The organism is Haladaptatus sp. CMSO5 (assembly GCF_036689885.1).
Taxonomy (GTDB): Archaea; Halobacteriota; Halobacteria; order Halobacteriales; family Halococcaceae; genus QDMS2.
Window position 1 is genome coordinate 447,683 of record NZ_JBAHVW010000001.1, and the last position, 54,845, is coordinate 502,527.

Here is a 54,845-nt window from a genome sequence, read left to right on the forward strand (position 1 = left end):
CCGGCGACGACCAACCCCGCCACACCGAACCCGACGAGGAGGGCCGGCTCATGGCGCAGGGACTGCTCACCGCCACCTTGCCGACGAAACTCGGTAGCGACATCCACTTTTTCGCCCACACGATGACGTTTCGCTTCCGCAGACCGGTCTATACGGACGAGCGAATCACCTGTGAGATGACGCTCGATACGATAAACGAGGCCGACGACCGCTACAACATAGACGCCACCTTCGGCTGCACCAACGACGAGGACGTGACCGTCCTTTCGGGAGACGTTTCGGGGCTTATTTGGAAGGAGTAACCCCCTCGCCTGCGAGCAGTTCCCAGAAGGCGTCTTCGTCGAGAATCGGAACCTCGTTCGCCTCCGCATCGCTCGTCTTGCTCGCTCCCGGATTCTCCCCGGCCACGAGATAATCAGTGTTCCCCGAGACGCTCCCCGTCGCGTTCGCACCGTGTTGCTGGACGAGCCCTTGGGCCTCGCTGCGCGTCATCTCTGACAGGCTGCCGGTGAACACGAAGGTGAGGCCAGCGAGTTCGTCGCCACCCGCCCGTTCGACGGACTCGGGTTCGACGCCGCGCTCGCGTAGCTGGGCAATCACGCGCCGGTTTTCCTCGCTCGCAAAGAATGCGTGAATGTCCGCGGCGACGGTTTCGCCCACGTCATCTACTTCCTGTAATTCCTCTTCGCTCGCGTCAATAATCGCGTCGAGCGTGGCGAACTCGCGGGCGAGCGACCGCGCGGTGGTCGGCCCCACTGACGGAATCCCGAGGCCGACGAGGAAGGCTGAGAGCGAGGGGTGTTTCGCCGCGTCTAACTCAGAGAGCAGGTTGTCCGCGCTCTTTTCGCCCCACCCCTCAAGTTCTACGAGGTCGTCGCGCGAGAGCGTGTAGAGGTCGGCTATCGTCTCAATCAGCCCTTCTTCGATGAGTTGGACGACCTTCTCTTGGCCGAGGCCTTCGATGTCGAGCGCCCCACGGCTGGCGTAGTGGCCCACGGCGCGTTCGAGTTGGGCGCGACAGGCGAAGCCGCCGGTACAGAAGGCGAGCGGGCCGTCGCGTTCGACTGGACTGTCACAGACCGGGCAGGTGTCGGGGTACGCGAAGTGTCCCTCTGAGTGTTTCTCGACGACTTCTGCGACGTACGGAATCACGTCGCCCGCCCGCTCGATGCGGATTTCGTCGCCGATGTTCACGTTCATCGCCTCGATTTCGCCGGGGTTATGCAAGGTAGCTCTGGAGACGGTGACGCCCGACACGTCGACGGGGTCAAGCAGGGCAACCGGCGTCAGGCGGCCGGTGCGCCCGACCTGCACCACGATGTCCGCGATGCGCGTCTGCTCGGTGCGGGCGGGGAACTTGTAGGCGAACGCCCAGCGCGGGGCGCGAGCCGTCTCGCCCAACTCGTCACAAGCCGCCCGGTCGTTGACCTTGATGACCGTGCCGTCGATTTCGTAGTTCAACTCGTCGCGGGCGTCCTGTATCTCGTTTCGGTAGGCGATTGCGTCTTCAATACTAGGAACCAACCGCGAGCGAGCAGAGGCTTTGAGGCCCCACTCGGGGAGCCGGTCGTGTTGGGCGGCGTGCGTCTCGAATGTCCGGGTCGAATCGAGCACGTCGAAGAAAAAGCAGTCGAGCGGGCGCTGTGCGGTAATCTTCGGGTCGAGCTGTCGCAGCGTTCCCGCCGCCGCGTTTCGCGGGTTCGCAAACGGGTCGTCGCCCGCCTCGATGCGCTCGCGGTTGTGCGCCTGAAACGCGTCGCGCGGCATGTACACCTCGCCGCGCACGACGAGCCGGTCCGGAAAGTCGCCGTGCAGGCGCTGGGGGACAGAGCGAATCGTCCGGACGTTTGCGGTCACGTCCTCGCCGGTGATGCCATCGCCGCGGGTTGCGGCCCGTTCGTAGCGCCCGTCTTCGTAGACGACTTCGACGGAGAGGCCGTCGAATTTCGGTTCACAGAAATACTCGACTGCGCCCACCGCATCGCGGATGCGCTGGTCGAACGCGCGCACGTCGGCTTCTTCGCCCGAAGAGTCGATTGACTTCATCGCAGCGACGTGCTCGACGGTTTCGAGTTCGTCTAACGGTTCCTCACCGACTCGGCGTGTCGGACTGTCTTCCGCCCAGAGGTCGAAGGCATCTTCGACGTCTTGGAGGCGGCTGAACAGGGCGTCGTAGGTTCGGTCTGCGATGACTGGCTGGTTCTCGACGTAGTAGCGTCGGTCGTGATAGCGGATGGCTTCGCGGAGCAGTTCGACCTCTTCGCGGGCCTCGTCGTCGCTCAACTCTGCGAGCGGGCGAAACTCGGCTACGGGGTCTGAGAGATAGGGATTGTCGTCGCCGTCGGTCATTACTCCGTGATTGGTTGCCCGGTGTTAAAATCTCGGGGAGAGGGTCTCGATAGTTTCGAGTTCGGCGGCACACCGCTTTGCAACGGCGAGAAGGTAGAGGTCGGCGTCGGGGTCAACCGAGACGATGGCGCCCGTGCTCTCCTCGAAATAGAACCGTATGATGAGCGGGTTGCCGAAGCATGTGGGGGCTTTGTGTGTGAACATGGCCTGACACTGGCGACACTTGGTCAGACCCACAGGCGTTATCTGTTGGGCCTCAAAGTGAGAGGTATGTCGGAGGAGTTCCTCCTGTTGAACCCAGGACCAGTCCCGATCACCGATGCGGTACGCAGAGCCATGGACGGGTCGATGGTCTCTCACCGTTCGGCCGAATTCGAAGCCACCTACGCTCGCGCGCAGGACGGCCTTTCTTACATCTTCGAGTGTTCGACACTCGACGGGTCTTCTACGTCCGCAGGAGGAACCAGCCTCATCTTGAACGGCACGGCCACGATGGGCATGGAGGCCGCCGTGGCGAACCTCACGGACGACGACAGCGAGGTCGTCGCGCTCGTAAACGGGAAGTTCGGCCGCCGGTTCAAACGCATCGCAGACCGCCACGCACAGGTTTCGGCCGTCGAAATCGAGTGGGGTGAATCGTTCGACCTTGCCGAGGTTGCCGAGGCCATCACCGACGATACGGACGTGGTCACGATGGTGCACAACGAGACCTCGACGGGCGTGTTGAACCCGGTCGAACAGGTCGGCGAACTCGCCGCCGCCGCGGACGCCCGCTTCGTCGTAGACGGCGTCACCAGCATCGGCGGCGACGTGTTCAAAATCGACGACTGGAACGTCGATATCGCCATCACCGACTCCCAGAAGGCGCTCGCCGCGCCGCCGGGCGTGAGCGCGATGTACGTCGCAGACCGCGCCGTTGAGCACATCGACGGCGACGGCGCACCGTTCTACGAGGACTTAGACTGGCATCTTCGCAAAGCCGAGTCCCACCAGACGCCGTTTACGAGCGCCGTCCCGCTGTTTCGGTCGCTCGCAGTCGCCGTCGAGCAAATCGAAGACGAGACGATGCCGACGCGCATCGCCCGCCACCGCCGCCAGTCCGCGGCGTTCCGTGCTGGCTTCGAGGCGATGGGCCTCTCGCTTTTCGCCTCGCTCAACGAGGATTCGGCCTACTCGAACACGCTCACGTCGGTCGCGTTGCCCGAGTCGGTCAAAGAAGCACCGAGCGACTTTTTCGACGCGGTCAACGAGCGAAACGTCTCCATCAGCGGCGGACAGGCGCACCTCGGTGGGCACATCTTCCGCGTTTCGAACATGGGCAACCTCGATGACGACCAGATTCTGCGCGGGATTCGGACGATTGGCGAGGCCATGACCGACGTCGGCGTCGATGCGGACACCGAGGCCGCCCTTTCGGCCGCCCGCGCTGAACTGGACGACTAACTCAGCGTCCGGCTTCCGCGCCGAACAGCGACTGTTTTTCGAGTTTTAGGCGGACGAACACCGGAATCGTGAGCAGCGCGATGGCGATTTCCAGCCCGCCTGCGACGAGGAACGCGGCGAGGAAGCCGTAGGCATCGGCCACCGCGCCGCCGACGACGATGCCCGTGAGAAACCCAATCGAGCCGAAGATGTTGAACCCGCCCATGGCGACGCCGCGTTCGGTGTCCCGCGAGAGGTCGTTTACGAGCGCCATCGTCGCCGGGGCCATGAGCGCGCCAAGGACGCCGACGACGACCATGCCGACGCGGGCGGCGTTCAGGCTGGAGGCGAGGCCAACGGCGATGACGGCCACCCCATACAGGCCCGAACCAACGACGACCGGCCCGACTCTCCCGATTCGGTCTGAGAGTACGCCAAAGGGGTACTGAAGCAGGGCAAACGGGACGAAAAACAGCGCGAGCACGAGGCCCGTCTGGGCGGCGTCTAAGCCGAACGCGGTCCGGAAGTAGAACGTCCCGACGAGGGCGAAAAAGCCCGCCGTGAGGCGGTCGATGAAGCCAAAGGCGTAGGGCAGGAGGAGGACGGGCGTCTTCTTGAGGCCCGAAAGGGTGGCTGCGACGCCGTCGTGGTTCTTCGGGGCGCGGTCGGTGACGAATATTGTGAGCACGGCCACGAGGGCGAGCAGGCCGCTTGCGAGGTAGAGGGGTGCGAGTGGGTCTATTGTGGTGAGTCTGCCGCCGAGTGGTGCGCCGAGGGCAGTGCCAAGGCCGATGGCGATGCCCGCCGCGCCCATGTTCTTGCCATGGCCGCCGTCCAAATCCATCAGCATGGTCATGGCGAGCGAGAAGGCGGCGATGGTGACCGCGCCTTGGACGAATCGAAGGACGAGCACGGCTCCGAAGGCGGTGATGCCGACCACGGGGAGGACGGCGAGCATGGCGTAGCCAACTGCCCCACCGAGCGCGCCAAGGGCGATGTAGGGTGCTCGCCGTCCCGTCGAGTCGCTCAAACTCCCCCAGACGCCCGCAAAGAGGACGAAACCCAGAAATTCGGCCGTGAGAAACCACATTCCCGCGTCGAGGCTCGTGGTCGCGCCGAGGGCCGCGAGTAAGTCCGGGACGCCGGGGTAGAGCAGCACCTGCGCGAACAACACGACGAACACGACGAGTGCGAGGCGTATCCGGTCTGTCCCGACCATGTGGGTAGGAAGAACCTGAACGGGCTAAATCTCTGTGTTCGCAGTGGGACGACCGTTTCAGTGAGAAAACGCTCGACGTGAACGTTCTTCCTGACAGGTCTATCTCGTCAATTAGTACGTCTCTAATTATGGTATTTCCTGATTTACGATATGATTCTCACGCGAATGTGGGGACAGGGGACAGAGACATGCGATTTGATATTCGCAGGTCAGACCGGGGGATGTCGCCACTGGTGGGGGTGATTACGATGGTTGCGGTGACCATTCTCTCGGCTGCGCTTACGACGGGGATGATGTATGGAATGACCGACGCAGCGGGCGGTCCAGCACCAGTGATAATAATGACTGACGCGGCTCGTGCGTCACAGGTCGGCGACCAGACCTACGCCGACTTGCTGTTTTACCACGAGGGTGGCCAACAGGCGAACGTCGAGGACTTAGAGATTCTCGTGCGAGACGGCTCGCACACGACGCGCCACGCCATCCCGAAAACCGGTGACGTGGCAGACGGGTTCTGGACGGGCGGTGAAGTGTTGTCTGTCTCGCTCTCGGGCGAAGAAGTCTGTGCAAGCGGTGGTGAGTACCTCGACGTGTACGTGGTGCACAAACAAGACGAAAAGCGCTCGTCTATCATCGCAAAGCGGACGGTTCCGGTTGACCGCGAAGACCAAATCGTGCCCATCACGAAAGACGACTTCAACATCGTCGATGGTGCGGTCGTGCCCGGTGCTGACTACGATGCTGAGGTCACGCTGCTCGGAACGGCTCTGACGAAACACGACGGTTCTAACATCCCTGTGAATATCGAATTCACCGTCGGTGACGACGCCCTCGTTCCGTGGGCCGGCGACGTGAACGACGGCGAGAACCCACGAACCACGGAGTTCGTCGGGCGGAGCGCGGGTGAAGCAATCTCCGTCAAAGCAAGCGGGGTGCACACTGTCCGGTCTACCAAAGAGACCGAACGGGTGCTCGTGTTGCGCGACGGCGATGAAGTGCCAGACATCGAAGGGTTCAATGACCAGTCCAATGCAGAGGAATACGTCAAAAACTACATCGTTGACGGGAAGATAAGCCTCGAAGAGAACGAGGCGATTTTCCTCTTCGAACTCGGAACCAAAGACCTCGACAGCGAGTTGGCTGATTTCCAGGACGCGGTCGTGCTCGTGAGCATGTCGCGGCTCGAAGAGACCACCGAGACCGAGAACGTAGTCGAGAACTCCCAAATCAGTGACGTGCGCTCACACCGCACCATCATCTGTGCTGCGTAAGGCGATTTGCGCGACTTTTTAGCGGGCGAGTGCAGGTTTTGCCTATACTCACAGTTATAGAAAGCTCCGGGAATATGAGTCTCACACATGACTCACTCTGAGTGGCCGGGTTTCTCTACGCGCTGTCTCCACGCGGGACAGGAACCAGACCCCGCGACAGGGGCGCGCGCCCCACCTATCTACCAAACGACCTCGTACGTGTTCGAGGACGCCGCGACGGCTGCGTCCCGGTTTGCCCTCGAAGAAGAGGGGAACATCTACTCGCGCTTTTCAAACCCGACGACCGCCATGCTCGAAGCCAGGCTCACCGCGCTCGAAGGCGGGAGCGCGGCGCTCGCCACCTCCGCGGGCATGGCCGCCTTGGACGCCGCAACCACCACGCTCGCCCGCCCCGGCGACAACATCGTCTCTGCGGCCTCTATCTACGGCGGCACCCACTCGTACTTTTCCAATACCGCCGGAAACCGCGGGATTGAGCCACGCTTCGTCCCGACGCTCGACTACGACGCCTACGCCGAGGCCATCGATGAGGACACCGCCTACGTCCACGTCGAGAGCATCTCGAATCCGGCACTCGTGACGCCCGACCTCGAACGCATCGCGGAGATTGCCCACGCAAACGGCGCGCCGCTGTTCGTGGACAACACGTTCGCGACGCCGTATCTGTGCAATCCGTTCGAGCACGGCGCAGACCTCATCTGGCACTCGACCACCAAATGGCTCCACGGCTCTGGAACCACCGTCGGTGGCACGCTCATCGCAGGCGGCGATTTCGACTGGAGCGACTACCCCGAAGTCGGCCAACCGAACCCCGCCTTCCACGGGACGAACTTCACCGAACGGTTTGGCGACCGTGCGCTCGTCGAAGCCGCCCGCCACCGCGCCGTGCGGACAACCGGGAGCGGCCAGTCGCCGTTCAACGCGTGGCTTACCCTGCAAGGTATCGAGACGCTCCCGCTTCGGATGGAGCGCCACTGCGAGAACGCACAGGCAGTTGCCGAGTTCTTAGACGCCCATCCAGCCATCGACTGGGTCGCCTACCCCGGCCTCGACAGCCACGAAACGCACGACAACGCCTCCAAATACTTAGACGGCGGCTACGGTGGCATGATTGCGTTCGGGCCGAAGGGCGGCTACGACGCCGCAAAGCGGCTGTGTGAGGAGACGAAACTGGCGAGTTTCCTTGCGAATGTCGGTGACTCGAAGACGCTCATCATCCATCCGGCCTCGACGACCCACGCCCAACTCACCGAGCAAGAACAGCTCGAAAGCGGCGTCAGCCCCGACCTCGTGCGGTTTTCGGTGGGTATCGAGGATGTCGATGACATCATCACAGACCTCGCGGAGGCGCTGCCATGAGCGACGACGGCGTCGCGCAATTGGGGGAATTCGAGTTCGAGTGTGGCGAGTCCATCCCGAATCTGGAGATTGCCTACGAAACCTACGGCGACTTTACGGGTGACAACGCGGTGCTCGTCTGTCACGCGCTCACGGGCAGTGCGCACGTCTCCGGACTCAGGCGGGCCAGCCACGGCGGGCAGGCGACGGCGTGGTGGGACGACATCGTCGGGCCGGGCAAAGCCATCGACACGACCGAGTACTTCGTCGTCTGCGCGAACGTGCCGGGGTCGTGCTACGGGTCGAGCGGGCCGTCGAGCGAGAGGCCGGACGGTGAGCCGTGGGGAACCGACTTCCCGCCGGTGACCGTCGGTGACTGGACCCGCGCCCAGCGCGAACTGCTCGACCACCTCGGGGTGCCGAACCTCCACGCCGTCGTCGGCGGGAGCGTTGGCGGCATGAACGCCCTCGACTGGGCGAAACAGCACCCAGACCACGTAGACCGCATCGTCGCGGTAGCGACCGCCGCCCGCCTCGACCCGCAGTGTCTCGCGCTCGATGCGATTGCGCGCCGGGCAATCACCACCGACGCGAACTGGAACGGCGGTGAGTATTACGGGGGCGACCCGCCGAAGTACGGCCTCGCGCTCGCCCGCCAAATCGGGCACACGATGTATCTCTCGAAGGACTCGATGGACCGGAAGTTCGGCCGCCGGTCTGCGGGCAGAGACGCCGCCCGCGACGCCTTCCCGGTCGACCCGGCAGCCGGTTTCTTCCCGTATCGCGACGTGGAGTCCTACCTCGACTATCAGGCAGAAAAATTCGTCGAGCGCTTCGACGCCAACAGCTACCTCTACCTGACGCGGGCGATGGACAACTACGACCTGTCTGCGGGATTCGAGTCCGACGCCGACGCACTCGCGGCGTTCACCGGCGAGGCACTCGTCCTCTCGTTTACCGGCGATTGGCACTTCACGACCGAACAGGCAGAGACGCTCGCCGTTGCTTTCCGACAGGGAGAGACGCCGACGGCCCACCACAAGATCACCTCAGACCACGGCCACGACGCGTTCCTCGTGGAGCCAGAAAAAGTCGGCCCGCCGCTCGCAGATTTCCTCGAAGCTGGCGTCTCCGGCAAGGCCGTGACCGACACGATCTCAAGCAAATCAGACCGACAGTTTGCGCCCGTCCACACGAGCCTGTTCGGGAAGTGATTACTCGGCGCGGGCGATGAGCGCGAGGCCGACGACCACGGCAAGCGCGTAGGCCGGTTGTGCGCTTGCGAACTCGATGACGTGACTCGGCGTCAGCCCCATCGCGGCTGATTCTGTCTCCGCAACTGCCATAGAGAGCGACCGATAGGCGACGCGCCCGCCTGCGAGCACCGCGATGAGTCCCGCCGTTTTGAGTGGGTAGTCACTCACCACGCCCACAAGCCGCCGCGAAATCGCCCGAAGCATATCCATTCTCATTCGCCGGACGACTCCTAAACGTTCGCACTTCCGTCACGTGTCATAGTCTCGGGCAATTATTGCAAAGCATAGTGCGTACTTTTATATTACCTGTGGAAATAATACCGGCACGAACAATGTCAGACGAGCATACTCCACGTTTCGCCACCCGGAGCCTGCATGCAGGCCAGGAACCGGACCCGGCGACCGGCGCACGCGCACCACCGATTCACCAGACGACCTCATACGTGTTCGACGACGCAGACCACGCCGCCCGCCTCTTCGCCTTAGAAGAGGAGGGCAACATCTACTCGCGGCTGATGAACCCGACCGTTTCGATGCTCCAAGAGCGCCTCGCCTCGCTCGAAGGCGGCGTCGGCGCGCTCGCCACGTCCTCGGGGATGGCCGCGTTCGACCTCGCGAACTTCGTCCTCGCAGAACAGGGCAAAAACGTCGTCTCGTCGTCGGCCATCTACGGCGGCACGCACACGTATCTCAGCCACTCAGCACCGCGACGAGGCGTCAACACGACGTTCGTCGACCCGCTCGACTACGAGGGCTACGCAGAGGCCATCGACGAGGACACCGCCTACGTCCACGTCGAGACGATTGGCAATCCCGCGCTCGTGACGCCTGACTTCGAGCGGCTTGCCGATATCGCGCACGACAACGACGTACCCCTGCTCGTGGACAACACGTTTGCCACGCCGTATCTGTGCAACCCGTTCGAACACGGCGCAGACCTCATCTGGCACTCGACCACGAAGTGGATTACCGGCGCGGGCACGACGATTGGCGGCGCGCTCATCGACTCCGGAACCTTCCCGTGGGAAGACGGCGACTACCCCGAAATCACCGAGGACAACCCGGCGTATCACGGCGTGAACTTCCGCGAGCGATTCGGCGAGGCCGCGTTCACCGTCACCGCGCTCGCCCGCGGGCTTCGTGACCTCGGCAACCCACAGTCGCCGTTTGACGCGTGGAACGTCCTCCAGAAGCTGGAGACCTTACCGCTGCGCATGGAGCGCCACTGCGAGAACGCGCTCATCGTCGCCGAGTTCCTTGAGGACCACCCCGACGTGTCGTGGGTCACCTACCCCGGCTTAGAAAGCCACGAAACCCACGACAACGCCACGAAGTACCTGAACGGTGGCTACGGCGGCATGCTCACCTTCGGCATAGACGGTGGCTACGACACGGCCAAGAAGATGACCGAATCGACGCAACTCGCAAGCCTGCTCGCAAACGTGGGCGACGCGAAGACGCTCATCATCCACCCGGCGAGTACGACGCACCAACAGCTCACCGAAGAAGAGAAAGAATCGAGCGGCGTCCGCCCCGACCTCGTCCGCCTCTCGGTCGGGCTTGAAGACCCAGCCGACATTCTCGCGGACTTAGACCAGGCAATCGAAGCGGCCTCGAACTAGAGGACGCCGTCTTCTGCGAGCACTTTTTGCAGGCGGTCCATCCGCGCGACGACGATTTGACAGTGCGGACGAACGGCTGGTTTCGGCAGGTAGCCAATCGACAGCCCGGCGACTTTGAGCATCGGAAGGTCGTTCGCGCCGTCACCAACGGCCACCGTGTCCCGGAGGTCGATGCCGAGGTCTGAGGTTAGCGTTTCGAGCGCCGTGTCTTTCGTGCCCTCGATGAGCGGCCCCTCCACCTCGCCGGTGAGCACGCCGTCTGCGACGAGCAGCCGGTTTGCGATGATGGTATCGACCGAGACGCCTTCGCGGGCGAGTGCCGCTTCGACGCCGCGCTCGAAACCACCAGTCAAGATTGCGACGTGGACGCCCGCTTCGCGCAGGTCGCGGATGAGGTCTGCCGCACCGGGTCGCAGGCGCACCTTGTCGAACGCTTTCTGCGCTTCTTCGTCCGCGAGTCCGGAGAGCAGGTCTGCCCGCGAGCGCAGACTCTCTGCGTAGCTGAGTTCGTTGTTCATCGCCCGTTCGGTGATGTCCGCCATCTCCGCTGCGACGCCACAGCGCTCACCGAGCAGGACGGTCATCTCCGAATCCGAAAGCGTGCCGTCGAAGTCGAACGCGACAAGTTCCATACGAAATCGCCCGGGTGACGAGACTTGAGCATTGTGTCTTCGGCAGACATCGCCCATCGCCGAAGTCGTGTGCTACCGCGGCGAGAACGCGGCATTTTCCGCGAATGAAGAAAGCGTTAACCTTCGCGCCCTGTTCTCCCGACACATGAACGTACTCGTCACGGATCCTATCGCTGAGGCCGGGCTTCAGCAACTCCGTGAAGCGGGCCACGAAGTAGAGACGGCGTACGACGTCGAGGGCGATGCACTCCTCGATGCGGTCGCCGATATTCACGCGCTTATCGTCCGGTCTGGAACCGAGGTTTCCGCCGACGTGTTCGAAGCCGCAGACAACCTCATCATCGTTGGTCGCGCCGGGATTGGCGTCGACAACATCGACATCGACGCCGCCACCGACCACGGCGTCATCGTCGCAAACGCGCCGGAGGGCAACGTCCGCGCCGCCGCAGAGCACACCGTCGCCATGGCGTTCGCCGCCGCCCGCAACATCCCCCAAGCCCACATCCGTCTGAAGGCAGGCGAGTGGGCCAAAGGCGACTACCTCGGCACCGAAGTCAACGGCAAGACGCTCGGCATCCTCGGCCTCGGGCGCGTCGGCCAAGAGGTCGCAAAGCGTCTCGGCTCACTCGGCATGGACCTCGTCGCCTACGACCCGTACATCTCAGAAGAGCGCGCCGCCCAGATTGGCGCGGAGCTCGTGGAGTTAGACGACTGTCTCTCGCAGGCTGATTTCCTCACCATCCACACGCCGCTCACGCCCGAGACGGCGAACCTGATTGGCGAAGAAGAACTCGCCCAACTCGAAGGTGGCTACGTCGTCAACTGCGCCCGCGGGGGCATCGTGGACGAAGCCGCGCTTGCCGCCGCCTGCGAAGACGGCGTCCTCAAGGGCGCGGCCATCGACGTGTTCGCAGACGAGCCAATCTCGCCGGACAACCCGCTGCTCTCGGTCGATAGCGTCGTCGTCACGCCCCACCTCGGCGCGAGCACGGAAGCCGCCCAAGAGAGCGTCTCGACCAGCATCGCAGACCAGATTATCGCCGCCTTCGCAGAGGAGCCGGTCATGAACGCGCTCAACGCGCCGTCGATGGACGCGAGCGCCTTCCCACGGGTCAAGCCGTACATCGAACTCGCAGATACCGCGGGCAAGGTCGCCGCCCAACTCTACGGTGACCGCATCGGCAAGGTCGAAATCACCTACGCGGGCGACATCGCCGCAGAAGACATCGACCTCGTCACCGCGAGCGCCCTCAAGGGCGTGTTCGAGCCGCTCGAATGGCAGGTCAACGCCGTCAACGCCCCGCGCATCGCAGAGGAGCGCGGCATCGACGTGGTCGAATCGAAGTCCCACCAGTCAGAGGACTTCCAGAGTCTCATCACCGTCACCGTCGGGAACACGGAAGGCGACGAACTCAGCGTCTCCGGCACGCTGTTCGCGGGCAACGACCCGCGCATTGTCCGCATCGACGGCTACCGCGTGGACGCCATCCCACACGGCCAGATGCTCGTCGCGCGCAACTACGACGCACCCGGCGTTATCGGGTTTATCGGGACGGTGCTCGGCAACGCCGAAATCAACATCGCGGGGATGTTCAACGCCCGCGAAACTATCGGCGGGGAAGCACTCTCGGTGTACAATCTGGACGACGAACTCACGCCAGAGGACAAGGCAACCATCGAGAACGACGAGCGCATCATCGAGATTCGCACGATTACGCTCGACGACTAAGCAAAAGACGCAGACGCTGTTTTGTCCACCCCGCCGGGAGTCTGGGGCGGTGCGGTGTTATCGGGTCAGGAACGACTGAACGCGGTCTTTCGCGCTCTGGCCTGTTCGGTGGGAGTCCGAGTTCTTGTTTTCTGGGTGCCTCGTGCGTGTTTCGAGAATCTGTTCGTACTGGTCTACGATTGCCTCGGTGCGCTGTTCTGCGGCCTTGAGTTCTGCTTCGAGGCTTGCGATATGACCTTTGAGCGCCGCAATTCTCGTCTGATACAGTGCGCGTTGGTTGGAAGAGAGGTCGCCATCCACCCCACGCGGATTGTCGAGCCGACTTCGTTGGGACATGAGTCAGGGAATTTAGAGTATGACACACACCCACATGAATGTCAGTCAGACGAGTGTGAGACGAGAGGCACACGTCCGTCTCACATCGTCGCGCAGTCGCTCGGTTTAGCCCTGCAGGTGGTCGAGAACGCCTTCGGTCGTGCCGGGGACGGGTTCGGGGTCGCGGCCCGCCGCTGCGGCGGCATCGGGGTCTTTGAGTAGGTGACCCGTCGTGAGACAGACTACGCGCTCGTCTGCGGACACGACGCCCTGTGCGCGGAGTTTGCGCAGGCCCGCAACCGATGCCGCGCTCGCAGGTTCGACACCCACGCCTTCTTCGGCGAGCGACCGCTGGGCGTCGGTGATCTCCTCGTCGGAGACGGCGATGGCCGTCCCGCCCGTCGCGCGAATGCCCGGCAGGGCTTTCGGCGCGTTCACGGGGTTGCCGATGCGGATGGCCGTCGCCTTCGTCTCGACTTCATCCCAGCGCGTGACTTCGTCCGCGCCGTTCTCGATGGCTTCGACCATCGGTGCGGCGCCTTCTGCCTGCACACCAGTTAATTTCGGCACCTCGTCTTCGGCCAACTCGCCGGATGCGACGAGTTCGCGGAACGCCTTGTAGAGCGCTGCGGTGTTCCCGGCGTTGCCGACGGGGAGGACGATGCGGTCGGGGAACGCGCCGGTTTCGTCGCGCACCGATTCGAGGATTTCTAAGCCAATCGTCTTCTGGCCTTCGAGGCGGAACGGATTCAGCGAGTTGAGCAGGTACGCCTCCCCGCGGTCTGCGAGGTCGGAGACGATATCGAGGCAGGTGTCGAAATTCCCGTCGACTTCGAGGATGCGCGCACCGTGGAGGCTGGCTTGGGCGACCTTTCCGGCGGCGACTTTGCCTGCCGGAAGCAAGACGAGCGTTTCGAGGCCCGACCGGGTGCCGTAGGCGGCGAGTGCGGCGGAGGTGTTTCCGGTGCTCGCACACGCGAGGCGGTCTACGCCGAGGACGCGGGCGACCTGCACGCCAACGGTCATGCCGCGGTCTTTGAAACTCCCTGTTGGGTTCATACCTTCGTGTTTGACGCGGAGGTACTCGACGCCAACCTCGTCCTCGATTTCGGGGACCGGGTACAGTGGCGTGTTGCCCTCTTGCAGGGTGACGCCCATCTCGACGGGCATGGTCTCCCGGTAGCGCCAGACGCCGCTCCCCGAGAAGTCGTCGAAGGTGGGATAGGAGTCGTAGCGCGCTTCGAGCAGGCCGTCGCACTTGGGACAGGTGTAGAGGATGTCGTCGAACGGTGCGAGGGCTTCGCCACACTCGATACACGCGAGCCAAACGCCGTCGTCGGCTACATCGGGAACCTCGGAGTCCGGTTCCAACTGGAGATTCGTCATTGTCCGCGCCAAAGCGCTGGGCGTGCAAAAAGGAGGCGATTAGTGTAAGATTCGGGCAGTCGTTCTCGAATGAAAATTGTTAATTCACAGACACCATTTGGTTCTCATATGAGCTCTCCACTCGAAAATCCGGCTCTCCGGTACGGTATTGGTCTCAGCAGCGCGGTGGCAATCGCACTTGTCGCGTTCTTGTTTCTCCACGGAACGGTTCAGTTGGTCGCGTACGGAATGGCGGTTCTCGAAGCCGTCGCAGTCCCGCAGTTCCTGAAGCTGAGCGCAACCCAGTGACTGTTAGACGTGCCGTCTACGCCTGTGTTTCCTCACCGAACTCGTCAATACGGTTGTGGACGTAGGCGGCCCACTCATCGAGAGTCTTGTGCATGAGTTCGCGGGCTTCGGGCAGGTCGGTTGCGGTGTACTGATAGACGTGGCCGCCGCCATCGAGCAGGCGGCGTTCGCGCATTGCAAGGCCTTTGTCGAGCAGCGTGGCGAGCGAGCGGTTCACGTTGCTCCGGTCGCGCTCCATTTTGTCTGCGAGTTCGGCGACGGTGCTGCCGGGGTTTTCCAGCAATATGAGATATGTGCGACTCTCGTGGGTCTGGATGCCGAATACGCACGTCATCACGCCCTCGAAGCCCGGCTCACCGCCGACCATCAAATCACGAAACCGTTGGGGGTCTGGTTCGGCCGATACCATGGCTGGGATATGTCTGGGTCGTGAATAAATCCCGGCGTTACCGGCACCTCACTGCGATTCTGACGCGTCGCTGGTGTAGCCGTGTTTTAGAATGCAGGTTCGCATCTCGGCTTCGGTCGTGTGTTTGTGCAGGCGCGTCGGCGTGTCGCAGTAGAAGATGTTGCCGTCGTACCGGAGGGTGATTTGCTTCGGCGTGCCGAACAGCGAGGTTTTCACCACGACGCGCTGGCCGTCGCGGATTGCCGCGAGAATCTCGTCTGCGGTCAGTTCGCCTGCATCGACGACGAGGGGTGACGCCATTGGCAGAAAAGACGCGACCGGGTCATATCAGTCACTCGGCGTCCGCGAGGAACGTGAGCAGTGCCTTCTGGGCGTGCATCCGGTTTTCGGCCTGCTGCCAGACAATCGACCGGTCGGATTCGATTACCGCGTCGGTAATCTCCTCGCCCCGGTGGGCAGGGAGACAGTGCATGATGAGCGTGTCGTCGTCGAGGAACGTCTCGTTGAGCTGGAAGCCGTCGAACGCTTCGAGCTTCATCGCGCGCTGGTCCTCTTGGCCCATGCTCACCCAGACGTCGGTGTACACCACGTCCGCACCCGCGACGGCGTCGTCGGGGTCGTTTGTGGTTTCGGGGGCCTGTCCGAGGCCCGCTGCGGTGCCAATCACCGCTTCGGCTATCTCGTAGCCCTCGGGGGTGGCAACGGTCACGTCAAGGCCAACCATCGCCGCGCCCAAAACAAAGGACTGGGCGACGTTGTTGCCGTCACCGACCCACGCGACGGAGACATCTTCGAAGCCGTCGAAGCGCTCTTTGATGGTGAGCAAATCCGCGAGCGTCTGGCACGGGTGGGCGTCGTCGGTGAGACCGTTTACGACCGGCACGTCTGCGTACTCGGCCAGTTCCACGAGGTCTGCATGCTCGAATACACGCGCCATGAGGAAATCGACGTAGCGCGACACCGCCCGCGAGGTGTCTTTGAGCGGTTCGCCGCGGCTCAACTGGATGTCCTCGGGGCCGAGGAAGATGGCGTGGCCGCCAAGTTGGGTCATGCCCGTCTCGAAGGAGATACGGGTTCGCGTACTCGGTTTTTCGAACAGCATCCCGAGCGTTTGGTTCTCCAGATGCTCGTGGGCTTCTCCGGCTTCGACGGCGGCTTTCAGGTCAGCCGCGGTGTCGAGGACGGTGTCCAGTTCGGCAGTCGAAAGGTCGTCGATATCGAGGAAGTGACGGGTCATGATTTGAGTTTTTTACAGACAGCTTCGAGCACCGACACCGCGCGGTCGTATTCGGCGAGCGGCAGGTGTTCGTTCGGTGCGTGGTCTAAGTCCGAGTTGCCGGGGCCGTAGGTCACCATCGGGCAGTCCCACTCCCCGGCGAAGATGTTCATGTCGCTCGTGCCGGTTTTCCGGAGCAAGCGTGGCTGTCCACCTTCGGCGCGAATCGCCACACGAAAGGCACGGGCGACCTCGGTGCGCGGACTCATCATCACGGGCGGGATGTGGCGACGCCACGTTATCGTGCCCGTGTGCAGGTGAGTTTCCGCAATCTCACGGATGTCGTCTGCGGTGAGACTCGGCGGGATGCGAAATTGGATGGTCGCGGTGGCTTCGACGGCGAGGCCGTCTTCGGACGTGCCGCCGTGGAAGTCGGTCGGCTTCGCCGTCACCTGCTCGAAGACGGGCGTGTCGTCGGGTACTGAAAACTCCTCTGCGACGGCGCTCCACCACGCGATGGCGTCCTGCAGCGCGTTGTTCTCCGGCCGCGAGGTGTGCCCGGACTCGCTCGTGGCGATGTACGTCCCGGGTAGGAAGCCCCGATAGCCGAGCGTGATGCCGTTCCAGCCGCTCGGCTCGCCGTTGATGACGGCATCGGGGACCGTTTCGCGCGTTTCGACGAGGTGGCGTGCGCCGAGGGAATCGGTCTCCTCGCGCACCACGCCGACGAAGCTCACGCCGGTCGAGACGGCCGCGGCGGCCATCGACGCGAGCGGCCCTGTCGCGTCCACGCTCCCCCGGCCCCAGAGCGCGTCGCCCGAGCCGTCTTCGGCGGGGGCGATTTCGACGGGAATCTCGCCGGGGACGGTGTCGATGTGCGAGGTGAGCAGCACGCTGTCGTCTGCGGGTGCGCGGACGTTGCCAACCTCGTCTATCCACACCTCGCGGTCGTGTTCTTCGAAGTAGGCAGCGAGGCGCTCTGCGGCGGCGGCTTCGTCGCCGCTCACCGAGGGAATCGAAACGAGATCTGAAAGGATGGTTTGCGCGTCGGTCATTGCAGTATCTCTGCGAGGGCGTCTACGACCGTGTCGGCGTGTTCCTCCTCAATGATGAGCGGCGGGAGGAACCGCACGACAGTCCGCCCTGCGGGGAGGGCGAGAATCTGGTGGTCAAGCGCGAGGTCGCGGAGCATGCGGTTCGCGCCGCGTTTGACCTCGACACCAATCATCAGGCCTTCGCCGCGGATGTCGCGGACGGTGTCGCCGACCTTTTTCTCTAACTCGCTCGTGAGGTACTCGCCCATCTCGGCTGCGTGGGCGGGAATCTCCTCGTCTACGAGCGTCGAGAGCGTGGCGTTGGCCGCCGCGCAGATGACCGGGCCGCCGCTGAACGTCGAACCGTGTGGCCCGGCGTCTGCGGCAATCCAGTCTGCGACGAGCGTCGCGCCGACCGGGAGGCCGTTTGCGAGGCCCTTCGCGCTCGTGAGGATGTCGGGGGTAACGCCTGACTGCTCGCACGCCCAGAGGGTGCCCGTCCGGCCGAGGCCGGTCTGAATCTCGTCGAAGACGAGCGCCGCACCCGTCTCGTCGGTGAAATCACGGGCCGCCTGCAGGTAGCCCTCGGGGGCGGGATTGATGCCGCCTTCGCCCTGAATCGGTTCGAGGAAGACGGCCGCCGTGTCGTCGTCCACGGCTTCGTCCAGTGCGTCTTCGTCGCCGTAGGGGACGAACTCCACGTCGTCTACGAGTGGCTCGAAGGGAGCTTTGTACTTCTTCTTCCACGTCGCAGACAACGCGCCTGCGGTGCGGCCGTGGAACCCGCGGGTGGCCGCGATGATTTTCGTGTTGTCGGTCGCACTCCGGGCGAACTTGATGGCCGCCTCGTTGGCTTCCGTGCCCGAGTTGCAGAGCCAGACGTTCGAAATGTCGCCCGGCGCGAGGTCAGCGAGCCGCTCGTACAGCTCGTCGCGGGCGGAAACGGGGTACGACGCCTGCACGTATGTCAGCGTCTCGGCTTGGTGCTGGACGGCTTCCGTGACCGTCGGGTGGCAGTGGCCGAGTGGCGTGCAGGCGTAGCTTGCGCCAAAGTCGAGGTAGTCAGTGCCGCCGTCGTCGGTGACGGTGACGCCGCTGCCTGAGTCGATACGAATCGGTTTTTCTGAAAAGACAAAGCCGCTCATGACTGGAGTGCGCCGGGGGTGATGTGGGTACCGCCGCCGTTTACGGCCGCGGTGAGTGGTGCCTCTGCGTTCGCGTCTGCGACGACGACTTCGCTCGCGCCGCCTTCGAGTGCCTCAGTCGCGGCCATGACCTTCTTCGTCATGAACCCCTCTGCGGCGTCTTCGATGACGGCGAACTCTTCGGGCGTCGTCGCCTGCGAGATGAGTGTTGATGCGTCGTCCGGGTCTTCGAGGATGCCCGGCACGTCTGTGAGGACGACGAGCGTCGCGCCGAGTGCGCCCGCAATCGCCGCGGCCGCCCGGTCTGCATCCGCGTTGACGGGAACCCCGTCATCCGCGAGCATCGGAACCGTCGCAACGGGCGTGTAGCCTGCTGCGAGCAGGGTTTCGAGCAGGTCCGCGTTGACCGCGGTAATCTTCCCGGAGTGGTCGCCGCGACGAATCTTCTTCTTGCCGTCTTCTACGACGCGCACGGCCGACTTCCGAGGTCCAGTGAGGAGTTTCCCATCGACGCCGGAGAGGCCGACCGCGTTGACGCCCTCGTTCTGTAAGAGCGTCGTGAGGTCGGTGTTCAGCAGACCGGGCATGACCATCTTGAACACCTCGATGGTGGTTTCGTCGGTAAACCGCCCGACGACGCCGCCGGGGGTTTCGACGTACTCGGGTTCCTCACCAAGGCGCTCTAAGGTGTCATCGACGGCGGTCGAGCCGCCGTGGACGACGACGACCTGTTCGCCTTGGGAGACGAGGTCCGCAATATCCGCGACTGCGCCCTCGGGGTTGACCGCGCGAGCGCCGCCGATTTTGACAACGGTGACCATCTACGGTGCCCCCACGGGGTGCAGGCCGAGGAAGTCGAGGCCCGCAGTTTCCTCTAAGCCAAGGGCGATGTTGGCCGCGTGAATCGCCTGTCCGGCGGAGCCTTTCATCATGTTGTCGATGGCCGAAAACACGACGAGGCGCTTGTTGCGTGGGTCGAGTTCGAAGCCGACTTCCGCGAAGTTCGTTCCGGCCACGGCTTTGGGTTCGGGGTAACGATAGACGCCACCGCCGCCAGCGGCCATCCGGACGAACGGTTCGTCCTCGTAGCTTCCCCGGTAGGCCTTCCAGAGGTCGCCCTTCGTGACGCGCTCGTTCGGGAAGACGTGGCAGGTAGCCGATGCGCCGCGAATCATGTCCACGGCGTGGACGGTAAACGAAACGCGAAGGCCGAGTTCCTGTTCGATTTCCGCCTCGTGGCGGTGGGTAATAGGCGCGTACGGGCGGACGATGCCCGAGCGCTCTGCGTGCGAGGAGGCTTTCCCACCGCTCGCACCGCCCTCTGAGGAGCCGACTTTCACGTCAACGACGACCTGTTCGTCGCCGCCGAGGATGCCCGCTTCGAACAACGGGTAGAGGCCCATAATCGTCGCCGTGGCGTTACAGCCACCCGCGGCGATGAGGTCCGCGCCGGGGAGGTCCTCACGGTGGAGTTCGGGCAGTGCGTACACCGATTTTTCCAGCAGCTCGGGGCGCTCGTGGCCGTCGTACCACTGGTCGTACTGGTCTGTGGTCTCGAGGCGGAAATCCGCGCTCAGGTCAACGACCGTGTCCGCGGCCTCTTGGAAGCCGTCGATGTGCTGCATCGAGACGCCGTGGGGTGTCGCGGCGAACAGGATATCAACGCTTTCGAGGTCGTCAGGTGCAGAAAACCGGAGGTCAGTGCCCCGAAGGTTCGGGTGGACAGACCCAACGGACTTGTTCGCGTATTGGCGGCTCGTTGCCTGGGCCACCTCAAAATCGGGGTGGCCGGTCAGCAGGCGAAGGAGTTCGCCGCCGGTAAAGCCGGAGCCGCCGACGACGGCGGCTGAGAGTTGCTCGCTCATCAGGCAGGAACCTCGACCTTGACCTTGGATTCGAGCCAGTCGACGACCTTTGCGGGCACGTCCACGTCAGTCGCGTCGGTGAGCGCCTTGAACTCGACGGTGTGGTTGACCTCGTGGACCGTATATCCGTCTCCGGTCTCCATGAGGTCGATTCCCAACAAACCGCCGCCGACGGCGTCACTCGCCTTCTTGACGAGTTCGAGTGCCTCGTCGTCGAGTTCGAACGCTTCGGTTGTCGCACCCTTCGCGGCGTTGGTCAGCCAGTGGTCGGAGCTGCGAACCATCGCGGCGACGGGTTCGCCGTCGGTTGCGAGCACGCGGATGTCGCGGCCGGGCTTGTCCACGAACTCCTGGATGTAGAACACCTTGTGCTCGTAGTGGCCAAGCGTTGCCTTGTGTTCTAAGATGGCTTCGGCTGCGTCACGCGAGTCGAGTTTGGCCATCAGGCGGCCCCACGACCCGACGACGGGTTTGAGGACGCAGGGATAGCCGAACTTCTCGATGGACTCCATCGCGCTCTCTTTGGTGAACGCTACGTCCGTTTTGGGCGTTGGGACGCCTGCCTGTGCGAGCGCGAGGCTGTTTTTCGCTTTGTCGGCGCACACCTCGGCGGTCTCCGGGCTGTTGATGACCGGGATGCCGTAGGCGGCGACGTACTGGGTTGCGTACTTGCTCCGGCTCGTGGCGAGACAGCGGTCTAAGACGATATCGATGTCGTCGAAGATTTCAGGTGGTTCGGTCAGGCCGAACTGCACCTTGCGGACGTCGATTTTCGTGACCTCGTGGCCGCGCTCGCGGAGTTCTGCGAGCAGGAGTTTCTCGTCTTTGCGGATGCGCGAGTAGAGGATGCCAACGTTCATGCGAGCCACCTCGTCGTGGTGTGGGCGTTCGTGACTTGCAATTTACTCCCCCCAGTCCTCTTCCAGCTCAGGGGCCTTCTCGAGGACCGGCGGGTTGACGTCCACTACTTCGAGTTCAGCGCCACAGGTTGTGCAATCTACGATTTCGCCAATTTCTAAGTCGTCGTGAAGCGCCACATCGGCTCCACATTCGACACATTCTGCCATGGTGATTGCTCCTCCGACACGCACCCCTATAAACCCATCGAACTTGTCAGACTAAAACAATAAACAGACTACCGTCTAACCGCACCGAGATGGCAATTTTCGCGCGTTCTGAATTCGCATTATCAAATTCCAGATGTATTATTCGTCCCTCGAAGGGACGGCGGTCGTTCACACATACTGATTCACCTCGTCGTGGAGTTCGGCGCGGGTCGTCGTGAGGTCGTCACGGTGGAACGCCACGCACTCCTGGTCTGCTTCGCGTGCCTCGGTCGCCGCCGCGAGATGGGCCGCCACCGCCTCAGCGGCGGGGCCACCCTGTGAGTCGCGGCTCTCGACGCTCTGGGCGGGGTCAAGCGCCGCCTCGACGGCCTCCTGTGAGACGTACTCAGAAAGGGGCCCACCGAGTAGCTCCTCTGCGGCCGCCGCAATCGTCTCGTAGTCCTGACCTTCCGCTGCCGCCGTCGCCACGACTTCGTGGGCCGTGCGGAACGGAATCCCGGACATCGCAAGCAGGTCTGCGACGCCGGTCGCCGTCGAAAAGCCAGCCCCCGCCTCCGTGGCGAGGGTGTCCTCCTGCCAATCGGCCGTCGCCACCGCGCCCGCCGCGACGGTCGTCGCTTCGGTCACGGCATCTGCGGCCGCCCACGCGTGGGGTGTCGCGTTCTGTAAGTCGCGGTTGTACGCGCGGGGCAGCCCCTTCAGCGTCGTGAGCAGGCCGTTCAGGCCCGCGCTTGCGTTGCCCGCCGTCGAGCGCACGAGTTCGAGCGTGTCGGGGTTCTTCTTCTGGGGCATAATCGAGGAGGTCGATGAGTAGTCATCGGACAGCTCGACGTAGCCCTTGTTCGCGAACACGATGATGTCTTCAGCGAGGCCAGACAGCGTCGTCGCGAGCGTTGCGAGCGCGCTCACGCCTTCTACGAGGAAGTCGCGCGCCGAACTCGCGTCCATCGAGTTTTCGAGGACGCCGTCGAAGCCGAGCAACTCGGCCGTGCGCTCGCGGTCGATGTCGAACGGCGTGCCCGCGAAGGCCGCCCCGCCGAGGGGCGACTGGTTCACGCGGGCGTAGGCGTCCATGAGACGCGCCGTATCCCGCGAAAGCGCCTGCTCGTAGCTGAGCAGGTAGTGGCCAACCGTCGTCGGTTGGGCGGGCTGGAGGTGGGTGAAACCGGGCATCAGCGTGTCTGCGTGTTCTGCTGCCACCTCACAGAGCACCTCGCGCAGCGCGAGGGTCTCCTCTGCGGCGTCGAGGAGGTCCTCGCGGAAGCGGTGGCGGATGCACGCCGCGACCTCGTCGTTGCGGCTGCGGGCGGTGTGCATCTTCCCACCGACGGGGCCAATCTGGCCGATGACCGCCGTCTCGATGGCGGCGTGGATGTCCTCGCCGTCGGGGAGCGCCGAAAAGCCCTCCACCTCGACGACGTTGAGCGCTTGGAGAATCTGGCCCGCCTCGTCCTCGCTGATGATGCCCTGCTCTGCGAGCATCAGGACGTGGGCGCGGTCTACCTCTAAGTCCGCGGTGAAAATCCGAGTGTCCGCATCCATCGAGGAGAGGAATCCGCGGGCGGGGCCGCCGCTAAAGCGTTCCCGGCGAACCACGTCGCCATCTGCGGATTCCTCTCCCATTTCACTGGTCCTCGCCGCCGTCTGCCATCGGCGTTGGCGCTTCCTGTTTTGCGCCTTTGAGAATCGAGTTCGCAAGGCGCGACTGGAAGCCGTGGTACTTCGCCACGCCGGTCGCGTCTGCCTGCGTGATGCCGTCGACCGTCTCTGTGTTGAACGAGGCGGCCGATTCTGAGTACACCGCGAAATCGCTCTCGCGGGCGACGACGCGGGCCTGTCCGCCCTGGAACTTCACGGTGACCGTACCCGTGACGCGCTCTTGGGTCGTGTTGATGAACCCTTCGAGCGCCGTGACGAGCGGGGCGTTGATGAGGCCCTCGTAGGCTTTTTCAGCCCACTGGTTGTCGATTTGCGTCTTGAACGAGCGCTCCTCTTTGGTGAGGACGAGCTGTTCTAAGCCCTCGTGGGCGTTCAGGAGCACCGTCGCGGCGGGGTGCTCGTAGTTCTCGCGCACTTTGAGCCCGAGCATGCGGTCTTCCATCAGGTCGGTGCGGCCAATGCCGTATTTGCCTGCGAACTCGTTCAGGTACTCAATGAGCGACACAGCGTCCAGCTGCTCGCCGTCTACGGCGACCGGGTAGCCGTTCTCGAACGTAATCTCGACGAGTTCGGTCTCGCCGGTCGGGGCCGTCGTCCACTCGTAGATGTCTTCTGACGGGATGAACGAGGGGTCTTCTAAGTCGTCGCCTTCGACCGAGCGACTCCAGAGGTTCGTGTCGATACTCCACGCGCCCTCGTTGCCGCTCTCTACGGGGAGGTTCTTCTCTGCTGCGTACTCGATTTCCCACTCGCGGGTGAGGCCGAGTTCGCGCACGGGAGCGATGACTTCTAAGTCAGATTCGCGCCAGACGGCCTCGAAGCGCAGTTGGTCGTTGCCCTTGCCCGTACAGCCGTGGGCGATGCCGGTACAGCCGACCTCTTTTGCCTTTTCGAGGATCGCTTCGGCGATGATTGGGCGGGCGAGTGCGGTGCCAAGTGGGTAGCCTTGGTAGTCTGCGTTCGCTTTGACGGCGTCGAGACAGAGGTTTGCGAACTCGGCTTTGGCGTCGATGACGTAGTGTTCTAAGTCAAGCGCGTCTGCGGTCTCTTCTGCTTCGTCGAACTCGGCTTCCGGTTGGCCAACGTCGACGGTGATGCCGACGACTTCGTCGTAGCCGTATTCTTCTTTGAGCAGTGGGACGCAAACGGTCGTGTCGAGCCCGCCGGAGAAGGCGAGGGCGATTTTTGTGGATTCTGTGGTCATTGGGTGTGTGCTGTGGGATGGGTTGTCGGATGTGACACTCAGAACACGTAGTTGTACGTTCTGAGGAAGTGAGGCGAACCGGACGTTGAAGAATTGGTATTAAGGGCCTAGAGGCCCGGTCGCGGTCGCACGCTGACGATAACGGACGCCGTGCTCACCGAGAGGGGCGAGCCAACGACGGCAGTCCGTGACATGTGTTGAAATCATGAGAGAGAGAAGTACAAAAGTGTTGCGCATTTTCGGGCGGAAATCGCCTGCTGTGCGTGAGAATGTGTACCTCAGACGAGCGTCTTCGGGCGCGTCGAGAGGTAGTCAAACACCGCGCCGAGGGTGAAGCCGTAGGCGAAGTGGGCCAACAGCGTCACGACGAGGTAGAGGGCGAGCGCGAGTCCGCCCAAGCCCGGATAGAACGCGGGCGCAAAGCCCGTCCACAGCACGAAGCCAAAGGAGACGCCCTTTATCGCGTACTTCTCACCCGGGAGGTACGCTCCGAGCGAGGCGAGCAACAGCGGCCAGATTATCATGCCGCCAAGCAGGAAGATGGCGTAGCCAACCGCCGTGGGGTTCGCCGGATAGAGCGCATCGAGGCCGAGCAACGTCGCAAACGAAGCGAACTCGCTCACGTCGAAGACGTTCAGCGACGCGCCAACGAGCAGTCCAATCGTCATCGCCGCCGTGCCGACCAGCCCGCCTACCGCGCCGACGAACCCGTCGGTGATGACGCCGGTCAAATGGTCAAAATCCGGGTCTGCCACGTCGTCTGACATCTCCGCTAAATATTGCGCATCATTTTCGGCCATGTCATTAGTTACCATTACTACCGGCAAAAACGTTCCCTCTCTTGCTGCCACGTAGACAGTTTTTATTTCTTATGTATTTGGCCGGATAGGGTGTGTTTTGTGGGCATTAATCGGTCTGAAATCCGTGAATTCCCGAAATCACTAAATGTGTGAATATACATATAATAATAGATTGTGATAATGATTTGGGTACCACTTGTCACGAGTATCTTCCTCGCGTCTGGGCTTGGGGGACTCATTCCGGGGGGGACGCGCGCGAACGTGTTCGAACGAATTTTCGTGGTTTTCCTCATCCTCGGCACGCTCGTCGGGGTTGTCGTTATCACCTACATGTTGTACAACGCGTACAAGTACCGCGACCAGCCGAGTCGCGCGAAATCGGATGCGAAAGACCGCCCACGCCTCGGTGAACTCCCGACCGGTGGTGGCGGCGGGCGGAAACTGTTCGTTTCGTTTTTCCTGAGTTCGATTATCGTGCTCTCACTTATCACCTGGACCTACGGAACGCTGCTGTTCGTCGAAGCCGGGGACGTCCCTCAAGAAGACGAACTGGAAATCAAGGTCACCGGCTTCCAGTTTGGCTGGAAGTTCGAGTACCCAAACGGGCACACGACGTCGGGTGAGCTGCGGATTCCAGAGGACCAGCGCATCCGCCTCGTCGCCACCTCAGAAGACGTGTTCCACTCCTTTGGCGTCCCGGGGTTGCGGGTGAAAATGGACGCCATCCCCGGCCAGGAGACGACTCAGTGGGTTATCGGCGACGAACCGGGGTCGTATCAAGCGCTGTGTTACGAACTCTGCGGGGTGGGGCACTCCTACATGGCGGCTGATATTATCGTCATGGAGCGGGATGCGTTCGACGACTGGTACGAGAACACGACGGCGAACGAAACGGCGAATCAAACGGTGACAGCATGACAACAGACGACCGACAGCCAGCGGACGGGGAGCAGGAAATCGACCGGAGCGAAGGCACGCTGCCGACACCCGGCGCGGAAGACGGACTCGTCCCGACAGAAGGTGGGCTGCCACCGACTGCCTCGGTCAAACGTTGGCTCGTCACGACGAACCACAAGGACATCGGCATCCTCTACACCGTGACGGCGCTGTTCTTCCTCATCTTCGGCGGCGTCCTCGCCTTGCTCATCCGCGCCCAGCTCTGGACGCCCGGCCCGAGCATTCTCTCTGCGACGGCCTACAACCAGACCGTCTCGCTGCACGGGCTCATCATGGTGTTCTGGTTCCTCTCGCCGCTCGCCTTTGGCTTCGCCAACTACGTCGTCCCGCTCCAGCTCGGCGCGAAAGACCTCGCGTTCCCGCGGCTCAACTCGCTTTCCTACTGGCTCTATCTGGCTTCTGGGCTCCTCCTTGGCGTCTCCTTCTTCCAAGAAGGGACGTTTTCGGGCGGTTGGACGATGTACGCGCCGCTCAACGTCCCCGTGTTCACCCCCGAAGTGGGCGCGAGTACGGCGATTCTCGCGCTCATGTTGTTCGTCGCTTCGGTCACCGTCTCGTCGGTGAACTTCCTCACGACGATGCACCGCATGCGCGCGAAAGGCCTCACCCTCCGGCGGATGCCGCTGTTCTCGTGGACCATTCTCCTCACCGTCTGGATGATGCTGTTCGCGTTCGCTGCGCTGCTCGCCGCGCTGTTGATTCTCCTCTCAGACCGTCTGCTCGGCACGACGTACTTCATGCCGGACAACCCCGGCGGCTCCATCCTCTGGGCGCACCTGTTCTGGTTCTTTGGCCACCCTGAGGTGTACATCGTCTTCTTCCCCGCCCTTGGCGTGATGGCGGAGACGTTCCAGACGTTCACCGGCCGCCGCCTCGTCGGCCGACGCTGGTTCATCGCCTCGATGGTGCTCGTGGCGATTCAGAGCTTCATGGTGTGGATGCACCACATGTTCCTCACCTCGATTAACCTCAACATCAAGACGCTGTTCATGGCGACCACCATCGGTATCTCACTGCCCTTTGACCTGATGGTGTTCGCGCTCATCTACACCATGATTAAGGGGAGAATACGCTTTACGACGCCCTTCCTGTTCTCGTTTGGGGCGCTCTTGCTGTTCATCATCGGTGGCATCACTGGGGTGTTCCTCGGCGCGGTCGTCCTCGACTACGAGTTCCGGGGCACCTACTGGGTCGTCGCCCACTTCCACTACGTGATGGTGGGCGGGGTCACCGCCTTGTTTGGCGGCCTCTACTACTGGTATCCGAAGATGAGTGGGCGGATGTACAACGAGTTCCTCGGGAAGGTGCACTTCGCGCTCTACTTCGTCGGATTCAACCTGCTCTACTTCCCGATGTTTATCGCGTGGGAAACGCCCCGCCGGGTGTTCGAGTACCACGTCGCGCTCATCACGTGGCACCAACTCGCCACCGTCGGCGGGTTCATCCTTGGCGCGTCGTTCCTCGTGATGTTCTACAACCTCACGGTGAGCCTCTGGGCGGGCGAAAAGGCCGACGACAACCCGTGGGTGTACGCCACGACCGCGGAGTGGGCCGTCTCCTCGCCACCGCCGCTCGACAACTTCCCCGGCACGCCGAGCTACGGCACGGGGATGCTCACGTTCTCTGAAAGCACGCCCGAAGCCACCGATGGCGGGGTCGCAGTCGAGAATCACGACCACCATCCAAGCCACGCGAGCATCTGGCCGCTCGTCGTCGGCGTCGCGGCCTTCTTCGCGTTCCTCGGGCTGTCGGGGTTCAGCCAAGGCGTCCTCGCACCCGATTTCGCAGGCGGTTTCTACGTCCTCTGCGCCGTCTTCGGCTTCGGCCTTGGCATGTATGCACTTGTCTCGATGGGGTTAGAGAAGTTCCACGGCCCGGCAGAACCCACCGGCGAACGCTGGCCATTTGCGGGCATCGAGAACATGAAACTCGGCGTCTGGATTTTCCTCGCCTCAGACGTGGTGCTCTTTGGCGCGTTCATCGGGTCGTACATGTTCATCCGCGTGGCGTCGGGCTGGATCGCGTGGGAGCCAGTCCCCCACGACCCTGTGCCGGGGCTGATAAACACCTACCTCCTGCTCACGAGCAGTTTCAGCATCGTGCTCGCGCTCGTCGCCGCCGAACGAAAGAACAAGCGCCTGCTCATGGTGACGCTCGCCGCGACGTTCCTGCTCGGCGTGGGTTTCCTCATCAATAAGGGGATCGAATGGTACGAACTGTTCCACGAAGGCCTCTGGCTGTCGACGAACATCCGCACCTCGACGTTCTTCCTCACGACGGGCTTGCACGCCGCCCACGTCATCGTTGGCCTCATCATCATCGTGTACCTGTTCGTCCGCGCCTCGCGGGGGGCGTACCTCGAAAACAACCGCTCGATCGAGTACTTCGGGCTGTACTGGCACTTTGTCGATATCGTCTGGCTGTTCCTGTTCCCGCTGTTCTACATCCTGTAGGTAACCATCATGACATCAACAAAACTCTACGCCGCAATCTACGTCGTCCTGTTCGTTCTGGCGACGGCACAGGTGTTAATCGAATTCGCGGGCCTCGCCTACTGGGTGGCCTTTGGCGTCATCATCGTCCTCTCGTTCGTGAAGGCGCTGTTCGTCGCGGGCTACTACCAGCACCTCGTCAGCGAACCGCGCTCTGTGAGTTTCGTCATGCTGATTGGCCTGCTCGCAGCGCTCGCGCTCACGCTTGCGGCGTCGTATTCGATCACATGACGCAGTTGGTTCGCTATCGTCAATCGCTCCCTGCGGAACTGCCGTTCTGGGCGGCGTTGGTGGCCGTCGAACTCCTCTCGATATTCGCCTATCTCGGTTTCACCAACACTACCGTGAGCAGTTATCGGTATCTCGTTTACCCATTTCTCTGGATTAACGTCGCCCTCTGGGCGGTGATTCACACCCGACCCACACAAGCCAGTCGGCGTCTCAAAGCGGTCGCGCTCGTGGCTTCACTCGCCTACCTGCTCGCCCTCTCGATGCTCTCCGGGCTGGTCGAACTCTCCTCGCTCCAGGCCGCCCACAGCCACCTTCCGAGCGGGCTGCAGGTCACGATGTCCGCCCCCGGCTGGGGGCCGCGCGTGTTCTACACCGGGGCGTTTGGCCATCTCTCGTTCATTCCCTACCGGGTGATTGGCTACCTCGCGCTCAGCTACCTGCTCTACGTCACCATCCTCGACGTGGCGGTCGCCGCGATTTCGGCGCTGTTCGGCGTCGTCTCGTGTATCGCCTGTAGCTTCCCGCTCGTCGCCACGCTTCTCGCGGGCGTGACCGGCGGCTCTACAGGACTGGTCACGAGCCTCTCTGCGTACTCACTCGATATCTCGACTGTGGCGTTCCTCCTTGCGGTCTGTCTGTTGTACTGGCGACCCGGTCGGTAGTCACCCGGCCATGATGAGTTTCACGACGACGGCACCGAGAAACAGCAGGCCAATGCCCCACCCGCCGATGGCGGTTGCCTGCGCGCTGGTCAGCCCGCGGGCGCGCGCGGAGCCGTATACGCCAGAAAAGAGGAAGCCAGCGAGCACGCCGAGCGCCACGACGACCAGCACGACGCCGACGGTCTGTTTGAGCACGGCCGGGACTTCCTCGCCGCTCACGGCAAGGATGATGCCGCCACCGAAGCCAAGCGAGAGCACGAGAAAGCCCGCCACCCAACTCGCCGGATGGTGGACGAGTCGGGTTACTGCGCCGACAACGTCTCGGTCGGGTTCGGTGAGCGTCCTGATCGGCCCAGTTCGGACGAGAACTATCGCCACAGCGACCAAGAACAGGCCCATCAACAAGGGAATCAGGAGGGTGTCTGCTTGAACCATGAGTGCAACCTTCCCTAGACATACGCCATTGTTCGTTATAATTGTATGTTGACCACTCGCTTCGAGTAGCAACGCTTCTGACATCTCAACGGTGAATACAATTCCACAGACAGTCGTTTGTCGGAGTATTTTTATTGAGTCGTGTTAATTAGTGTCTATGTCAGATGCACTCAGTTCGATCAACATCGGGGACTTACTCAAGCTCCTGCTCGGGCTCGTGGTGGTTTGGGTCGCCCTCGAAATCGTCCTCCAGGTTCTCGACTTTGCCGTCGAATTTATGAGCTCGATCATGGGGCTCATCATCATCGCCCTTATCGTCCTCTGGTTCCTCGACACTATCTGAGTGTACAGCCTGAACGTCCCAGTTCCCGGTGAGGTGTCACGCCTCGCTGCGGACCTGTTTCCACAGCTTGTTGGCTTCGACCGGATTCGAGAGCGCCACACCCTCCTCGCAAAACGGCTGGGCGACGAGGAGTTTTACACGCTTGAGACACGCCTTCGACAAGCGCTCGCGGGCGCACCCGCCTTCGAAGTGCAGGTAACGGGCATCGACCAGTTCGACCAGCCGACGCGCGGCCCCGGCCCGGTCGTCTACCTCGCCGTCGAAAGTCCCGGTCTCATGCAACTGCACAACCGCCTCACGGAGACGTTTAGCAACATTGAGGGGCTCGAAGGCGACGACTACACCCCGCACATCACGCTCGGGCGCGGCGGGACGCTTTCTGCGACCATCGAGCCGATTACGTGGACGGTCTCACAGCTCGAACTGTTCGACGCGAAACACCGCGAAGTCGCCAGCCGGATTCGCCTCCCCGCTTAGGGCGCAGGCGGCCCCTCTGGCCCCCACGCATCCTTATCGCCGTAGAAGTTGAGCATCGCGAACTTGAGTTTATCAGGCGCGATATCGAGCATCTCTCCACGCTCCTCGGGCGGGAACGTCCCGCGGACGCTGTACTTGCCCATATCCTTGCGGGCGGCCTCGGTATATCGCTTATCCACGAGCGCCCGCACCCCGAAATCCTCGGGCGAGCGAATCACCCGTCCGAGGGCTTGGCGGGTTTTTCTGACCGTCGGAATCTCGACGGCGTACTCCCACCCAGCGTCCCGGCCGCGGTCGGAAAAGGCGGCGTCGTAGGCCGCTTGGACGGCTTCCATCCGGTCGTTTAGATGTGGGTACGGAACGCCGACGACCACGACGGTTCGCGCGTCGTCGCCGTCGAAGCTCACGCCTTCTGTCAGGGTTCCCCAGAGCGAGGTAAAGAGGGCAGCGTGGTCGTGATTCGAGAACTCTTGGCGAATGTCTTCGACCGACTGGCCGGGCTCGTCGCGGTAGAGTTTCGCGTCTACTGTGCCAGACACCATCTCGAAGTAGCGTTCGGCTTCGGCGTAGCTCGGGAAAAAGGCGAGGGTGTTGCCCGGCGTCATCCGAATCGCATCGCGGAGCACGTCCGCAATCTCGGATTGCGTCTCGGGGTTGCCCCGCTCGCTCGAAAACAGCGCCGGGGTCTCGACAGCGAACGTGCGGCGATTCTCCTCGGGGAACTGAAGACCGTAGGCCATCGTCGCGGGGTCTTCGAGGCCGAGTACGTCCTCGAACACGTCGAACGGTCTGAGGGTTGCGCTCATCAGAATGCTCGCGTACACTTCATCGAACAGGTCGCGGGTGACCTGCTGGGGGATGCAGGTGTACAGTTCGGCGCGGGCGTACACCTCGTTCGTCTGCTCGTTGCGACGCACGGATACGACGGGGTACTGGCCTCCCTTTCCGCCTTCTGCCATCCAGAGGGCGATGAACCGGGCGGCTTGCAGGGTTTGACACTCCTGTCTCGTGGTGGTCTCGCCGTTTTTGTAGGCGTCTTCGTACTCCTGGTCTAAGGTCGCTCCGAGCGCTTGGGCCTGCTCTAAGTCGGCGTTGATGCCCTGTCCCGAGTACGTTTGAAGAAAGGCCAGCGTGAGGTCGTCGCGGCGGTCGTCGTTGGCAATCGAGAGGTCTTTCCAGTTCTCTTTGACCCGCTTTTTCTCGCCGTAGCTGAGCGTGTCGTCGAGCACCTGCGAGACCGCCCGGCGGAACGCGCCAATCACGTTTTTCGCGGGCTGTCTGCGCGGGTCGTCGGTGTCTTCGAGCTCGTCTAACGCCTGGTCTACGGTGTTCTCGGTGAGCGTTTTCGAGGCGTGTTTGCGGGCGGCGTCCTCGACGTTGTGCGCCTCGTCGAACGCGACGATGATGTCCTCGGGGTCGCGGTCTAACCACCGGAAGAACTGCTCACGGATCATCGGGTCGAGGAGGTGGTGGTAGTTACAGACGACGAGGTCGACGCCTTCCATCCCCTCTTTCAGGAGTTCGTAGCCACAGAGGTGGCGCTGTTCTGCGTAGTCGTACACGTCGTCCGGGGTGCGCACGTCCGCGAACAGCCACGAGAAGAACTCGCTCGTATCGGCGGTGAGGTTGTTGTAGTAGTGTTCACAGACGTTCGATTTGAGGTCAGAGAGGTCGTCACCGAGCGTTTCGAGTTCTTTCATCACGGTGGCCCGCGCCTCTGCTGCGCCGTCTTCACCCGCCTGACTCGCTTCGAGCAACTCCTGTTCGCGCTGTTCTAACTGCTCGCGGTCTTGTTCGGTGTCGACGTACTCGCGGGTGGTATCCCGGAGCACCTGACACTCTTCGTAGCCCACGTCGATGTGGCACATCGACTTTTTGCCCTTGAACACGACCGTGCGAATCGGCTCCTTGCGCGTAATCGCGCGGGCCTCGGCGATGAACTGGCGCATCTGCTGGTGGACGTTCGTCGTGATGACGACCGTCTTGCCCGTTTCGCGGGCGTATTCGAGCGCCGGGACGAGCGCAGAGAGAGTCTTCCCAGTCCCGCAGGCTCCCTCGAAGAGGACGTCCTGCTCACGGGCGAGTGAGTTGTAGATGCGGTCCATCGCCTCGTGCTGGTTGTCGTACGGCGCGTCGTAGGGGAAGAATCGCAGGTACCCTTCGTCTGCCACGTTGGACGAGGGTTCGCCGTATTCGCTTAAAATACTTCGCCGCCTCGGCTCAGTTGAGCACTTCCGGCTCGATGTACACCTTCGTCACGTCCGGCTCTTCTTTCTTGAGCGCGGCTTCCATCTCGGTGATGATGTCGTCGATTTCTTCCGTGTCGTAGTCGCCCGCGAAGGCGATGTCCGCGAACAGAATGACGTGCTCTGGGCCGAAGTAGACGGTACGGAAGTCCTCGATTTTTTCGACGCCCTCCCAGTCGCGCACGATGTCTCTGAGGTCCTGTTCCTCTGTGGCGGGGAGGCTCTCGCCGAGCAACAGGCGCTTGTTCTCCCACGCGAGCGCGATGGCGAAGCCCATAAGCATCAGCCCGATGAGGAGCGCGGCGGCCGCGTCGTAGACCGGATTACCGGTCACACGGGTCAGGTAGATACCGCCGAGGGCGATGCCCGCCCCGCCGATTGCGATGGTGTCCTCGGTGAGGGCAGTCAGGGTCGTCACGTCGCTTGTTTTCTTGAACGCCTCGCGGAAGCCAGACCAGCCGTGTTCGTCGATTTGGAGGCTCATCGCCGTGTAGGCCTTCTTGAAGGCGTAGCTCTCGAACGCGATTGCGCCGATGAGGACGCCGTAGTTCACCCAGACACCGGGGATCGTCGCGCCGAGAAGGGTGACGGTCCCGGTGGACGGGACGTGCGGGTTCATGATGGCGTCGTAGCCGTGGCGCGCACTTTCCCACCCGGCGATGCCAAACAGCAGGACACTCACGAGAAACGAGTAGAAAAACTGGGCTTTGCCGTAACCAAACGGGTGGGCGCGACTCGCCTTTTTTTCGCCGTATCGAATCCCAATGAGGAGAAACACCTGATTGCCGGTATCCGAGATGGAGTGATACGTCTCAGAGAGCATCGCGGGGCTTCCCGTCAGCAGGAAGCCGAAGAACTTGAGAATCGTGATGGCTCCGTTCGCGAAGAGGGCGGCGTAGACGACGGATTTGCTTCCAGCCATTATGCATTCGTGTCATCCTGTGGCCAAAATCGTTCCGGGGTAGTCTTGTGTCATCGACGCGTACCGATTGCCATGATTACCGTCGTCTCAGACACTCACGGCAACACCGGCCACCGTCTTTCGGGACGCGTGTTCGATGCCGTCTCCGAGGCAGACCTCGTGTTGCACGCAGGCGATTTCTACACCGAAGCCGCCCTCTCCGCGTTCGAACAGGAAGCGACCCGACTGGAGGCGGTGTACGGCAACACCGACGTCCACGCGATTCGCTCGCGGCTCCCCGCAGAGCGCGTCATCGAGTTTGACGGCCTCAGAATCGCGCTCACTCACGGCCACGAACACACCGACACGTCGCTCACCATGTTCGGTCGGCAGGCGAACGCCCACCTCGTCGTGTTCGGTCACTCACACGAACCCGGCTTCGAGCAGCGCGGCGACATTGGCTTTCTGAATCCGGGGAGCCACGCAGACCCGCGCTGGCATCGCCCGGGCTACGCGGAACTTGAGGTCGTTGGAGACCACGCCGAAGGCCGCCTCATCGAACCAGCCGGGACGGCCTTCGACACGTTTAGAATAGAATTGGAGGGCTGACCCCACACGGTCAGCGCCAGCGGGTATAGGCGGGCATATCGCCGCCCCATCTGGTGGTATGGCTCGTGTGTAAATGTAATCTCGGTAAGGTCAAAGACGGATTTCACCTATCCGTATAGGCTACCACAGCCCACGCCAGCAAGACGACGGCACCGCCGGCGAAAAACAGCGCACCCGGCGGTAGCCCCGCGTCACTCGTGGCCGCGGTCGTCAGCTCGGCGGCGGCGCTCGCGGTCTGTGTTGCCGTCTCCGTTACCGTCTGTGTGGTCGCCTCTGCGATGCTGAACCCACCACCACTTTGCTGCGTCGTCGTGGTCGTCGCGGCCGTCGTCTGTGTCGGTGTCGTCGTACCTCCAGCCGGCACGCCGCGCCGACTCGCCCATGCGTGCACCACCAGACTCGCGCCGGCGAGAACGGCAATCCCCGAGAACAGTCGCGTGATGACGTTCTTGAGGCCACCCGTTTCCTGCTCGCGGCCCGCGAAGATGACGAGCGGTTTGTCGGCGGGTGCGTAGACGTTCATCTCGCGGCCCTTCTCCGAGTAGATGGTGTCAACCACCGAAATCGCCCCCGCCGATTCGAGGCGCTTTAAGTGATACTGGACGTTCTGGAGCGAGGTTCCGATGCGGTCTGCGAGCGCCGAGGGCGGGGCTGGCTCGTCGTGGAGCGCGGTCAACACCCGCCGGGCGGTTTCCGAGGACAACGCGCCGAGAAGGGCGTCTGCGTCTTCGCTATCGACGCCGATGACGCGCGGGGTGGCATCGTCCCCGTCGGCACTGGGAGAGGAGGGCAACAACGGCATTGTCGTACGGTTCTTCGCACTAACATATCAATCCTTTCACAGAATTGGTCCCCCGAAACGACTTTCCCCGCTCGGCGGGAACGCAACTGCATGATATTTGGCATGGACACCAACACGCTCGTCCTCGTCGGGCTTGTCGTGGTGTTCCTCTCGTTCATCCTTGCGGTCTATCTGTTCATGCGCCGGACGCTCCTCGCCTTCCGCGAGGGGATGGACGGCGGGCGTCGTTAGCGCGTCTGCCCGACGGCGTCGATGACGGTTTCTACGTCCTCTGTTGAGACGTTCCAGTGCGTACAGAAGCGAACGACACCGTCGGCAAACGGCACGCCGAGCACGCCCTGTTCTTTGCACGCCGAGAGGAACTCGTCGGTTGACTGCTCGCCCGTTTCGACGAGCACGATGTTCGTCTCCGGCTCTTTGACGGTGAGGCCGTGGTCTCTGAGTCCGGCGGCAAGCCGTTTGGCGTTCTCGTGGTCGGCTGCGAGCCGTGACCGGTTTTCGAGCGCGAGCAAGCCGGGTGCGGCGACCATCCCCGCCTGTCGCATCCCGCCACCCATGAGCTTGCGAACCTGGTGGGCGGCGTCGATGAACTCCTCACTGCCCGCGAGCATCGAGCCGACGGGCGCGCCGAGGCCCTTCGAGAGACAGAACATCACCGAATCTGCCTCTTTCACGAGGCGGCTTGCGGGCACACCTGCCCCGGCGGCAGCGTTGAAGATGCGCGCGCCATCGACGTGAAGCGGGACGCCGATGTCGTGGGCTGCGTTCGCTGCGGCATCCATCTCCTCGGGTGAGACGACGACGCCACCTTTCGCGTTGTGCGTATTCTCGACGCACACGAGGCCGGTTCCGGCTTCGTGGTCGCTCCCCTCTATGGCGTTCTCGGCGATGGCTTCCGGCGTGAGGACGCCGCGGTCGCCGCCGTCTATCGTGCGCACCTGCAACTGAGAATGCTGGGCGAGGCCGCCGAGTTCCCACTTGTAGATGTGGCTCTCGCGTTCGACGAGCACCTCGTAGCCGGGACTCGTGTGCACCTTCGCGGCAATCTGGTTTCCCATCGTCCCCGAGGGGACGAACAGCGCGTCGTCTTTCCCGATAATCTCCGCGGCGCGGGCTTCGAGTTCGTTGACCGTCGGGTCTTCGCCGTACACGTCGTCACCGACGTCGGCTTCGGCGGCGGCTTCGCGCATGGCGTCGTCGGGTAGGGTCACGGTGTCGCTTCGCAAATCGAGCATACCCCTCGTTTTTCGGGATACCCGAAATAGGTCGTGGTCGATACTGGCTCACGCTGAACCGGTGACTATCTCTCGACGGCGGACCGGTTGCAGAAGGGGAGTCTGCGTGACGCATCGAACGGAGACATGAGCTATTCTGCCGTGTGCGGCCACCCGAAAGGGGTATCGGCAACCTGCATGAATATCCGGTATGGACCCGCGTATCCGCGAACAGGCACAGGTTCTCGTCGAACACTCGACGCGCGTAGAGAAGGGTGACAACGTCGTCATCGTCGCCCCGGCGGTCGCCGCAGACCTCGTCGTGGCGCTCCACGAACTCATCGGTGATAAGGGTGCACACCCGTTCTACATGGCGAGCGATTCGCGCGCCGCCCGCGCCTATCTCCGGGCCTCCGACCCCGAGGATTTTGAGACGCCGAGCCACATCATGGCGCTGTTCAAGGAGATGGACGTGTACATCTCGATTCGCACCGAGGTGAACGCCACCGAGACGAGCGACGTGGCTCCAGAAGTGCTCGCCGCCCACTCTCGGGCCATGTCGCCCACGCTCGAAGAACGCCTCTCGAAGCGCTGGGTCGCCACGCAGTTCCCCGGCACTGGCAGCGCCCAACTCGCGGAGATGAGCCTCGAAGGCTACGAGAACTTCGTCTGGGACGCCATCAACAAAGACTGGGACGCCCAGCGCACCCACCAACAACAGCTGGTCGAAATTCTGAATCCAGCCTCCGAGATTCGCATCGTGAGTGGCGACACGACGGACCTCACGATGAGTCTCGAAAACATGATTACCATCAACGACTCGGGGATGCACAACATGCCCGGCGGCGAGGTGTTCACCGCGCCCGTCCCCGATTCGGTCGAGGGTGAGGTTCTGTTCGACCTCCCGCTCTACCACCAGGGCCGCGAGGTCACGGGTGCATGGCTCAAGTTCGAAGACGGCGTCGTTGTCGAGCACGCTGCGGAGAAGAACGAAGCGGTGCTCACGAACATCCTCAACACGGACGATGGGGCACGCCGCCTCGGTGAGTTAGGGATTGGGATGAACCGTGACATCGACCGGTTCACCTACAACATGCTGTTCGACGAGAAGATGGGCGACACCGTCCACATGGCCGTCGGCCGCGCCTACGACGAGTGCGTCGGCGAGGGTGCAGAACAGAACCAGAGTGCGACCCACGTCGATATGATTGTGGACATGGCAGAAGATTCGTTCATCGAGGTTGATGGGGAAGTCGTCCAGCGCAACGGGACCTTCCGATTTGAGGACGGCTTCGAAGCATAGACGCACGCAATGCGGTTTTCTCTGTTACAGCCCCAAGAGCGCACGCCCGCGGAGGAGCGAGGCCGTAATTCCGACGGCGACGTGCAGGACGAACGCCACCGCGGTCAGCGTCGTCGTGGAACCGGGCAGCGTTGGAACCACTGTGAACAGGGGGAACAGGAAGAAGATGAATACGAGCGCAGCGACGGCGAGGAAGTTTCGCGCCACCTTCTTCGTGAATCGGTCGAACAGCCCGTAGACGACCGTGGCGACGAGTGCAGCACTGGCGGTGACGGTGAGCATTTCACCCCACACGAGCGGGTTGAAGCCGGCGGGGACGGTGAGCAGTGTGCCGACAATTCCGCGGACGACGATGACCGCAAGCAGCGAGACGCCGACTGCGAGCGCTCCGCGTTGGACGAGGTCTGCCGTCGTGAGTCGGGTACGAACCGGTGGCGTCGCTGTGGTGGATGCCATAGACGCAGTAGGGGCGCTCTGTTCGAGAAGCTACGAGTTACTTCGGGTAACTCAGCTGCCTCACGGCACGAACGAACTCGCCACGCGGTAGATACAGAAATCGAACAGGCCGAATGCCGTGCCCACGAGTCCGCCGACGATGGCGGCGACCGGGATTCCGAACACGAGCACGATGAACGACGCGAGGTTGGCGAGCACTGCGACGCCAAAGGTGAGGAGGAAAACGAGGACGAACGCCACCGGGAGGAAGACTAGTCCCGTCACTGCACCGCCGAGGTAGCCCCAGAGCATGGCACTCCGGAGCCGACTGTCCGAGTTTTCGGGGTTGAGCGGGGCACGGGTGAGCACCCAGCGCGTCGTCCACCACGTACTTGCCCAGAGGGCGAGAAACAGGGCGAAGCCGGTGAGCGTATCGAGCCCTGCGAGCAGGCGGCCAATCGAGCCTGACGAGTGGAGCACGAACAGACCAGTCGTGGTGAGGAGCGTGACGTGGAAGGTGGCGAGTCCGAACACGAGGAGGTTGTCCGGGCGCGTGCGAGCCGTCTCAGCCATGGGCGAGCACCTCCGCGAGCGCGAGCAAGCCAAGTACGTAGAGCGTGGTTCCCGCGTAGGCCCGTGACAGGGTGGGAACGACGTTCGCTGCGATGTCCGCTTCTCGCAGGCGGGCCACTGCGACCGTTCGACCGGCCGAAAAGAGGAGCAATCCAATCACCGCCGCGAGTTTCGTGTACAATACCACTCCCCACTGGGTCGAGAGCGTCGGAATAGCGGGGGCGAGCGCGCCGAGATTGCCCACGCCGGTCATGACAAGCGTCCCGAGCGCCGCCCAGAACAGCCATTCGTAACCCGTCGCAAGCTGGAGTAGAAATCCTCGCTCGACCGGAGAGGGCGCTCGGGTTCGAACCGTCAACCAGACGACTGCGCTCCCGCCCAACAGCACTGCCATCGCGAGGACGTGTATCGAGCGAACGAGAAGATGCGAGAGCGCCATAGCTATACTAACGATTCATCGTGCTAACAAGATAACTGCACCTACGGTGTGGCTCGATGGACGATACGACCACTACCTTGGGGTGCGTCCAGGCGGTATGGAGAAAGTCAGGGTTGACGCAGTCGAACAGGTGAAAAATCCGTACCCGCGCTCGCCGGGGCCGTTTCGTGTGGGCCTCGCACTCGGGGCGACGGACATCGGGCTCAACTACTTCGAACTTGAGGCGGGCGAAGCGTTCTCGGGCGGGTATCACACCCACCACGACCAAGAGGAGATTTTCTACGTCCAGTCGGGGACGGCCACCTTCGAGACCGAGGCTGGAACCGAACGGGTTGCCACAGGCGAAATCATCCGATTTGCACCCGGTGAGTTCCAACACGGCTACAACGACGGCACGGAACCGGTCTCGGGACTCGCCATCGGCGCACCCTTTGGCTCAGACGACGTGGAAATCCTGAAAGCGTGTCCCAACTGTGGCGAACGCACCTTCCACCGCCGCCGGTCGCTCCTGAGCGACGATGTGACGAAAGCCGATTTACAACTCCTCTGTCCCGAGTGCGGGACAGAAATGATACCTACAAATCGCGGCGAGAAAGAGGAACCGGAGCGGTAGCGAGGTGGTTGCGGAGCGGCCTTTGTAAGAACGAGAACACGATGGGAGTCACGCGAGCGCACCGAGTGTGACCTCGTCGGGAATCGACGTAGGTGAGCAAACGCGAAGCGTTTGCGAGCACGATGGGATTCGAACCACGGTCGCTTCCGTTCGCTTCGCTCACCTCTCGCTCCCTGATTCGAATCCCACGAGAGTCGTCACTCACGACTCACTATCGTTCGTCGGAGATGACGAGCACGATGGGATTCGAACCCACGACCGTCGGATGTCTTCCCCTCCCAGCAGAGTGCTGAGAAGGATAGAAGTCCGACGCTCTATCCAGACTGAGCTACGTGCCCTACCGGTCGTTCTCGGTGACAGTCAAAAATTGTAGCGGTCTGCGTTTTACCCGTCGAAGCGATACAGCGAGGTGACGAAGGGGAGCAGATTGAACATCCAGTAGGCGATGGGGAGGCCGATGATGGTGATGGCGAAGAAGGCGGCGATGTTCGCCCACGCGAGGCTGAGCCACCAGCCGATGAAAATGAAGTAGAGGAGTCTAATGACCAGTGAGTGTTGGCCGCGGCTCGACTCCGGTGTCGAAAGCGAGCGTGGCTCTTTCAGCGTGAGGGCGGTTGGGACGAGGTTGATGAGTTTGATTCCGAGCGGGAGGAGGATGAGGGTGGCGTTCAGGAACCACGCGATGTTGATGAGTGCGGGGGTGAGCCACCAACCAACGGCGACGAACCAGAGGGCGCGAACCAACAGGGGGCGTTGTGCCATACTCGTCGTAAGTGGTGAAGCGAGAAAAGGTGTGTCCCACCCGGAGCAGAGGGCTTATGCGCGCCTCACGAGTACGCCGACGTAATGCGTGTTATCGGTATTGTCGGACTGCCGGGAAGCGGCAAGAGCGAGGCCGCGACGGTTGCGAAGGAACTCGACATTCCCGTGTTGACCATGGGGGATGTCATCCGGGCCGAGTGTCGCGACCGTGGGCTCGACATCACGGAGGACAACATGGGGATCGTAGCGACTGACCTCAGAGAGCAAGGCGGGCTTGCGGCCGTTGCAAACCGGTCGTTGCCGCTTATCGAAGCACACCTCGAAGACAGCGACGTGGTGCTCGTCGACGGGATTCGTGGCGCGGCCGAAGTCGAATGTTTCGAGGCGGCGTTTGGCGACCAGTTCGTCCTTGCGAGTATCGAGGTACCCTTCGAAACTCGACTCGAACGGATTCGAGACCGGGGCAGGGACCCGACGGCCGAAGCGAAGGCCGACCTGCGCGAGCGCGACGAACGCGAACTCGGCTACGGGATGGGCGAGGCGATGGAGCGAGCGGACGTGGTCATCGAGAACACGACTTCGCTTGCGGCGTTCCACGAGTCGATTCGGACGCTTCTCGAAGACGGTATCGACGCCCTTGAGACCGCCGCGAAAGAATCGGAGGCCACCGAATGATTTACTCCGTTGATGTCGAAATCACGGCGCCAGTCAAGGCGACGGAGGTCACAGACCGTGTGGCCGACGCCATCACGAACCTGTTCCCCGAGGCGACGGTCTCGACGAACCCCGGTGAGTTGGTGGCAGAAGCCCACAGCATGGACCACTTCTCGCAGTGTTTGCACAAACAGCAAATTCTCGACACCGCCCGCGGTGAGTTCTTTTCGACGCTTGAAGGCGACACCTTCTCGTTCGGGTTGAAAAAGCAGGCGGCGTTCAAGGGCGTCGTGAACTTCTCGGTCGGCAAACCCGGCGAACTTGGCGACCTCGCGGTTCGCGTGCGCGTGCACGAACCGGGTGTTGAGCAGTTCATCGACCACATCGCACCCCCAACGAAGGACGGAAAGCCGATTACTCCCGAGGAGTCTCGCTGAACCCACTCACGAAAATCGCCAGCCACTCGCTCACGTCTCTGCGTTCTCGCAGTTCTATTGCCGTAATCCATTTCACCCACTGGAAGCCACGTCTCCCGGGCGCGACCAGCCTGAGCGGCGCGCCGTGACCGTGGACGAGCGCTTCGCCGTCGACGTGGGTTGCGAGGAGCGCGTCACGGGCTTCTTCGATGGGGAGACTCCACCGGTAGCCGGTGACTGACCGGAAGGAAACCCAGCGCGCCGCCGGGGTGGGTTCTGCGAGGTCGAGGAGGGACCCAACGGCGATGCCCTGCCAGTCGTGGGCGGAGTACCAGCCACTCGTACAGTCGAGGATGGCGCGGGTTTCGTCCTCGGGTGTGAGGTCGTCATAGCTGAACGAGCGTGGCCGTGCGAGTTCGCCGGTGAGTGTGAGCGTCCAGTGTTCGACGTCGATTGGGGCGGGGTCGTCTGCGACCCAGCTGGTCAGCGGGAAGGCGTTCCCCGCGTCGCTCCCGCGTTCTTTCGAGCCGGTGAATCGTCTGGTTGCGCCGGGGAGGGCGAGGAGTCGGCTTGTTGCCTGTTGAACGCGCCACGTGAGCGCGCCGAACACGAGGAGCGACCCGTACTGGAGGGCGATTCGACGTTGTGTGAAGTCCGCCGGTTGTGGCGTGTGGTAGTGACGTCTCAGGTGGAGTGCAAGGATGGGGACGACGAGCAACCCAAGCGCGATGTGGACGTTGAGTGCGTTCCACAGCAAGAATCGAAAGTCGCCACCGAACGCCCAGAACACGCCGGTTGCGAGCGCGCCAAGGGTGACCGCTGCGAGGAGGGCGGAGAGTGCAGTCGTCCACCGTCCTGCAACCCGGGTTCTGAGGCGCGGGGCGACACGGCGCAGTTTCCAGGCAACGAGGACGGTAAGAGTGAATCCGAGCACCCCGTGGCTGACGAAGACGATGGCGTCGGCTGGTTCACCAGCGATGAGACTGAGGAGACCGGTTGCGACTTCGAGGGCGACGACGACAAACAGCGTCCAGTCGAGCGTTCGAGGGGTGGGTTCGAACCGAAAACGCGCCATTACTGTGTGGTGCTACGCGATGGACGGAGTTAGCCCTCTTGTTGGGCGTGGGTTGTGACTCCACCGTGTGAGTAGCGAAGGGAGAACTGGTGGGTTAGAACTCGTGTTCGACCTTATCTTGGTCTGCTTTTTGGATGATGATTTTCCCCTCGCGTACGCGAACGAACACTTCATCACCGATATCCATCCCTGCAACTTTCAGCTCGTCTTCGTGCAGGTTCAGGTGCACGTTGTGGTATTCCCCATTCTCGTCTTTTGCCCCACTCGGACTGAGCTTCTTTTTCCGTACCATCGCGGTATCTTATTCGCAGGTTCGCTGTAGTGGATACTTAAGTCTACCGTGAGTCGGCCTGTATCGAAGCGTCAGAGCGCTCAGCCGGTCATTATATTTAAAATGAGGGGTGCGTGCAAGGGTTGCACATACCAGCCTAGTCGGTGATTTTCGGTCGAATCGGCCAATTTTCCTGAATCACGTATATAAAGATGGCGTCGGAGTACCCCGATTTTGGGGATATCTTTATTAGGTGGCATGTGCTCGTTTGACATGGAGCCAAAACCATGGCACGTAGTGAGGATTCAAAGCGCAACTTTGCCCTGCGCGACAAGAGCGGTAAGGAATCGAGCGTCTTCTCAGGACGAACCCCCCGACAGGCAGCACTCAAAGCCGCCCGTCGACTGAAGCCCGCGAAAAGCGAGAGTGCGGCAAAGCGCACCGAACTTCGCCTCCGCGAAAAAGGGACGACGAAAGTCCACATCTACGATGGCTGGGCCTGGAAGGAGGAAGCACCCGATGATAAGCCAAACTGGATGCCTACCGTCATCACCGAGGCCAACGTCTCGAAGAAGGGTATCGAACACTTAGAAGAGATCTAAGCTCGCATTCATACGCATTTTTCGGCCGTAGTTACTCTTTCCGTACGCTCGCGTAGCGCGCTCGGGCACACCTCTCGATGAGACCGTGTCCCCTTTACCACCCCTGCTCGTAGACCAGTCTGCGCGGCCAACACCCGACCAGACCTGACGCGACAGGCGAGGGATGATCGGTCGGCCTCCATCCGCGCGACACCATTCATCGAGCCACTCTCGCTGCTCAGTCGCAACGCTCGCTGTTCGGCGGTCTTTGCAGAGCGGCTCGTCACACCACTGTGTGGCTCTGTTCTCGCGGGTCGTGTCTGCAGTACCCATGAAACCGCATGACGAAGCGCCGTTCGTTCGACGGTCTTAAGTGTAACCCCCCCATCGGGAATAATGTGAAGCAGCGCAGGAGGGTCGGACGCCCGACCCGGCCTCGTTGCACCGGATTGCATCCGTAGCCCTTAAGTGTGTAAGGGCATTCGGGATTAATAAGCGCGGGACGCCCGGAAATCGACACCCGGCGTCCACCTGATTCCGATGCCCTTAAGTGTGTAAGGGCGTTCGGATGTACTGTGAAGCGCGGGAGGTCGGAGCCACCCTCCGACACCCAACTTCGAATCGGAATCCGACGCCCTTAAGTGGGTAAGGACATTCCGAATGAATGCAGACAGAAAGCAAGCGTGACTGGGCGACGGTTGAATCCCGTCCCCACTCATGGGCCGACACGCACCGTTCGATGGGTTTATGACCCGTCCCGGAGTATGTTCAGGTCCGAAGGAAATGAGGATTCCACCCCTGCGGTCCGCCGTAAAGATGGGATCTGATGTTAGCCTTGATAGTTCGGTGACACCCGATCGGTAATCGTGTGTCGTCGAACTTGTGATACCAATAGCGATTTAGCGATATGGTAGCTGTGTTTCATACACAGCTCCCGCCACACCCCCCTGGTTTACCAGGGGAACATTCCGGTTGATCCTGCCGGAGGTCATTGCTATTGGGGTTCGATTTAGCCATGCTAGTTGCACGAATTTAGATTCGTGGCGGAAAGCTCCGTAACACGTGGTCAAACTACCCTATGGATTGAAATAACCTCGGGAAACTGAGGATAATGTCAAATAGGGGTCTTCTGCTGGAATGCTTAGACCTTGAAATGCTCCGGCGCCATAGGATGTGACTGCGGCCGATTAGGTAGACGGTGGGGTAACGGCCCACCGTGCCGATAATCGGTACGAGTTGTGAGAGCAAGAGCTCGGAGACGGAATCTGAGACAAGATTCCGGGCCCTACGGGGCGCAGCAGGCGCGAAAACTTTACACTGCACGACAGTGCGATAAGGGAACCCCAAGTGCGAGGGCATACAGTCCTCGCTTTTCTGTACCGTAAGGAGGTACAAGAATAAGGGCTGGGCAAGACCGGTGCCAGCCGCCGCGGTAATACCGGCAGCTCAAGTGATGACCGCTATTATTGGGCCTAAAGCGTCCGTAGCTGGCCGCACAGGTCCGTTGGGAAATCTGCTCGCTTAACGAGCAGGCGTCCAACGGAAACCGTGCGGCTTGGGACCGGGAGGTCTGGAGGGTACGTCCGGGGTAGGAGTGAAATCCTGTAATCCTAGACGGACCACCGATGGCGAAAGCACTCCAGAAGAACGGATCCGACAGTGAGGGACGAAAGCTAGGGTCTCGAACCGGATTAGATACCCGGGTAGTCCTAGCTGTAAACGATGCTCGCTAGGTGTGACACTGGCTACGAGCCAGTGTTGTGCCGTAGGGAAGCCGTGAAGCGAGCCGCCTGGGAAGTACGTCCGCAAGGATGAAACTTAAAGGAATTGGCGGGGGAGCACTACAACCGGAGGAGCCTGCGGTTTAATTGGACTCAACGCCGGACATCTCACCAGCATCGACAGTAGGAGTGAAAGTCAGTGTGATGAGCTTACTTGACCTACTGAGAGGAGGTGCATGGCCGCCGTCAGCTCGTACCGTGAGGCGTCCTGTTAAGTCAGGCAACGAGCGAGACCCGCACGCCTAATTGCCAGCAACACCCCTGAGGTGGTTGGGTACATTAGGTGGACTGCCGCTGCCAAAGCGGAGGAAGGAACGGGCAACGGTAGGTCAGCATGCCCCGAATGTGCTGGGCTACACGCGGGCTACAATGGTTGAGACAATGGGTTGCAACCTCGAAAGAGGACGCTAATCTCCTAAACTCAATCGTAGTTCGGATTGAGGGCTGAAACTCGCCCTCATGAAGCTGGATTCGGTAGTAATCGCGTCTCAGAAGGGCGCGGTGAATACGTCCCTGCTCCTTGCACACACCGCCCGTCAAAGCACCCGAGTGAGGTCCGGATGAGGCCACCGTAACGGTGGTCGAATCTGGGCTTCGCAAGGGGGCTTAAGTCGTAACAAGGTAGCCGTAGGGGAATCTGCGGCTGGATCACCTCCTAAAGACCGGGATCGGGCTTCGGCCCGACCCACCTTAACTGGTTTCACAGTTCGACCGCGTTTCACCGGTCGGGCACCTTAGAACTATCAAGGCTAACAACTGCCTTCCAGTTGGAAGGCGGGCCCATAGCTCAGTGGTAGAGTGCCTCCTTTGCAAGGAGGATGCCCAGGGTTCGAATCCCTGTGGGTCCATGCAAACGTGTTCAATCACGAACCGTGTCCCTTAAGTGGGAGACGGCGCTTTGATTGAATACCTGCAAGAACCGATGCACCACTCCGTGTAAGCGCGAGTGGGAAGGGTTGAACGCATCATCTTACCCGATGTGTGCGTGATGACGCTGTGTGTACGTGCAATCCAGACGTCCACTGGACGCGTTCCGAGTCACAACCGGAACAAACAATCGTGGAAACTATACTGGCTGGTGGATAGCTCGGCTCAAGTGCCGACGAAGGACGTGCCAAGCTGCGAAAAGCTGTAGGGAGCCGCACGGAGGCTAAGAACTACAGATCTCCTAATGGGAATCCCTTTACAATTGCTTCGCGCAATGGGGAACGCTCCGAATTGAAACATCTTAGTAGGAGCAGGAAAAGAAACCAAATCGGGATGTCGTTAGTAACGGCGAGTGAAGGCGACACAGTCCAAACCGAAGCCTTCGGGCAATGTGGTGTATGGGCTGGTACTCATCAGCAGAAATTTTGTGTGAAGTCTCTTGGAACAGAGCGTGACACAGGGTGAAAACCCCGTAACACAAATCAGTACGCTGTGCACCAGTACCTGAGTAGCGGGGGTTGGAAATCCCTCGCCAATAAGGCAGGCATCTACTGCCAAGACTAAATACAACTTGAGACCGATAGTAAACAAGTAGCGTGAGCGAACGCTGAAAAGCACTCCGAGAAGGAAGGTGCAATAGGTCTTGAAATCAGTCAGTGATGGAGCGACGGGGCATAAAAGGCTCTGAGAAAAAGGAACGAGGTGCGAGCCTCTAGTACGAATCTCAGAGAGCCGGTGTTCCGTCGTGCGTTTTGAAAAACGAGCCAGGGAGTGTGCTTGTTTGGCGAGTCTAACTCGAGTATCGAGGAAGGCATAGGGAAACCAACATGGCCGCAGCGCTTTGCGTGAGGGCCGCCGTATTCAAGTGCGGGGAGCCAAACGGGCACGACCCGAAACCGAGTGATCTACACATGGGCAAGGTGAAGCATGGCGAAAGCCATGTGGAAGCCTGCTAGGGGTGGTGTCCTACAATACCCTCCCGTGATCTGTGTGTAGGGGTGAAAGGCCCATCGAACTCGGAAACAGCTGGTTCCAACCGAAACATGTCGAAGCATGACCTCAGCTGAGGTAGTCTGTGGGGTAGAGCGACCGATTGGGGAGCTCGCCTCCGAGAGGAGTCGACTCCCCTGTCAAACTCCGAACCTACAGACGCTGTCGAAGCTGGGAGTCCGGTGCGCGGGGTAAGCCTGTGTACCGTGAGGGAGACAACCCAGAGTCGGGTTAAGGTCCCAAAGTGTAGACTAAGTGCGATTTAAAGGTGGTCTCGAGCCCTAAACAGCCGGGAGGTGAGCTTAGAAGCAGCTACCCTCTAAGAATAGCGTAACAGCTTACCGGCCGAGGTTCGAGGCGCCGAAAATGATCGGGGCTCAAGTCTACCACCGAGACCTGACGGCACGAGTAACATCGTGATTCAGTAGGTTGGCATTCTGTTTGGGTGGAAGCGCGGGTGAGAACTCGTGTGGACCGAGCAGTAACGAAAATCCTGGCCATAGTAGCAGCGATAGTCGGGTGAGAATCTCGACGGCCGAATGGATAAGGGTTCCTCAGCAATGTTCGTCAGCTGAGGGTTAGCCGATCCTAAGTCTTACCGCAATTCGAGTAAGACAAAAGGGAAGCTGGTTAATATTCCAGCGCCATCATAAACTAAAAGCCGACGCTTCGGGGTCGGTCGAGCCGGGCATTCGCCCGGTCGAACTGTCCAAATCCGTGGAAGCCGTAATGGCACGAAGCGGATGAACGGCAGGATAGGGAAACTCGACCCAACCTGGAGCCCGTGAAAAGGCAATTATGATGATCGTACCGAGAACCGACACAGGTGTCCATAGCGGAGAAAGCTAAGGCCTGTCGGGAATAACCGACGTTAGGGAATTCGGCAAATTAGTCCCGTAAGTTCGCGATAAGGGATGCCTGCCCCGGAATGGGGCAGGTCGCAGTGACTCGGGCGCTCGGACTGTCTAATAACAACATAGGTGACCGCAAATCTGAAAAGACTCGTACGGTCACTGAATCCTGCCCAGTGCGGGTATCTGAACACCTAGTACAATAGGACGAAGGACCCGTCAACGGCGGGGGTAACTATGACCCTCTTAAGGTAGCGTAGTACCTTGCCGCTTAAGTAGCGGCTTGCATGAATGGATCAACCAGAGCGCCACTGTCCCAACGTTGGGCCCGGTGAACTGTACATTCCAGTGCGGAGTCTGGAGACCCCCAAGGGGAAGCGAAGACCCTATGGAGCTTTACTGCAGGCTGTCGCTGGGACATGGTCGCTAATGTGCAGGATAGGTAGGAGTCGTTACACAGGTATCCGCGCTAGCGGATCACCGAGACATCACTGAAATACTACCCGTTAGTGACTGTGACCCTCACTCCGGGAGGAGGACACCGGTAGCCGGGCAGTTTGACTGGGGCGGTACGCGCTTGAAAAGATATCGAGCGCGCCCTAAGATGACCTCACTCGGGTCGGAGACCCGAGGAAGAGTGCAAGAGCATAAGGTCGTCTGACAGTGTTCTTCCCAACGAGGAACGCTGACGCGAAAGCGTGGTCTAGCGAACCAATTAGTCCCGCTCGATGCGGGCAATTGATGACAGAAAAGCTACCCTAGGGATAACAGAGTCGTCACCGGCAAGAGCACATATCGACCCGGTGGCTTGCTACCTCGATGTCGGTTCCCTCCATCCTGCCCGTGCAGCAGCGGGCAAGGGTGAGGTTGTTCGCCTATTAAAGGAGGTCGTGAGCTGGGTTTAGACCGTCGTGAGACAGGTCGGCTGCTATCTATTGGGGGTGCAAGGTGCTTGACGGGAACGTTCGTATAGTACGAGAGGAACTACGAATGGTTGCCACTGGTGTACCGGTTGTCCGAAAGGGCAAGTGCCGGGCAGCTACGCAACAAGGGGTAAGAGCTGAATGCATCTAAGCTCGAAACCCACCTGGAAAAGAAGCACTATTAAGACCACTCGTAGAAGACGAGTTCGATAGACTCGGGGTGTACGCGCTGAGGCAACGAGGCGTTTAGCCCGCGAGCACTAACAGGTCGCCACTTAATCATACCGCATTACGGATGGACTCGGAACGAGTCCGGGCGTAAACTGGATTGCACGTACATTACAGCACATACCACCGATAACTGGTGTTCACCACACACGGTGCCAGTGGTTCGATTCCACAGATCGGCGTTAAGGCGGCCAGAGCGGCAGGGTCACTCCCGTACCCATCCCGAACACGGAAGATAAGCCTGCCTGCGTTCCAGTGAGTACTGGAGTACGAGAGTCTCTGGGAGAGCTGACCCGCAAGGGTGACAAGGTACAGTCCCAGGACTGCCATCCATAGTACACGCAGGGTTTGTCCCGGTGGAATTGGAGAACAGTCCGTTATAACGGTCTGCAACCAGTGGTTCGCCGCCTCCATTCATACTTCATTCATTTAGCCTAGAGCGAGAGCTCTGGGCTTTTTTCATTTACAGACGGCGAGTGACAACGCTCGCGTCTGGTGATTCATTACAGACCGCTACGCTTAAGCGACTCACCCCACTACCATGTGATGCGCCAAGGTGGCAGAGTCCGGCCAAACGCAGCGGCCTGCAGAGCCGCCCATCGCCGGTTCAAATCCGGCCCTTGGCTTTTGTGTCGCGAACAACTCCGTGAGCGACAGCACCCAGTCGAGGATTTGAACGAGGGAGCAGCTTGTCTGCGACCGTGGTTCATAATCCGGCCCTCGGCATACAGCGTTTTCCGCAGAATCCAACGTCCAGCGAGCGACGGCGCCCCACTTGCACAATATCATACTGCCGGGTCTCGACGCACACCACTGAGTGGAAACGCCGTCGACGAATCACTGAGGTGTGCTACGTGAGTCGCTCGCCCGACTGGGCTGGAATCATCTGGGAAACTCGCGGGTATCTCAACTTGACCCCTGACGAACCAGTTTCGCTCGAGGAGTTCAAGTCAACTACAAAGGCAAACGGCTGGGCCGACTTAGAGGTCGTCAGGCTCCTTCTCAGTGCGGTTTTGGATGACCGCGACGGCGTCCGTAACTGCCAGTGAATCGATGGACTTCTCGCTGGGTTCCTCGTCCACCTGTGTCATGCGTGGTGGGCCGTAGAGGAGTCCGTTACCCCTTCCGAAATTGCGCGTTTCAGCCACGCTATCGCTCATTTGAGCTATATTGGCCCATGTAGATTCTCTCGGAATATGTTTTCAACCCATCTTTTATCAATCTTCGAACTGGATAGTAACCGTGACAATGTCTGCGTCAATCCTATTATTTGCTCGAGCCTCGGATAGAGGGTTCGTTGTCGGAGGCGGCGGTATTTCATGAGCGCCAAGCGATCCTCAATTCTGAGCGAGCGCGCCGTCAGAGCGGGGAGCGTCTGCCTCATCGCGTGCGTTGGCGCTATTTTAGCGATATTTGAACTCTGGCACACTTCTCAGATGCAGTCTCCTCTTGGCAAAGTCGTCCAGGCAGTTTTGCCGCTGACCATGGCTCTCGTCATCATCGCCGCCAGCTACGGGCTCTACCGGAGTGAGATTGAGGCCGGTGAACTGCGTAGAATCACCTCTTGGTTCGTCGCCGGTCTCCTTGGGATGTCGCTGATGGTTGGTTGGATTATCAGCCACCAGTTCATTCGTGGGATGGCGTTTCACCACTGGCAGTTCGTGGTTGTAGGCAGCATGACGGTGGGAGGGTCGGTTGGGTTGTTGATTGGGGTGTACGATGCGTACAGACGAATAGAACATCGCGCGGCCGAACAGACGAGGCAAGCGGTTGCTGCTTCGAGAGACGGCATGGCCATTCTCACCGAGTCGGGCGAGTACGAACAAGTCAATCAGGCACACGCCGAGGTGTACGGCTACGACGACCCAGCGGTGTTCATCGGTCGGACATTTCACATGTGTTACGAGGACGCTGAAGCCGCCCACATCGAAGAAGAGATTCTGCCCACACTCTCAGAGACGGGCAGTTGGCGAGGTGAACTCACTGGCCTCCGACGTAACGGGGAAACGTATCCACAGGAGATCACCTTCTCATCGCGACCACAGGGGGGTTATCTCTACGTCGTTCGCGACATCTCAGAGCGGGCTGCGTTCGAACAGCAACTCATCACCCGTGAGTTGCGATTGCGGACGATTCTCGAAAACATGCCGATTATTCTGTTCGTCATCGAAACAGACCGCACGATTACCCTGCAGGTCGGTAAGGGATTAGAGCAGGTCTCACGCGAGCAAAACCAGCATGTTGGCTCGACTGTTGCAGACCTGTTTGGCGCGGAAAGCGAGATAACCGACGCTATCGAACGCAGCTTCGATGGCGCGTTCGTCGATGTGATGCTTGAAATGTGGGGTCGAACATATCAAGTATGGGTCCAACCCGTAACAGAGTCTGGTGAGATAACGAGCGTCATCGCCGTTGCGATGGACGTGACCGAGCGGCACAAACGCGAACGCGGAATCAGCGCGCTCAACGAAGCAACGCGGGCGATGATGCAAGAACTCACCCACGAGGAGATTTCACAGATTGCGGTTCTCACTGCACAGAACGCGCTCAATCTGTCACGCCCCGGTATTTGGTTGCAAAGCGATGACAAATCGCTAAAACCGGTCGCGTGGGCGGCTACCACAGATGTTTCGACTGACGACCTGCCGACGTTCACCCCCGAAAACGGTGCCGTGTGGGAGGCCTACGAGAGCGGTGAGATTCAGATTGCTGACGATATCGGACGCGGCCTTGCGGACACAGATGGCGGTGAGTTAATCGTTCCACTTGGGGAACTCGGTGTGTTGGTCAGTGGCAGCTCGACCGCTCATGAGTTCGATGAAACAGACCTGGTACTCGCACAGCTCCTCGTTGCGAATACGCGGACAGCACTCGAACGAGCGACGCGTGAAAAGGACTTACAGCGCCAGACAGAGCAGATGGAGTTTTTCAATTCGATTCTCCGTCACGACGTGTTAAACGGGATGACGGTGATACGGTCGCGTGCCGAGTTCCTCGTAGAAGACCTCGACGCAGACCAGTCGAAAGACGCGGAGACGATTATCAACTGGAGTAACAACATCATCGGTATCGTCCGCCGGGTGCGGACCATCCTTGATACGCTAAACGGTAATACAGACCCGAACCTCGAAGACACTCACCTCTCTTTGGTACTCAGAGATGAGGTTCGCCGAATCAAAGACACCTACCCAGAAGTCGAGTTCGAGACCGATATCCCCGATGATATCACGGTTTTCGCAAACGAACTGCTCGGGGAGGTGTTCGGCAACGTCCTCACGAACGCGATAAACCACAACGACGCAGACGGACTCCGTATCTCAGTGACTGCAGCGGTGTCCGAAGACCGCGCCACGGTTCACATCGCCGACAACGGCCGTGGGATTCCAGATGACCACAAAGAACGCATCTTTCGGCGCGATGAGACGGGACACGCCAAATCGACTGGCTCTGGTTTTGGCCTCTTTTTCGTTGATTCGATGGTCGCAGAGTACGGTGGTTCCGTCTCGGTTGAGGACAACGTTCCAAACGGTGTCGTGTTCGTGATTGAACTTCCGCTTGCCTAATGGCGGCTCATAATCGAGTCGTTTTCTTCGGATGCAACTAGACAAAGTATCAAGAGGTCTGCATCCGTATCACACATCTATCATGGCAACCTCTGCGCGGCCAACTGTCCTCATCGTCGAAGACGAGCCAGATGTGGGCGAAACGTACGAACGGTGGCTGGCAGAGTCCTACACCGTCATACACGCTGCATCCGGCAAAGAGGCGCTCTCGAAACTTGACGATTCCATCGATATCGTCCTCTTAGACCGCATGATGCCGGGGATGTCCGGCGACGAGGTGCTCGAAGAAATCCGGGCACGAGACATTGATTGCCGGGTGGCGATAGTGACGGCCGTCGACCCAGACTTCGATATCATCGAAATGGGCTTTGACGAATACGTCACGAAACCGCCCACACGCGACCAGCTCCGTGACACCATCGAACGACTGCTCGCACGCGGTGCGGTCGCAGACGACTTACAAAACTACTTCTCGCTCGTTGCTCGCAAAGCCGCCCTCGAAGCCGAATTCACCCGCTCTGTCCTCGAATCGAACGAAGAGTACAGAGACCTCGTTGCCCGAATCGAACGCGGGCGCGAGAATCTCGACACGTCGTTCGACGGACTCTCATCTGATGCTGATTTTGTCGGCGTGTTGCGTGCGATTGTCGAAGATGATTCGACATAACCACGTCGTACGTCGAGTTACCAGATGGGCGCGAGCAAAATCGCCACCGCGAGTGAGATGAAAATGAGCTTCAGTCCCGTGTTCACGGCGATGACTTTCGACCCGAACTCTGCCCCCCAGATGCCGTACTGGAACGGAATCGAGCGTTTGAACGTAGTGACGGCAAACGAGATGATGCTTCCGATGAGCATCGTTGCCACCGCCGCCCGCGCGGTGAACGTCCCGTTTTCGATGAGTGGCGCAAGCACGAGCGCGCCGTTGGTCGTATCGAGGGTGAGTACAGCGATGACCGGTACGGCCGCGCCGGGCAGCCCCACCGCTTCGACGACGGGGTCTGCGAAGGCAGTCGCGGCGGCCACGTCGTAGCGCGCGGTGAGGAACACGACCAGCGTGTAGATGACGGCGAGCCGAGGGACAATGTTGCGGAGTTTTGTCGCGGTGTTCGTGGCTGCGTCTGTGAGTTTCTCTCGGGTCGATTGGGTCTCTGCATCCGGCGTTTCGATGGTGTCGGGTCGCGCCGCGTGATTCACGTTGCGCCCAGAGAGGAGGAGTGCTCCTGCGCAGATTCCGACGACGGTGATGGCGAGGGCGATGAGCGCCCGCGCGCCGACGTACATGAGACCGACCCGGAGGCCGAGAATCGGGATGAGGACGGGCGCGTAGAACGTGAAGATGTGCTGGGCGAAGCCGAAGAACGTGTTGATGGTGACTGCGACGAGCGTGGCGCGGTCGTCGAGCATGCCCGACTCGCGGAACTCTGCGAGCATCCCGTACCCGGCGGTGGTCGAAGCCGTCGTCGTCAGAATCGCGGTTCCGACTTCCTCGGGTAGATTTGCGGGTTGGGTGAGCGGCCGCGAGAGGGCGGCGATTTTCCGCACCGCGCCGAAGGCGACGGCGAGGTTGGCGAGGAAGACACCGATGGCGATAAACAGTGAAATCTTCGCCACCCGCGGGCCGACGGTCCAGAGAAGGTCACCGAACTGCACGTGTGCCCGTCGGGGCGAGCGGGGCAAATGTTCGTCGGTTCAGACGAAAGTCCGCACGGCGAGAAACAGGATGATGACGCCGAGCACGTCTGAGGCGTTCGTGACGACGGGAATCACCACGTCGTCGGGATCGAGTTCGAAGCGGTAGGCCGCATACGTCGCAATGAACGTGATGACGACGGCCACCACCGCGAGGGCCGCCCCGCTCGTCA

Annotated in this window: 55 protein-coding genes, 3 tRNA genes and 3 rRNA genes (2 of these 61 running past the window's edge); 28 read left to right on the forward strand and 33 right to left on the reverse strand. The window is 61.2% G+C overall.

What is annotated here, in order from left to right:
* A protein-coding gene (locus tag V5N12_RS02345) for a dehydratase (protein ID WP_332897549.1) crosses the window boundary here: on the forward strand, positions 1-302 show its 3' portion. Its footprint begins 79 nt before the window's first position; only the last 302 of its 381 coding nucleotides appear in the window; its start codon lies off the left edge, out of view; it ends in the stop codon at positions 300-302.
* Here V5N12_RS02345 and ligA read toward each other — a convergent pair.
* Together ligA and V5N12_RS02355 are read right to left on the reverse strand one after the other, a co-directional pair.
* The gene (ligA, locus tag V5N12_RS02350) at positions 286-2,349 is read right to left on the reverse strand and encodes an NAD-dependent DNA ligase LigA (protein ID WP_332897550.1); all 2,064 of its coding nucleotides are present in this window, start codon (positions 2,347-2,349) and stop codon (positions 286-288) included. The two genes, V5N12_RS02345 and ligA, sit on opposite strands and share 17 nt — an antisense overlap.
* Positions 2,350-2,373: 24 nt before the next feature.
* Positions 2,374-2,553, reverse strand: a complete 180-nt coding sequence (locus V5N12_RS02355) for a hypothetical protein (protein WP_332897551.1) — start codon at positions 2,551-2,553, stop codon at positions 2,374-2,376.
* Positions 2,554-2,619: 66 nt separating this feature from the next.
* Here V5N12_RS02355 and V5N12_RS02360 point away from each other — a divergent pair, with 66 nt between their 5' ends.
* On the forward strand, positions 2,620-3,792 hold the full coding sequence (locus V5N12_RS02360) for a pyridoxal-phosphate-dependent aminotransferase family protein (RefSeq protein WP_332897552.1): 1,173 nt from the start codon (positions 2,620-2,622) through the stop codon (positions 3,790-3,792).
* A 1-nt stretch (position 3,793) separates the two neighbouring features.
* Here V5N12_RS02360 and V5N12_RS02365 read toward each other — a convergent pair whose 3' ends face one another.
* Positions 3,794-4,990: an MFS transporter gene (locus V5N12_RS02365; RefSeq protein ID WP_332897553.1), complete on the reverse strand. Its 1,197-nt coding sequence runs from the start codon at positions 4,988-4,990 to the stop codon at positions 3,794-3,796.
* 188 nt (positions 4,991-5,178) lie between these two features.
* On the opposite strand from V5N12_RS02365, the gene V5N12_RS02370 reads away from it, so the two are divergent.
* The 3 genes from V5N12_RS02370 to metX all read left to right on the forward strand — a co-directional run bounded on the left by V5N12_RS02370 (position 5,179) and on the right by metX (position 8,813).
* Positions 5,179-6,261, forward strand: a complete 1,083-nt coding sequence (locus V5N12_RS02370; protein WP_332897554.1) for a type IV pilin N-terminal domain-containing protein — start codon at positions 5,179-5,181, stop codon at positions 6,259-6,261.
* 87 nt (positions 6,262-6,348) lie between these two features.
* Positions 6,349-7,620: an O-acetylhomoserine aminocarboxypropyltransferase/cysteine synthase family protein gene (locus tag V5N12_RS02375; RefSeq protein ID WP_332897555.1), complete on the forward strand. Its 1,272-nt coding sequence runs from the start codon at positions 6,349-6,351 to the stop codon at positions 7,618-7,620.
* Positions 7,617-8,813, forward strand: a complete 1,197-nt coding sequence (metX, locus tag V5N12_RS02380) for a homoserine O-acetyltransferase MetX (protein WP_332897556.1) — start codon at positions 7,617-7,619, stop codon at positions 8,811-8,813. Before V5N12_RS02375 ends, metX begins: the two co-directional genes overlap by 4 nt.
* On the opposite strand, the gene V5N12_RS02385 is transcribed toward metX, so the two are convergent.
* Complete coding sequence (locus V5N12_RS02385) at positions 8,814-9,059, reverse strand: hypothetical protein (protein WP_332897557.1); 246 nt, start codon at positions 9,057-9,059, stop codon at positions 8,814-8,816.
* 128 nt (positions 9,060-9,187) lie between these two features.
* On the opposite strand from V5N12_RS02385, the gene V5N12_RS02390 reads away from it, so the two are divergent.
* Positions 9,188-10,477 (forward strand): O-acetylhomoserine aminocarboxypropyltransferase/cysteine synthase family protein, encoded by a 1,290-nt coding sequence (locus V5N12_RS02390; RefSeq protein WP_332897558.1) that lies wholly within the window; start codon positions 9,188-9,190, stop codon positions 10,475-10,477.
* Here V5N12_RS02390 and serB read toward each other — a convergent pair.
* Complete coding sequence (gene serB / locus V5N12_RS02395; RefSeq protein ID WP_332897559.1) at positions 10,474-11,109, reverse strand: phosphoserine phosphatase SerB; 636 nt, start codon at positions 11,107-11,109, stop codon at positions 10,474-10,476. The genes V5N12_RS02390 and serB overlap by 4 nt on opposite strands.
* A gap of 145 nt (positions 11,110-11,254) precedes the next feature.
* On the opposite strand from serB, the gene serA reads away from it, so the two are divergent.
* Complete coding sequence (gene serA / locus V5N12_RS02400; protein ID WP_332897560.1) at positions 11,255-12,838, forward strand: phosphoglycerate dehydrogenase; 1,584 nt, start codon at positions 11,255-11,257, stop codon at positions 12,836-12,838.
* Positions 12,839-12,895: 57 nt separating this feature from the next.
* Here the strand turns inward: serA and V5N12_RS02405 are convergent, their stop codons facing one another.
* Complete coding sequence (locus V5N12_RS02405; protein WP_332897561.1) at positions 12,896-13,174, reverse strand: hypothetical protein; 279 nt, start codon at positions 13,172-13,174, stop codon at positions 12,896-12,898.
* 105 nt (positions 13,175-13,279) lie between these two features.
* Positions 13,280-14,539: a threonine synthase gene (gene thrC / locus V5N12_RS02410; RefSeq protein WP_332897562.1), complete on the reverse strand. Its 1,260-nt coding sequence runs from the start codon at positions 14,537-14,539 to the stop codon at positions 13,280-13,282.
* Between the two features lie 108 nt (positions 14,540-14,647).
* Between thrC and V5N12_RS02415 the strand changes: the two genes are divergently transcribed.
* Positions 14,648-14,827, forward strand: a complete 180-nt coding sequence (locus V5N12_RS02415; RefSeq protein ID WP_332897563.1) for a hypothetical protein — start codon at positions 14,648-14,650, stop codon at positions 14,825-14,827.
* Positions 14,828-14,843: 16 nt separating this feature from the next.
* Here V5N12_RS02415 and V5N12_RS02420 read toward each other — a convergent pair whose 3' ends face one another.
* The 12 genes from V5N12_RS02420 to V5N12_RS02475 all read right to left on the reverse strand — a co-directional run bounded on the left by V5N12_RS02420 (position 14,844) and on the right by V5N12_RS02475 (position 25,226).
* Positions 14,844-15,236 carry a helix-turn-helix domain-containing protein gene (locus tag V5N12_RS02420; protein WP_332897564.1) on the reverse strand — a complete coding sequence of 131 codons (393 nt, stop codon included), beginning with the start codon at positions 15,234-15,236 and terminating at the stop codon, positions 14,844-14,846.
* Positions 15,237-15,284: 48 nt separating this feature from the next.
* Positions 15,285-15,536 carry a hypothetical protein gene (locus V5N12_RS02425; RefSeq protein ID WP_332897565.1) on the reverse strand — a complete coding sequence of 84 codons (252 nt, stop codon included), beginning with the start codon at positions 15,534-15,536 and terminating at the stop codon, positions 15,285-15,287.
* A gap of 31 nt (positions 15,537-15,567) precedes the next feature.
* Positions 15,568-16,473, reverse strand: a complete 906-nt coding sequence (gene argF, locus V5N12_RS02430; RefSeq protein ID WP_332897566.1) for an ornithine carbamoyltransferase — start codon at positions 16,471-16,473, stop codon at positions 15,568-15,570.
* The gene (locus tag V5N12_RS02435; RefSeq protein WP_332897567.1) at positions 16,470-17,507 is read right to left on the reverse strand and encodes a [LysW]-lysine hydrolase; all 1,038 of its coding nucleotides are present in this window, start codon (positions 17,505-17,507) and stop codon (positions 16,470-16,472) included. Before V5N12_RS02435 ends, argF begins: the two co-directional genes overlap by 4 nt.
* Positions 17,504-18,631: an aspartate aminotransferase family protein gene (locus V5N12_RS02440; protein WP_332897568.1), complete on the reverse strand. Its 1,128-nt coding sequence runs from the start codon at positions 18,629-18,631 to the stop codon at positions 17,504-17,506. The genes V5N12_RS02435 and V5N12_RS02440 overlap by 4 nt, the downstream gene beginning before the upstream one ends.
* The gene (locus V5N12_RS02445) at positions 18,628-19,452 is read right to left on the reverse strand and encodes an acetylglutamate/acetylaminoadipate kinase (RefSeq protein ID WP_332897569.1); all 825 of its coding nucleotides are present in this window, start codon (positions 19,450-19,452) and stop codon (positions 18,628-18,630) included. The genes V5N12_RS02440 and V5N12_RS02445 overlap by 4 nt, the downstream gene beginning before the upstream one ends.
* Positions 19,453-20,496 (reverse strand): N-acetyl-gamma-glutamyl-phosphate reductase, encoded by a 1,044-nt coding sequence (gene argC, locus V5N12_RS02450; protein ID WP_332897570.1) that lies wholly within the window; start codon positions 20,494-20,496, stop codon positions 19,453-19,455. It abuts the gene before it with no gap.
* Positions 20,496-21,356, reverse strand: coding sequence for a lysine biosynthesis protein LysX (lysX, locus tag V5N12_RS02455; RefSeq protein WP_332897571.1), 861 nt, complete (start codon positions 21,354-21,356; stop codon positions 20,496-20,498). The genes argC and lysX overlap by 1 nt, the downstream gene beginning before the upstream one ends.
* Before the next feature lie 42 nt (positions 21,357-21,398).
* Entirely contained in the window at positions 21,399-21,563 is a 165-nt protein-coding gene (lysW, locus tag V5N12_RS02460; RefSeq protein WP_332897572.1) for a lysine biosynthesis protein LysW, read from the reverse strand.
* Positions 21,564-21,731: 168 nt separating this feature from the next.
* Positions 21,732-23,186, reverse strand: coding sequence for an argininosuccinate lyase (gene argH / locus V5N12_RS02465; protein WP_332897573.1), 1,455 nt, complete (start codon positions 23,184-23,186; stop codon positions 21,732-21,734).
* 1 nt (position 23,187) lies between these two features.
* Positions 23,188-24,426 carry an argininosuccinate synthase gene (locus V5N12_RS02470; protein ID WP_332897574.1) on the reverse strand — a complete coding sequence of 413 codons (1,239 nt, stop codon included), beginning with the start codon at positions 24,424-24,426 and terminating at the stop codon, positions 23,188-23,190.
* 278 nt (positions 24,427-24,704) lie between these two features.
* Positions 24,705-25,226, reverse strand: coding sequence for a DUF6789 family protein (locus tag V5N12_RS02475; protein WP_332897575.1), 522 nt, complete (start codon positions 25,224-25,226; stop codon positions 24,705-24,707).
* A 180-nt stretch (positions 25,227-25,406) separates the two neighbouring features.
* On the opposite strand from V5N12_RS02475, the gene coxB reads away from it, so the two are divergent.
* From coxB to V5N12_RS02495, 4 genes are read left to right on the forward strand one after another with little or no spacing between them, the layout of a single operon-like run.
* Entirely contained in the window at positions 25,407-26,144 is a 738-nt protein-coding gene (gene coxB / locus V5N12_RS02480; protein ID WP_332897576.1) for a cytochrome c oxidase subunit II, read from the forward strand.
* On the forward strand, positions 26,141-28,636 hold the full coding sequence (locus tag V5N12_RS02485; protein WP_332897577.1) for a cbb3-type cytochrome c oxidase subunit I: 2,496 nt from the start codon (positions 26,141-26,143) through the stop codon (positions 28,634-28,636). Before coxB ends, V5N12_RS02485 begins: the two co-directional genes overlap by 4 nt.
* A gap of 9 nt (positions 28,637-28,645) precedes the next feature.
* Complete coding sequence (locus V5N12_RS02490) at positions 28,646-28,906, forward strand: cytochrome C oxidase subunit IV family protein (protein WP_332897578.1); 261 nt, start codon at positions 28,646-28,648, stop codon at positions 28,904-28,906.
* Positions 28,903-29,568, forward strand: coding sequence for a DUF7546 family protein (locus V5N12_RS02495; protein ID WP_332897579.1), 666 nt, complete (start codon positions 28,903-28,905; stop codon positions 29,566-29,568). The genes V5N12_RS02490 and V5N12_RS02495 overlap by 4 nt, the downstream gene beginning before the upstream one ends.
* Here V5N12_RS02495 and V5N12_RS02500 read toward each other — a convergent pair whose 3' ends face one another.
* Positions 29,569-30,003, reverse strand: a complete 435-nt coding sequence (locus tag V5N12_RS02500) for a hypothetical protein (protein ID WP_332897580.1) — start codon at positions 30,001-30,003, stop codon at positions 29,569-29,571. It lies immediately after the preceding gene.
* 157 nt (positions 30,004-30,160) lie between these two features.
* Here V5N12_RS02500 and V5N12_RS02505 point away from each other — a divergent pair, with 157 nt between their 5' ends.
* Entirely contained in the window at positions 30,161-30,346 is a 186-nt protein-coding gene (locus V5N12_RS02505) for a DUF7554 family protein (RefSeq protein WP_332897581.1), read from the forward strand.
* Positions 30,347-30,823 carry a 2'-5' RNA ligase family protein gene (locus tag V5N12_RS02510; RefSeq protein ID WP_332897582.1) on the forward strand — a complete coding sequence of 159 codons (477 nt, stop codon included), beginning with the start codon at positions 30,347-30,349 and terminating at the stop codon, positions 30,821-30,823.
* On the opposite strand, the gene V5N12_RS02515 is transcribed toward V5N12_RS02510, so the two are convergent.
* The gene (locus tag V5N12_RS02515) at positions 30,820-32,994 is read right to left on the reverse strand and encodes an ATP-dependent DNA helicase (RefSeq protein ID WP_332897583.1); all 2,175 of its coding nucleotides are present in this window, start codon (positions 32,992-32,994) and stop codon (positions 30,820-30,822) included. The two genes, V5N12_RS02510 and V5N12_RS02515, sit on opposite strands and share 4 nt — an antisense overlap.
* Before the next feature lie 49 nt (positions 32,995-33,043).
* A complete protein-coding gene (locus V5N12_RS02520) occupies positions 33,044-33,991 on the reverse strand; it encodes a cation diffusion facilitator family transporter (protein ID WP_332897584.1) in 948 nt (315 codons plus the stop codon).
* Positions 33,992-34,063: 72 nt separating this feature from the next.
* On the opposite strand from V5N12_RS02520, the gene V5N12_RS02525 reads away from it, so the two are divergent.
* The gene (locus tag V5N12_RS02525; RefSeq protein WP_332897585.1) at positions 34,064-34,579 is read left to right on the forward strand and encodes a metallophosphoesterase; all 516 of its coding nucleotides are present in this window, start codon (positions 34,064-34,066) and stop codon (positions 34,577-34,579) included.
* A gap of 103 nt (positions 34,580-34,682) precedes the next feature.
* Here V5N12_RS02525 and V5N12_RS02530 read toward each other — a convergent pair whose 3' ends face one another.
* Positions 34,683-35,381, reverse strand: a complete 699-nt coding sequence (locus V5N12_RS02530) for an ArsR/SmtB family transcription factor (protein WP_332897586.1) — start codon at positions 35,379-35,381, stop codon at positions 34,683-34,685.
* Between the two features lie 90 nt (positions 35,382-35,471).
* On the opposite strand from V5N12_RS02530, the gene V5N12_RS02535 reads away from it, so the two are divergent.
* Positions 35,472-35,612, forward strand: coding sequence for a DUF7859 family protein (locus V5N12_RS02535; RefSeq protein WP_332897587.1), 141 nt, complete (start codon positions 35,472-35,474; stop codon positions 35,610-35,612).
* Here the strand turns inward: V5N12_RS02535 and V5N12_RS02540 are convergent.
* Positions 35,609-36,616 (reverse strand): threonine aldolase family protein, encoded by a 1,008-nt coding sequence (locus V5N12_RS02540; RefSeq protein WP_332897588.1) that lies wholly within the window; start codon positions 36,614-36,616, stop codon positions 35,609-35,611. The genes V5N12_RS02535 and V5N12_RS02540 overlap by 4 nt on opposite strands.
* 190 nt (positions 36,617-36,806) lie before the next feature.
* Here V5N12_RS02540 and V5N12_RS02545 point away from each other — a divergent pair, with 190 nt between their 5' ends.
* A complete protein-coding gene (locus tag V5N12_RS02545) occupies positions 36,807-37,898 on the forward strand; it encodes an aminopeptidase (RefSeq protein ID WP_332897589.1) in 1,092 nt (363 codons plus the stop codon).
* Positions 37,899-37,922: 24 nt separating this feature from the next.
* On the opposite strand, the gene V5N12_RS02550 is transcribed toward V5N12_RS02545, so the two are convergent.
* From V5N12_RS02550 to V5N12_RS02560, 3 genes are read right to left on the reverse strand one after another with little or no spacing between them, the layout of a single operon-like run.
* Positions 37,923-38,354, reverse strand: a complete 432-nt coding sequence (locus V5N12_RS02550; RefSeq protein ID WP_332897590.1) for a hypothetical protein — start codon at positions 38,352-38,354, stop codon at positions 37,923-37,925.
* A gap of 60 nt (positions 38,355-38,414) precedes the next feature.
* Positions 38,415-38,906, reverse strand: coding sequence for a hypothetical protein (locus tag V5N12_RS02555; protein WP_332897591.1), 492 nt, complete (start codon positions 38,904-38,906; stop codon positions 38,415-38,417).
* Positions 38,899-39,345, reverse strand: coding sequence for a hypothetical protein (locus V5N12_RS02560; protein ID WP_332897592.1), 447 nt, complete (start codon positions 39,343-39,345; stop codon positions 38,899-38,901). Before V5N12_RS02560 ends, V5N12_RS02555 begins: the two co-directional genes overlap by 8 nt.
* Positions 39,346-39,442: 97 nt before the next feature.
* Between V5N12_RS02560 and V5N12_RS02565 the strand changes: the two genes are divergently transcribed.
* A complete protein-coding gene (locus tag V5N12_RS02565; RefSeq protein WP_332897593.1) occupies positions 39,443-39,958 on the forward strand; it encodes a cupin domain-containing protein in 516 nt (171 codons plus the stop codon).
* Positions 39,959-40,189: 231 nt separating this feature from the next.
* Here the strand turns inward: V5N12_RS02565 and V5N12_RS02570 are convergent.
* Together V5N12_RS02570 and V5N12_RS02575 are read right to left on the reverse strand one after the other, a co-directional pair.
* Positions 40,190-40,296 (reverse strand) — tRNA-Arg (locus tag V5N12_RS02570).
* A 46-nt stretch (positions 40,297-40,342) separates the two neighbouring features.
* The gene (locus V5N12_RS02575) at positions 40,343-40,720 is read right to left on the reverse strand and encodes a YccF domain-containing protein (protein WP_332897594.1); all 378 of its coding nucleotides are present in this window, start codon (positions 40,718-40,720) and stop codon (positions 40,343-40,345) included.
* A gap of 84 nt (positions 40,721-40,804) precedes the next feature.
* Here V5N12_RS02575 and V5N12_RS02580 point away from each other — a divergent pair, with 84 nt between their 5' ends.
* Together V5N12_RS02580 and V5N12_RS02585 are read left to right on the forward strand one after the other, a co-directional pair.
* On the forward strand, positions 40,805-41,395 hold the full coding sequence (locus V5N12_RS02580) for an AAA family ATPase (RefSeq protein ID WP_332897595.1): 591 nt from the start codon (positions 40,805-40,807) through the stop codon (positions 41,393-41,395).
* Positions 41,392-41,811: an RNA-binding domain-containing protein gene (locus V5N12_RS02585; protein ID WP_332897596.1), complete on the forward strand. Its 420-nt coding sequence runs from the start codon at positions 41,392-41,394 to the stop codon at positions 41,809-41,811. The genes V5N12_RS02580 and V5N12_RS02585 overlap by 4 nt, the downstream gene beginning before the upstream one ends.
* Here the strand turns inward: V5N12_RS02585 and V5N12_RS02590 are convergent.
* Together V5N12_RS02590 and V5N12_RS02595 are read right to left on the reverse strand one after the other, a co-directional pair.
* Complete coding sequence (locus V5N12_RS02590) at positions 41,789-42,865, reverse strand: molybdopterin-dependent oxidoreductase (RefSeq protein WP_332897597.1); 1,077 nt, start codon at positions 42,863-42,865, stop codon at positions 41,789-41,791. The genes V5N12_RS02585 and V5N12_RS02590 overlap by 23 nt on opposite strands.
* A gap of 94 nt (positions 42,866-42,959) precedes the next feature.
* Entirely contained in the window at positions 42,960-43,157 is a 198-nt protein-coding gene (locus V5N12_RS02595; RefSeq protein ID WP_276245903.1) for a hypothetical protein, read from the reverse strand.
* Positions 43,158-43,423: 266 nt separating this feature from the next.
* Between V5N12_RS02595 and V5N12_RS02600 the strand changes: the two genes are divergently transcribed.
* From V5N12_RS02600 to V5N12_RS02635, 8 genes are all read left to right on the forward strand, one after another.
* Entirely contained in the window at positions 43,424-43,738 is a 315-nt protein-coding gene (locus tag V5N12_RS02600) for a non-histone chromosomal MC1 family protein (RefSeq protein ID WP_332897598.1), read from the forward strand.
* A 944-nt stretch (positions 43,739-44,682) separates the two neighbouring features.
* Positions 44,683-46,155, forward strand: a 16S ribosomal RNA gene (locus V5N12_RS02605).
* A gap of 119 nt (positions 46,156-46,274) precedes the next feature.
* Positions 46,275-46,346, forward strand: a tRNA-Ala gene (locus V5N12_RS02610).
* Positions 46,347-46,552: 206 nt separating this feature from the next.
* Positions 46,553-49,469: ribosomal RNA gene (locus tag V5N12_RS02615) — 23S ribosomal RNA — on the forward strand.
* A 131-nt stretch (positions 49,470-49,600) separates the two neighbouring features.
* A 5S ribosomal RNA gene (rrf, locus tag V5N12_RS02620) occupies positions 49,601-49,719 on the forward strand.
* The 16S, 23S and 5S rRNA genes sit together here with 2 tRNA genes alongside, the layout of an rRNA operon.
* Positions 49,720-49,967: 248 nt before the next feature.
* Positions 49,968-50,043 (forward strand) — tRNA-Cys (locus V5N12_RS02625).
* Positions 50,044-50,736: 693 nt separating this feature from the next.
* Positions 50,737-52,980, forward strand: a complete 2,244-nt coding sequence (locus V5N12_RS02630) for an ATP-binding protein (RefSeq protein ID WP_332897599.1) — start codon at positions 50,737-50,739, stop codon at positions 52,978-52,980.
* A gap of 82 nt (positions 52,981-53,062) precedes the next feature.
* On the forward strand, positions 53,063-53,647 hold the full coding sequence (locus V5N12_RS02635) for a response regulator (RefSeq protein ID WP_332897600.1): 585 nt from the start codon (positions 53,063-53,065) through the stop codon (positions 53,645-53,647).
* Between the two features lie 17 nt (positions 53,648-53,664).
* Here the strand turns inward: V5N12_RS02635 and V5N12_RS02640 are convergent, their stop codons facing one another.
* Entirely contained in the window at positions 53,665-54,633 is a 969-nt protein-coding gene (locus V5N12_RS02640) for a nucleoside recognition protein (RefSeq protein ID WP_332897601.1), read from the reverse strand.
* Positions 54,634-54,672: 39 nt separating this feature from the next.
* A protein-coding gene (locus V5N12_RS02645) for a magnesium transporter (protein ID WP_332897602.1) crosses the window boundary here: on the reverse strand, positions 54,673-54,845 show its 3' end. Its footprint extends 385 nt past the window's final position; 173 of the gene's 558 nt are visible here — the last part of the coding sequence; its start codon lies beyond the right edge, outside the window; its stop codon occupies positions 54,673-54,675.

Excerpts from the sequence above, each read along its gene's own strand:
- ligA (WP_332897550.1), bottom strand. The coding sequence starts at position 2,349 with ATGACCGACGGCGACGACAATCCCTATCTCTCAGACCCCGTAGCCGAG.
- V5N12_RS02355 (WP_332897551.1), bottom strand. The coding sequence starts at position 2,553 with ATGTTCACACACAAAGCCCCCACATGCTTCGGCAACCCGCTCATCATA.
- V5N12_RS02360 (WP_332897552.1), top strand. The coding sequence starts at position 2,620 with ATGTCGGAGGAGTTCCTCCTGTTGAACCCAGGACCAGTCCCGATCACC.
- V5N12_RS02365 (WP_332897553.1), bottom strand. The coding sequence starts at position 4,990 with ATGGTCGGGACAGACCGGATACGCCTCGCACTCGTCGTGTTCGTCGTG.
- V5N12_RS02370 (WP_332897554.1), top strand. The coding sequence starts at position 5,179 with ATGCGATTTGATATTCGCAGGTCAGACCGGGGGATGTCGCCACTGGTG.
- V5N12_RS02375 (WP_332897555.1), top strand. The coding sequence starts at position 6,349 with ATGACTCACTCTGAGTGGCCGGGTTTCTCTACGCGCTGTCTCCACGCG.
- metX (WP_332897556.1), top strand. The coding sequence starts at position 7,617 with ATGAGCGACGACGGCGTCGCGCAATTGGGGGAATTCGAGTTCGAGTGT.
- V5N12_RS02385 (WP_332897557.1), bottom strand. The coding sequence starts at position 9,059 with ATGCTTCGGGCGATTTCGCGGCGGCTTGTGGGCGTGGTGAGTGACTAC.
- V5N12_RS02390 (WP_332897558.1), top strand. The coding sequence starts at position 9,188 with ATGTCAGACGAGCATACTCCACGTTTCGCCACCCGGAGCCTGCATGCA.
- serB (WP_332897559.1), bottom strand. The coding sequence starts at position 11,109 with ATGGAACTTGTCGCGTTCGACTTCGACGGCACGCTTTCGGATTCGGAG.
- serA (WP_332897560.1), top strand. The coding sequence starts at position 11,255 with ATGAACGTACTCGTCACGGATCCTATCGCTGAGGCCGGGCTTCAGCAA.
- V5N12_RS02405 (WP_332897561.1), bottom strand. The coding sequence starts at position 13,174 with ATGTCCCAACGAAGTCGGCTCGACAATCCGCGTGGGGTGGATGGCGAC.
- thrC (WP_332897562.1), bottom strand. The coding sequence starts at position 14,539 with ATGACGAATCTCCAGTTGGAACCGGACTCCGAGGTTCCCGATGTAGCC.
- V5N12_RS02415 (WP_332897563.1), top strand. The coding sequence starts at position 14,648 with ATGAGCTCTCCACTCGAAAATCCGGCTCTCCGGTACGGTATTGGTCTC.
- V5N12_RS02420 (WP_332897564.1), bottom strand. The coding sequence starts at position 15,236 with ATGGTATCGGCCGAACCAGACCCCCAACGGTTTCGTGATTTGATGGTC.
- V5N12_RS02425 (WP_332897565.1), bottom strand. The coding sequence starts at position 15,536 with ATGGCGTCACCCCTCGTCGTCGATGCAGGCGAACTGACCGCAGACGAG.
- argF (WP_332897566.1), bottom strand. The coding sequence starts at position 16,473 with ATGACCCGTCACTTCCTCGATATCGACGACCTTTCGACTGCCGAACTG.
- V5N12_RS02435 (WP_332897567.1), bottom strand. The coding sequence starts at position 17,507 with ATGACCGACGCGCAAACCATCCTTTCAGATCTCGTTTCGATTCCCTCG.
- V5N12_RS02440 (WP_332897568.1), bottom strand. The coding sequence starts at position 18,631 with ATGAGCGGCTTTGTCTTTTCAGAAAAACCGATTCGTATCGACTCAGGC.
- V5N12_RS02445 (WP_332897569.1), bottom strand. The coding sequence starts at position 19,452 with ATGGTCACCGTTGTCAAAATCGGCGGCGCTCGCGCGGTCAACCCCGAG.
- argC (WP_332897570.1), bottom strand. The coding sequence starts at position 20,496 with ATGAGCGAGCAACTCTCAGCCGCCGTCGTCGGCGGCTCCGGCTTTACC.
- lysX (WP_332897571.1), bottom strand. The coding sequence starts at position 21,356 with ATGAACGTTGGCATCCTCTACTCGCGCATCCGCAAAGACGAGAAACTC.
- lysW (WP_332897572.1), bottom strand. The coding sequence starts at position 21,563 with ATGGCAGAATGTGTCGAATGTGGAGCCGATGTGGCGCTTCACGACGAC.
- argH (WP_332897573.1), bottom strand. The coding sequence starts at position 23,186 with ATGGGAGAGGAATCCGCAGATGGCGACGTGGTTCGCCGGGAACGCTTT.
- V5N12_RS02470 (WP_332897574.1), bottom strand. The coding sequence starts at position 24,426 with ATGACCACAGAATCCACAAAAATCGCCCTCGCCTTCTCCGGCGGGCTC.
- V5N12_RS02475 (WP_332897575.1), bottom strand. The coding sequence starts at position 25,226 with ATGGCCGAAAATGATGCGCAATATTTAGCGGAGATGTCAGACGACGTG.
- coxB (WP_332897576.1), top strand. The coding sequence starts at position 25,407 with ATGATTTGGGTACCACTTGTCACGAGTATCTTCCTCGCGTCTGGGCTT.
- V5N12_RS02485 (WP_332897577.1), top strand. The coding sequence starts at position 26,141 with ATGACAACAGACGACCGACAGCCAGCGGACGGGGAGCAGGAAATCGAC.
- V5N12_RS02490 (WP_332897578.1), top strand. The coding sequence starts at position 28,646 with ATGACATCAACAAAACTCTACGCCGCAATCTACGTCGTCCTGTTCGTT.
- V5N12_RS02495 (WP_332897579.1), top strand. The coding sequence starts at position 28,903 with ATGACGCAGTTGGTTCGCTATCGTCAATCGCTCCCTGCGGAACTGCCG.
- V5N12_RS02500 (WP_332897580.1), bottom strand. The coding sequence starts at position 30,003 with ATGGTTCAAGCAGACACCCTCCTGATTCCCTTGTTGATGGGCCTGTTC.
- V5N12_RS02505 (WP_332897581.1), top strand. The coding sequence starts at position 30,161 with ATGTCAGATGCACTCAGTTCGATCAACATCGGGGACTTACTCAAGCTC.
- V5N12_RS02520 (WP_332897584.1), bottom strand. The coding sequence starts at position 33,991 with ATGGCTGGAAGCAAATCCGTCGTCTACGCCGCCCTCTTCGCGAACGGA.
- V5N12_RS02525 (WP_332897585.1), top strand. The coding sequence starts at position 34,064 with ATGATTACCGTCGTCTCAGACACTCACGGCAACACCGGCCACCGTCTT.
- V5N12_RS02530 (WP_332897586.1), bottom strand. The coding sequence starts at position 35,381 with ATGCCGTTGTTGCCCTCCTCTCCCAGTGCCGACGGGGACGATGCCACC.
- V5N12_RS02535 (WP_332897587.1), top strand. The coding sequence starts at position 35,472 with ATGATATTTGGCATGGACACCAACACGCTCGTCCTCGTCGGGCTTGTC.
- V5N12_RS02540 (WP_332897588.1), bottom strand. The coding sequence starts at position 36,616 with ATGCTCGATTTGCGAAGCGACACCGTGACCCTACCCGACGACGCCATG.
- V5N12_RS02545 (WP_332897589.1), top strand. The coding sequence starts at position 36,807 with ATGGACCCGCGTATCCGCGAACAGGCACAGGTTCTCGTCGAACACTCG.
- V5N12_RS02550 (WP_332897590.1), bottom strand. The coding sequence starts at position 38,354 with ATGGCATCCACCACAGCGACGCCACCGGTTCGTACCCGACTCACGACG.
- V5N12_RS02555 (WP_332897591.1), bottom strand. The coding sequence starts at position 38,906 with ATGGCTGAGACGGCTCGCACGCGCCCGGACAACCTCCTCGTGTTCGGA.
- V5N12_RS02560 (WP_332897592.1), bottom strand. The coding sequence starts at position 39,345 with ATGGCGCTCTCGCATCTTCTCGTTCGCTCGATACACGTCCTCGCGATG.
- V5N12_RS02565 (WP_332897593.1), top strand. The coding sequence starts at position 39,443 with ATGGAGAAAGTCAGGGTTGACGCAGTCGAACAGGTGAAAAATCCGTAC.
- V5N12_RS02575 (WP_332897594.1), bottom strand. The coding sequence starts at position 40,720 with ATGGCACAACGCCCCCTGTTGGTTCGCGCCCTCTGGTTCGTCGCCGTT.
- V5N12_RS02580 (WP_332897595.1), top strand. The coding sequence starts at position 40,805 with ATGCGTGTTATCGGTATTGTCGGACTGCCGGGAAGCGGCAAGAGCGAG.
- V5N12_RS02585 (WP_332897596.1), top strand. The coding sequence starts at position 41,392 with ATGATTTACTCCGTTGATGTCGAAATCACGGCGCCAGTCAAGGCGACG.
- V5N12_RS02590 (WP_332897597.1), bottom strand. The coding sequence starts at position 42,865 with ATGGCGCGTTTTCGGTTCGAACCCACCCCTCGAACGCTCGACTGGACG.
- V5N12_RS02595 (WP_276245903.1), bottom strand. The coding sequence starts at position 43,157 with ATGGTACGGAAAAAGAAGCTCAGTCCGAGTGGGGCAAAAGACGAGAAT.
- V5N12_RS02600 (WP_332897598.1), top strand. The coding sequence starts at position 43,424 with ATGGCACGTAGTGAGGATTCAAAGCGCAACTTTGCCCTGCGCGACAAG.
- V5N12_RS02630 (WP_332897599.1), top strand. The coding sequence starts at position 50,737 with ATGAGCGCCAAGCGATCCTCAATTCTGAGCGAGCGCGCCGTCAGAGCG.
- V5N12_RS02635 (WP_332897600.1), top strand. The coding sequence starts at position 53,063 with ATGGCAACCTCTGCGCGGCCAACTGTCCTCATCGTCGAAGACGAGCCA.